This window comes from Acinetobacter sp. SFA (assembly GCF_001647535.1).
Taxonomy (GTDB): Bacteria; Pseudomonadota; Gammaproteobacteria; order Pseudomonadales; family Moraxellaceae; genus Acinetobacter; species Acinetobacter pecorum.
In genome coordinates, this window is record NZ_LSZI01000016.1 from 69,442 (window position 1) to 127,112 (window position 57,671).

Genomic DNA, 57,671 nt, shown 5'->3' on the forward strand with positions numbered 1-57,671 from the left:
GAGCTGTACAGCTCCTCTTTCAGCCAGCTATGGTTGAACTTGTCGGTATACGCGGTCAATTCTTTCACAAAGAAATCTTCGCCTTCTACAACACGTGCAACTGCCAGATCACCACCTTTTTCTACACCGGCAGCAATCGCTTCAAATACCGCTTCACCGCAGAGCATGCCGGATTTCATTGCCGTATGAGAGCCCTTGATCTTGGCGAAGTTCAGGAAGCCGGCATCATCCCCAATTAACGAGCCACCGGGGAAGGTGAATTTTGGCAGTGAGTTAAAACCACCTTTGGTCACGGCACGGGCACCATAAGAAATACGCTTGCCGCCTTCCAGATACTGCTTGATCAGTGGATGGGTTTTCCAGCGCTGCATTTCCATGAACGGATACATATGCGGGTTTTCATAAGAAAGATCCACGATCATGCCCAGGGTCACCTGGTTGTTTTCAGCATGGTACAACCACCAGCCCCCTGAAGAACCGGTTTCATTCAATGGCCAGCCAGCACCGTGCATCACCAGACCCGGTTTATGTTTGGCCGGATCAATTTCCCAAAGCTCTTTAATGCCAATGCCGTAATGCTGCGGATCGGCATCCTTGTCCAGGTTGAATTTCTGGATCAGGCGTTTACCCAAATGACCACGGCAACCTTCTGCAAATAACGTGTATTTGGCATGCAGTTCATAACCCGGGGTAAAGTTATGCGTCGGTTCGCCATCTTTACCAATACCCATGTCACCGGTCTGGATGCCTTTTACCGTGCCATCTTCATGGTACAGAATTTCTGAGGCGGCAAAGCCCGGGAAGATTGACACTTCCAGTTCTTCAGCTTTCTGGCCTAACCAGCGCACCACGTTGCCGAGCGAGATGACATAGTTGCCATCATTATGCATGGTTTTTGGCACCATCCAGTGCGGTGCTTCCTGTGATTTTTCATCTGACAGCAGGAAGAAGGTTTTATCTTCAGTCACCGGGACATTCAGCGGGGCACCCTGTTCTTTCCAGTCCGGGAACAATTCGTTCATGGCACGCGGTTCAAGCACAGCACCGGAAAGAATATGCGCACCGACTTCGGAGCCTTTTTCTACGACACAAACGGACAGATCGTTTAAGTTGTTTTCAATTGCAAGTTGACGGATTTTGATCGCAGCAGAAAGACCCGCAGGGCCTGCGCCTACGATGACGACGTCAAACTCCATCGATTCACGTTCGATGTGTTCCATGTAGGACTCCTCATATTACTATTCGGTGGCAACCATAATCATATGATTGGGTGCTGCCATAAGTGTTCTTGGTTCCTAGACACAAAAGTACTGGTGTCTTTGATAATCTGGGCTAGTATAGTTTTAAACCCAGTTTTAGCCAATTGGCTGAAACATATTATTTTTCCGTCATTAAGGTCTTCTTTTATGGATAAGCCAGTAGCCAGCACAAATCCGACGAAAAAAGTAACTTCTTCCGATGATAAAAATTTAATGGATATCGCACAATACTTAAAAGATGCACAGGGCAGTCACAAAAGGTCAATACCCCCTTTGGAGCAATGGCAGCCAAAGTATTGTGGCACAATGGATCTCAAGGTTTTAGCCAATGGAGAATGGTGGCACGAAGGTCAATTGATCAAGCGTCAGCCCATGATTGACCTATTTGCAACGGTGCTCTGGAAAGAAAACGATAAATTCTATCTAAAAACACCGGTAGAAATGATTGAAATTGAAGTTGAAGATGAACCTTTATTTGTCAATCAGGTCGATCGGGTTGAGATCAATGGAGTGAACTATCTGCAACTGGGCACGACTACCCAAGACCTGATTATTGTCGATGCCGAACATCCGATCTTTATGCGTGAATACAAAGGTGAGTTGCGGCCTTATGTGCATGTGCGTTTCGGGATTAATGCCCTGATTCAGCGTGCGGCATTTTTACATCTGGTCGAGATGGGAGAGCTTGGGGAAAATCCGGCAGGTGAAACCGTTTTAAGTTTGAAAAGTGGCGATTTAGACTTGCATTTGAGCACCTGAGGTTTAAGCTTGTTCGCTAGAATTTTAGCAACAAGCCCCCTGCAACGTTATGAGCGCTATTCAACCAATTTCCAAGCTATTGGACCCGATGCCTAATGCCACGGCAGATGCCCCGATTGGTATTTTTGACTCAGGCGTAGGCGGCTTGTCGGTCGCCCTAGAAATTGCCCGGTATTTACCCAATGAGCGCTTTGTCTATTATGCAGATACTGCCCATGTTCCTTATGGGCCGAGAGAGGATCAGGAGATCCGCACCCTGACGGCTCAGGCGATTGAATGGCTGTATCGTCAGGGTTGTAAAGTTGCAGTGGTGGCTTGCAATACCGCTTCCGCTTTTAGTCTGGATTATTTACGCGAGCATTATGGTGAAAACTTTCCGATTATCGGTTTGGTGCCCGCACTTAAGCCGGCCGTCCTGAATACCCAGTCAAAAACGGTTGCAGTACTGGCTACACCTGCAACCTTCCGCGGCCAGCTGATTAAAGATGTGATTACCCGTTTTGCCGAACCTGCTCAAGTCAAAGTCCTGCCGGTCACCAGTCTGGAGCTGGTGCCTTTTGTGGAGGCCGGAGAGCAGATGAGTGAAGCCTGCTTGCAGACATTAAAAGAGATTTTACAACCTGTTATAGATCAAGGCGCTGACTATTTAGTGCTTGGATGTACACATTACCCCTTCCTAAAATCGTCAATTCAGTATATTTTTGGTCAAAAGCTGACATTAATTGACTCAGGATTCGCAGTTGCAAGACAAACAGCCCGAATTTTAATTAAAAATGGGTTATTATTTGAGCATAAGTCTGGCAAAAGTGTAACGATTGAACTGGTGGTGAGTGGGCAGAATGCTGAACAGCTCCGACCGATTTTGCAGCACCTGATTCCAGCCGATATAAAATGGCAGGTCAGTAACATGAGTGCAGTCTAAAGCTCATTTTTATAATTTAAAAAGAACTATATTTTTTAATTGGGGTGGCCATATTGCGTAAGGAAACATGTACTTATGCATGTTTACGCAAATGTACAGGAGAAGAGGATAGCCCATGCTGGATAAACGATACCAAGTGTTCATCTCAACCTCTGGGGCAGAAATGCAACCGGAGCGTATCATTTTGTCTCAAACACTGGTGGGAATGGGATTTTTCTCGTGGGGGCTGGAACAGCGTACACCGCTGAATACTGCATTTGCACGCCGCCAGATTGATGACTGTGATTATGTCGTGATTTTACTGGGTAGCCAATACGGGGAGCAGTCAGTTTCGGGCGTCGGCTATATGCATCTCGAATATATTTATGCAGTGACCAAGCAAAAGCCGATTATTATATTCATGCATGATGATCCGGCTTCACGTGAAAGTGCATTGCATGATGCCAAACCGGAATTAAAAGAAAAATTCAGGGAATTCCGTCAACTGCTACAGCAGGAAGTGGATCAGGTTTTTACTTACCGTAGCCTGCGCGATCTGGAAATGGCAGTGCGTTTTAACATGCCACAGATGCTGGAGCGATATCCGGTAACCGGCTGGGTACGCCCGCAAAATACCCAAGCCCTGCATGACGAGATTGACCAGCTTAAAGCGAAAGTCGCGCAACTGGAACGTGATGGCGGAACAGCTCAGCTCGATCCATTCTTAAGCTTGCCCAAAGTGGCGATGCATGAAGTTTTTTCTTTTGAATACCGGATGCATGCCTATCAGGATGGTAACTTCAAGGAAATTAAAGTCCAGAAAAAACTCACCTGGGCACAATTATTGGCATTGCTGGGCTCAACCTTTGTCAATCCCACGCCTGAAGAGTTTTTCTCAAAGCGCATGAATGAATATCTGAATGAAACCGGCCTGCCGGATGCGCGGGTGCAGATGCCGCGAGCACATGCTGTCGCGCGTGCCCAGATGAATATCCGTGCCTTGCATAGCTTGAAAATTCAAATGCGCCAGAATGACTGGATTGTGCCATCCGGTCGTGATGACCGCCAGCGCATGCTGTGGCAGATCACGCCAAAAGCGCAAAAGTTGCTGGACAGCAGCTTGCTGGATTTAGATCGCACTTTTCAATATAAGTCAGCGTATTAATCCATATAAAGAATAAATAAAAAGCTGTTAAAGTACAGGGGTTGATATCCTGACGGACGAACTGAATGTATTCTACTGCTAAAGCGAAAGTGACGATTATATTGGCAAACTTGGGCACACCAGATGAGCCTACGATTCCTGCGGTACGCCGTTTTCTCAAGCAGTTTTTATCCGACCAGCGTGTGATTGAAATTCCCAAACCGATTTGGCAAATCATTCTGCGTTTATTCATTTTGCCCTTCCGTCCAAAGCGGGTTTCACAGGCCTATGCACAAGTATGGGGACAGGATTCACCGATGCGTGAAATTCTGTTTGAGCAGGTCAGCGCAGTCAAGACACATCTCACCCAGCTGTATCCACAGTTTGAACTGAATGTGGTACCCGCCATGACCTATGGCAATCCCAGCATTCAGGATGTCTTGGCACAAGTCTCCGCGCAGCCACAGGAACACGTGATTCTATTTCCCCTGTTTCCCCAATATTCAGCCACGTCGACTGCACCTTTATACGATGCAGTGGCGAAATGGGTGGTTCAACAGCGCAATTTACCCGGTTTGACAGTGATCCGGGATTATTATCAACATCCTTTATTTATCCAGTCGCTGGCTCAAAGTGTACGGGACTATCAGGCAATTCATGGTCAGCCAGAAAAATTGTTAATGTCTTTCCACGGCATTCCACAGCCCTATGCCGATAAAGGTGATCCTTATGCCGACCGTTGCCGCATCACGGGTAAATTGGTGGCGGAAGCACTGGGTTTAAATGAAGATCAATATGCGATCAGCTTCCAGTCGAGGTTTGGTAAACAGGAATGGATCAAGCCCTATACCGATGTTTTACTTGAAGATTGGGCCAAGCAGGGGGTGAAATCAATTCAAGTGATGAGTCCTGCATTTTCTGCGGACTGTCTGGAAACGCTTGAAGAGCTGGCAATAGAGAATGCCGAGACCTTTAAAGCAATGGGTGGCGAAAGCTATAGTTACATTCCGGCATTAAATAGCCGTGAAGATCATTTGCGATTGCTCAATAGCCTGCTTCAGGCTAATCTGGATGCATTGACACAGACACTTGCCCATTAACTTGCCCGAGGTTTTTCACCCCATGTTACAAGTCAAAATTGTTCCAGTTACTGCCTTTCAGCAAAACTGTTCGATCGTTTGGGATGCGGACACTAAAGAAGCCATTTTGATTGATGCAGGAGGGGAACCTGAAAAACTGAAAGCTGAAGTGGAAGCGCTGGGTTTAAAGGTTAAAGCCTTATGGCTCACTCATGGCCATCTGGATCATGCCGGGGCGGTGGGTGCATTAAAAAAGGCCTGGAATGTACCGGTAATCGGACCGCATAAGGAAGATGCATTCTGGCTTGACATGATTCAGGAAGTTTCGGCACGTTATGGTTTTCCGATTCCGGAAAAAGTCGAAGTGACTCAGTGGTTGGAAGGTGGTGAAGTTCTCACACTCGGCAATGAAGAATTTGAAGTGCGTTTTGCCCCCGGCCATACGCCGGGTCATGTTATGTTCTATAACAAAAATTATGCCTTGTTATGGACAGGTGATGTATTGTTCAAAGGCTCGATTGGCCGGACTGATTTCCCGCGTGGCAACCATCAGCAGCTATTAGATTCTATTCAGCGTGAATGTTTTAGCCTGCCGGATGAAACTCGATTTATTTCAGGACATGGGCCGATCAGTACCATTGGTTTTGAAAAGCAGCATAATCCTTTTGTTGCAGGTAAAGCGGGTTAAAACTTTGAGCCCGGGATTGATGAGCCAGCTTTATCAGTCCCGTTGAAAGGGCCCGCTATGTAACTGTCTTAATTCCAGCACAATCAGAATGGCTACCAGAATCAGTAAAAAACCAATTGTAATGATCAGAAGATCGAAAAGATAAATCCCAAAACTCAAACTGGCCAGACTGCAGCCGATAAATAGAAAAAATAGGATTTTTAAGCACCAAAGCCCTCTCGCTTTCTCCGTTACATAATTTTTTAATATTTATAGTTATTACCTCTGTTCGCCCAGATAGTTCATTATTTAAATAGCAGTTATTAAAAATTATCTAGGAGGTATTATTATCTTGAGAGTATAGCTTTAAAATATTAGTTATTGTTTTTTATTGATAAACAATTAAATTTTTTACTTGCGGTAAAATGGGTACACTTGTACTTTTATCGGGCAAGGTGAAAACTAGGAGACCTAGTCTATTAACAGGAAAGGATGAGATTTCTCCAAAAATGAATCTGATTGAAGGCTAGGGAACAGCATGCAGTATGATTTAAAAGGGCCAGAAACTACTCATATTCTATTTATTTAAGGTTAATCAATGGACTGATTAACCTTGGGATGAATGATTTAAATATAAAGAGCATCTAGCATTTTATTCTTCGCTATTATCGGCTTGTGGTGCATCCTGGGTAGGCAAACTATATTCTTCATTGGCCCAAGCACCCAGATCAATCATCTTGCAACGTTCTGAGCAAAAAGGACGGAATTCATTATCTTCCCATGTGGTCAGCTTGCCACAGCGCGGACAGTTTAAAGTGGTGGGCATGACAATAACTCCAAAGAAAAATAAAGGTTCGATTAGGCAAATATAGCCGCACTTGTTAGACTTATGCGGTTTTTATTAGTTTGATCTGATTATGCCGATTCGTCAATTTCAAGCACAGCGTATGCATGCGCCCCGTGAGTTTCAAAGCATCAGTCCTGAACCGGTCTGCGTTGAAGTGGGAGCGGGTAAAGGTAAACATGCCTTGTTATTCAGCAAGAACAATCCCGACACTCAACTGATTGCAATTGAACGTACCCGTGAAAAATTTCTGGCGATGCAAAAACAGCATGCTGTTGAGGGTCAAACTAATTTACAAACCGTTCATGCCGATGCTTTACCGTGGATCGTGCATGCACTGTATCCGCAGCAGGTAGAACAATTCTTTATTTTATATCCAAATCCTGAACCGCATAATCCGGCACAGCGCTGGGTCAATATGCCATTTTTTGAGTTTCTGCTTTCCCGCCTGAAAACCGGGGGAACGATTACTTTGGCCAGTAATATTCCTGCCTATATCGAAGAAGCAGAAATACAGGTGCGAGAGCTCTGGAAGCTGCCTTTTGTCAAAGAAGTGATTGCTGCAGATTCGGCGCGTACCCATTTTGAAATCAAATATCTGGAACGTGGCGAATTATGCCAGCAACTGATCATCAGCAAGCCGGAAAGCTATGTAACGCGCTTTGATGATTTCCAGCCTTTACAAGGGCAGAATGCCACCGTAGCGGAATAAGCAGATGAGCAAACGCATTGCTATTGTGGGCGCAGGCCCTGCGGGGTTAATGGCGGCAGAAGTGCTCAGTCAGTTTGGTTATGAGCTGCATGTCTATGAGCAAAAACCGTCTGCTGCACGAAAATTCCTGATGGCAGGCAAGACCGGCCTGAATATTTCCCATGCCGAGCCTGTGCCACAGTTTGTACAGCGTTATGATGAGGTGGAGTGGTTGTCTCCCTGGATCAAACGCTGGGATGCGTTCTGGATTCAAGACTGGATGAAACAGCTCGGTATAGAACCTTATATCGGTTCGTCTGGCCGGGTATTCCCGACTGAAATGAAAGCCGCACCCTTGCTGCGTGCCTGGCTCAAGCGTTTGGCCCGTGATGGCGTTCAGTTTCATTACCGGCATAAAGTCAGCCAGTTGCAGCAGCAACAGCTGGAGCTACATGATCTGAAAAATAATGAACGCCGCACTGAAGATTTTGATGCCATTATTCTGGCTTGTGGTGCAGTGTCCTGGTCAGCGTTGGGGAGTGATGGTGCATGGCAAGCTTGGTTAAAGCCGGATGAAATTGAACCTTTCCAGGCCAGTAATGCCGGAGTGGAATATCCTTGGTCTCGGTTTATGCAGCCAGTCTTTGGTCAACCGCTGAAACGTGTTGCAGCATGGGTCGGGCAAGGTGAAAAGGCCGTTGGTGATATCGTAATTAGCCATTACGGTCTGGAAAGTGGCCTGATTTATAAGCAGGGTCGGAGCTTACGTGAGCAGCTGAAACAGGGCCGAAACATGCAGCTTAGCCTGGATATTTTTCCTGACCAAAATGTTGAACAATTGACGAAAAAACTACAGCCAAGCAAGAAGCAGTCTTTAACTAATGTCTGGCGTAAAGCCGGATTGGATGGTGCCAAGGCGGCTTTAGTACGGGAATTGGTAGCCAAGGCATTATGGCAAGATGCTGCTGTATTAGCCAAGCAGATGAAGCATTTGACCATTCCACTCACCGGCTTTCGTCCGATTGAAGAGGCGATCAGCTGTGCCGGTGGCGTCAGGCGTGAAGTGTTGTCAGAACAGCTGCAACTTAAATCCAACCCGTATGTTTTTCTTTGCGGGGAAATGCTGGACTGGGATGCACCAACAGGCGGCTATCTGCTGACCGCCTGTTTTGCTACAGGTCGCGCGGCAGGTGAAGGTGTACATCAGTTTCTCACAGCACATTAACTTATTTTATGGTCAGGATGGACAGGCATTTATACTGCAATACAGCATCAATAGATCTGGCCTTGTTGATCCATGCTGTTTTAAAGCTGCGATTTCAGCTTAGATTATTTTTGTATTTTATCTAAGCTGTGTGCCATTCTCGCATCCTGGACTATTCCTTCACTTGCCGGGAAGCTGGTTCTTTCTTGGCAAGGTCGGGGTATTGCAAACGCCAGTGTTCCAGCTGCTCTTGGGCATGCAGGTATTTCCCCAGTCCTTTGACGTTCTCACTGGCTTCATTTACAGTCGCTGCCTGAGACGGCGGACTATTGAGCAACTGTTCCTGATGTTCCCAGTATTGGTACATCAGCCCTTGAATATAACGGCCCTGTTCGGTTTTCAGCTCTAAGGCTTTTAGCATGTTCAGGGCAGACTGGACATGATCCCGCTGACGTTGCTGGACAAATTCTGCTGTCATATTTTCATCGTCGCGCATGCTGTTTAACTCTTTTTCCAGATCACTGCTCATTTCCTGAAAACGCTGTTCATAATCCATCAATGCGGCAATATCGTGCGGATCATCGGCAGTTTTGGGAAATTCTTTGAGAGGTTCGGTTTTCAGTTCCTGCATGACCTGATCTGAAGCCATGTTATCTGTTGGAGTTTCAGCTGGAGTTTCGGTCGTTTTCTGGTCACATGCCATCAGAAGCACGGCTGCGGCGAACAGTAGCGTTCGTGTTATTCCTGGTATTTTTTGCATGATCGCCTCCTGTTTTTAAGTACTTTTCTTGAACACATAGATATGGGTGATATACGGAAAATCTATCATTTCTTCTGCGCGTTTGGCGGTATATTGCTGAATGATCTGTTCAAATTGTTGTTTTAACTGGGCCTGCTGCTGTACGGGCAGGGCTGCAATAAAGCTGGTCGAAAGCAACCGTTTGGATACTACCTGTTCCACACAGCCATGCTGTTGCTGAGCCATTGTGGTTTCTGCATAGGGCTGAAATAGTGTTTGCTGTGTAAAGACATGGCGCCAGGCGCCGCTATGATAGCGTGGCGTATCGCCTTCCAAGGGGGCTATACAATCGGCTAAGGCCTGAACCCAGTCGACCCGAGTATCGCGCTGATTCCAGATTAACACCAGATAACCCTGCGGTTTGAGTACCCGGGCGAGTTCTTGCAAGGTCGCAGCGTCGGCAAACCAGTGAAATGACTGTGCACAAAATATTGCATTCAGGCTATGATCGGGCAGGGGAAGCTGCTGGCTCGCTCCTTCAATCGCATGAATGTCCGGATGGGCCAGTTTTAATTGAGCCAGCATTTCCGGGACAGGATCAATCGCGTTAATATGGGTGCTCAGCGGGCGTAAATAGGGGATAAACTTGCCGGTGCCACAGCCTAAATCCAGAAGATGTGCATCTGCAGGCAAAGCCAGCGTTTCACTGAGCCACTGGCTGATTTCTGCCGGATAATCAGGACGCACTTGCTGATATAGCTCAGCCGACGCACTAAAACCCCGTTTTGCTGCCGGATGTAATGATTGTGTCATATTTTGCGCTTTTTAATCTTTTCGATCCCTATAAAATAGCATATTCACTTTTTTGACAGCGTTCATTGACTGAATTGTTGTGGAAGGGTTCGATTTACCAGTACGGGAAAGTTATGGACAAGCAGATTGTTTTTGAAGATGAACATATACGCGCGATTTTTATGCCGGGATCTTCTTCAGAACTGATTTTTTCATTTGGCGATTTGATTACCCGTGCCAAGGGCCTCAACATCAATGCAGAAAAGTCACTGTCAAAATTTGAATTTAATGTCATTGGCATTATGCCCAAGCATAAATCCTGGTTTCCACAAGGTTCCATGTGGAACATGCTACAGGCAATTGCTGAACTGATCGCGCCGTTTCAGCAGCGTATTGCATATGGCGGCTCTATGGGTGGCTATGCCGCGATCAAATATTCCCGTGCCTTGGGCGTGCAACGGGTGGTGGCGATGGTGCCACAATATTCGATTGATCCGGAAGATGTACACGATGCCCGCTACAACATGTTCTATCAGCCAGAGCTGAATGCCGGAATGCGGATTGATGCTGAAGACATTGATCCGGCCTGTGAATATATTATTGTCTATGATCCTTACTGTGCCGAAGATCGGGCGCATTATCTGAAATTAGCAGCGTTGATCCCGCATCATCATGTGTTGCATTTACCTTTTACCGGGCATGATGCCATCGCGGTTCTGGCCAGTTCCGAGTTGCTGTATGACTTTTTGCTACATGAATATGAGCCCACTTATTTCTACCAGAAAATGCGCCGGGTCAAGAAAAACAGCAAGTTCTACTACCGCAAGGTGATCGAAAATGTCTTGCCACGGCACCGCATGGCCTTGGGGCAGATCCTGAAAAATAACGATCTGCAACTGGATAACCAGTTTTTTGATGCCACACAGAAACAGGTGATTTTGCGGGAACTTTTGCGTAATAAACAGGTCGATCAGCATGACCTGCTCAAGCTCGGCATTCATGTGAATTTGCCGCAGGAAAATCGCCAGTTGCTGTTGGACCAGTATGGACATGGTCTGGTATTTAATGTCATCAGTCATAAAATTGAAAGTTATGCAGAAGGTGCAATTGCACTAAACCATAAATTTCTGATTCCGATTTATGCCAAAGGTAACGGTTTATTGAGTATTAACCTGAATGATGAACGTTATCTGGTGGTGATGAATGACCGGCATATCATGAAACTGATCAAGGAACAGGATGAACTCAGTGTGGGCATGCACCCGATTTTAATGAAGCGCTATAGCGATTTTTATATGTTTAGCTATAAGCAGCTGAATCTGAGTACCAATGAATATGGTGCTGCTGTTTTTATAGACGATAGTGACAAAAATACGCATTTTGTGACACACAGTGAGATAAATTAACTAAAAATTTATATAAAAAACAATTACTTGACATGTGGTGGGCTTGGCATAATATAGAGATAAGCGGTATAAATAATAAATCAATAATACCGTTCCCGATGGTTAAAACGAAGAAGGGGATCTCTATGATGCGAGCAACTTGGATGATGCAAGTATGTTTTATCTTCGGTTTGGTTCTGCCCAATCTGGCATATGCAGAAAGTGTGCATCCTGCGGTGATTATGGTCAGTGCATCCGTCATTTTTATGATTATTCTATCCGTGTATGTGGTGTATCGAATCCGCAAGTCATTACGCAACCATATGGATAAACCGCTGGATTAATTGTTCCAGGCTGGAAACAGGTTGAAAAGACTCAATGACTCGTTTTAAATCACCGGAATAGATTGTCAAACAGGATTGAGGGAACAGCCGTGAAAGCCGTTTATTTAGATTATGCTTCTTTAGACCAACAGGATTTGGACTTTCAGGAACTGCATGCAGCATTTGACCAACTTGTCTTGTATCCTGCCACCTCGGCCGAAGAGGTGCAGTTTCGTGTAGCCGATGTGGACGTCATCATAACCAATAAAGTCGTAATCGATGCAGCTACCATTCAACAATGCCCTGAGCTTAAACTCATTTTAATCTCTGCAACCGGTACCAATAATGTCGACCTTGCGGCGGCCAAAGCACGCGGGATCGTGGTGTGTAACTGTCAGGCCTATGGCACTTCGGCAGTCGCGCAGCATACCATCATGCTGATGCTGAATCTGGCAACTTCATTCCTGTCTTACCAACGTGCGTTACAACAAGGCGACTGGCAAAAAGCCAGCCAGTTCTGCTTGCTGGATGCGCCCATTGTCGAGCTGGCCGGAAAAACATTAGGTATCGTCGGTTATGGAGAACTGGGCCATGCAGTGGCAAAACTGGCCGAAGCTTTTGGTATGAAAGTTCTCATTGCCGCGCTGCCAAACCGTACCGCTGATGCCTCCCGTGTGCCATTTGCCGAACTGCTTGCTCAAGTTGATTTTCTCAGTCTGCATTGTCCACTTACCGACGATACCCGACATTTAATCAGTCATGCTGAACTGGAGGCGATGAAAAGCAGCGCATTTTTAATTAACTGTGCGCGTGGGGGTATTGTCGATGAAGCTGCTTTGGCTGAGGCATTGCGAGCAGGCAAGATTGCCGGTGCAGCGACGGATGTACTCACGGTAGAGCCACCGAAACAGGGCAATGTGTTACTTGATTCAACGATTCCCAACCTGATTGTGACGCCACATAATGCCTGGGGCAGTGTTGATGCACGACAAAGGATTGTGGATCAAATGGTCGAAAATGTAGCAGCATTTAAACAGGGTCAGCCGATTCGACAGGTCAATTGATAGATCGCGTCGATACAAGGTAATAGTTTTATTTTTAGAAAATAAAAAAGCCCGTGATGGGCTTTTTTTATAAATCGGTTACCGCATAACTGGTGGCTGAACCTGAACCAGATTGAGGCTGCATTTGTGGGGTGGTTGTTTGCTGTGGGGCAGCAGAGGACTCACTTAAAGGTTGCTGCACAATTGGTGCTGCTTGCTGTGAATTGCCACGCCAGACTTCTTTGGTCTGCTGGATTTTCTGACCAGTTTGCTGGGCTGCCTGAGTTGCGCCCTGATCTACTTTCTGAATCGTATCTGATGCAGTGGTCTTGGTATTGTTCCAGGCGCGATCTACACCCGGCTTGATTTTAGCAATGCCTTTTTCCGTTGCTTCACCGACTTTCTCGGCAGTATTCACTACGCCTTCCTGTGCTTTATAGGCAAATACATGCAGCAGGTTCGGATTTTCACCATAGGGTTTAACCGGTTTAGCAGGCTGAGTTGTGGTTTGTGCAAATGCCGGAGCTGAAAGCATTAAAGCAGTCGCTAAGATAATTGGGGTTTTGATATTCATTATGCATCGACCTCGTATTCGTCTGAGTGCGGTCTGAGTTTGTTTTTCAGTGTAACGGATAATGGGTCAAAAACAATGAATATCCTGTGAAGAGTGCAGGGCTTTCAGTTGGGGCTGTGCCAGAATATTGTAATTTTAAAGAAAATTCGGAAAGGATCTGGAGAAGGCTGGGGTCGTTTTTAACAGAATAAATCGCCCTATTTTTATATGAAAGTTATATTAAAAATAGGGCGGTCTTTTTAGTCACATTGTGTCAGGGCATCTTTGGCGAAATGTTCGCGTAAGCTGACAAAGTTCTTTTGTACGCCTGCATCGTGCAGGTCAAATTTTTGTGCAGTGCTAGTACCGTCGCGCTGGAAAGTGGCTGAGCCGGCATCCATCAGGGTCATACCTTTAAATGACCATTGTTCAATGACACGGTTATTGCCGATATCGCCGGTAAATTCAATCACGCATTTGTCCAGGAATTTGGTCAGTTTTGCCTTGTTATTGGTCGTGGCTGGAACAACTTCAAGGTTTTGGACTTCCTGTAAGACGCCAACCTGAAGCTGTGGGATTTTGGGTGCAGATGTACAAGCTGTAACTGCGATACTCGCAAGACCCGTCAAAATAAGAGCTTTAAATTTCATATGATTCTTTCTTGTTGAGTGTTGTTAGGTTGAGTATAGGAAATATAAAGTGAAATGCCTATAGCAACCTGTATAAGAATAGGATTCACTTGAAAGTAAAGAATTAATAAAAAGATTTGTAGGAAATTAAGTGGTAGATTAAGATAGAGATGCTCTTTAGCTTTAGGACTTAACAGTCTAGTCGGGTGTTTAGCCAGACTCTAATTTATTGACCACATTTGGAGAACAAAAGTTTAAATTGTTCGCTCATTTGCTATGCGCTCATTCGCAAACAATTGAAACTTTTGCTCTGAAGTAAAGAGTACTTAGCTCAGGGACTAATCTCCCTGAGCTTCTTAATTAGGGTAAGTTATGTCACGAATGGATATTGCGGGTCACTTAACCACACATTACTCAAAAACTCCTCAAGAGCTGTTTGTTTACCTGGTTGATGCTCCCAAAAAGTACAAGGTTTATGAAATACCAAAAAGAACTTCAGGTACAAGAACTATAGCCCAACCGACTCCAGAATTAAAAAAATATCAAAGTTTTGTGGTGTCTATTCTTAAAGAATATTTGCCAATTCATAACTGTTGTATGGCATACACTGATGGAAGAAATATAAAACAAAATGCGCAAATCCATTCCAGAAATTCTTTTTTCTTGAAAATGGATTTGATGGACTTTTTTAACTCAATTATACCTAAGTTACTTTGGGAGGCATTTGAGCGTGAAGGAGTTCAACTTGATTGGCTAGATAAAGAGTTTTTAGAAAAAATTTTGTTTTGGAAGAGGAGTAAATATTCAAAAAAACTTATTTTGAGTATTGGTGCTCCAAGTTCACCTTTCATATCGAATTTTTTAATGTATTCATTTGATAAGGTTTTAGATGAGTATTGTGAGAATAACGGAATTACTTATACACGTTATGCAGATGACCTGACTTTTTCTACGAAAGAAAAGGATGTTTTATTTCTCATACCAGATGTTGTTCGTGAGACATTAGTCAAATTTTATGGTCAAAAAATAAAAATTAATCATTTTAAAACAGCCTTTTCATCTAAAAAGTATAATCGTCATGTAACAGGAATTACTATTACGAACAGTGATGAGATTTCTATAGGGAGAGCTAAAAAGCGTTATATTAAGCATTTAGTTCACAAGTTTGTTGAAGAGAGAATATCTCTTGATGATTTAAACTACTTAAGAGGTTATCTTGGGTTTATAAAATATGTTGAACCTAAATTTTTAATATCCCTCGAGAAAAAATATACTCAGAACGTAATTGAAAAAATTCGAATTGGAAATTGATATGAGTACACGTCATTTATTAAGTAATGCACAGAATGGAAATTTGGAAGCTGCAGTTCAAGTTTTTTTAAATTATCGAGATGGTGCTCAAAACTTTGAAAAAAGTGAAGAGCAGGCACAGATAGCTTTTGAAAACGTTATTAAAATTCTTGAAAAGAACTTTTATATAAATGAAATACATATATCAAATTTTAAAAAAATACATGAGTTGAAGTTAGATTTACATAAAAATCTGACGGTTTTTATAGGTAAGAATGGTACGGGGAAAACAAGCTTATTAAGAGCAATACAGAAAAATTTATCATGGTTCTCTGCCTTTATCTTAAAAGAAAATACCAATGGTGAGCGAATTGTAGATTCAGAAATCAATAACTTAGCTAAGGATAAAGGTGATTCAGCTTGTTTAAAATGCAGTTTTAAGATTGGTGCAGAAAATAGGATTGATGGACAATTAATACGTGAACCTAAAGGAACTACGACTGATCTAAAAACGGAGGTAACAGAATATCGTAAATTTGGAAAAAATATTCGTGAACTACTAGCTTTTCAGAATATGAATTTACCATTGTTAGTGTTCTACGATATAGAGCGTTTTAAACGTAATGATTTTAAAAAATTGTCTAATCAAGAAAATTTATTTTTTCAGTTAGATGGTTATGAAAAATCATCTAACTCAAGAGTCAGTTTTGAAATTTTTATTGAATGGCTAATCAAAATATTAAAAATATCAAATAAAAACTTCGATTTAGTAGAGCGAGATAGGATTTCTTCGCAAATAGATATTCTATTGAACGCTGGTGCAAACAAGGAAGATAGTCCCTTAAATGGATTGTATAAAGATCTTTTATCTTCGTTGAATTCATTTCCTAATGATGCAGTTAAATCCAAATCAAAAAAAATCGTTGAGGATTTAGAAGATTTATTTAGAAGCATTTATCCAAAATTGTTAAACATCGAGCTTATTAATGATGATGATGGTGAAGACAAGATTGCTATCAATTTAGGTAATGAAATCATTTATTTTCATCAATTCTCTGATGGTCAAAGAGTATTATTTGGTTTAATTGGGGATATTGCGAGACGATTAATCTTACTTAATCCTAATATGGATTCACCTTTTGATGGTACAGGAATCATTTTAATTGATGAAATAGAGTTGCATTTGCATCCTAAATGGCAACAAAAGATTATTTTGCTTTTACAAAAAAAATTTAAGAACATTCAATTTGTCATTACAACACATAGCCCACATGTTTTATCAACAGTAGATAAGAGTTCTATTTATATTATTAGTACAAACCAAAAAATTGAACACCCAATTTTCCAAACTAAAGGTGTTACGAGCTCTGATATCCTTGAGCGTATTATGGGAACTTATTCTGAACCAGAAATTTATGAAACTAAAAAAATAAAAGAATATTTAAGTTTAATTAAAAATAATAGTTACAAAACTGAAAATGGTGAGGAAATTTATTCTGAGTTAATCAACCACTTTGGTGTGGATCATCCAATTATTGATGATATTAAAACTCAAATAAAAATTAGTGAGCTAAGAAGTAAGTTTAGAAAAGGTGATTAAGTTGAAAAAATTAGAAAGATCTCCTGAACCAAATTGCTTTAGACGCTTAAGAAAAAGTAGTCCAAATATTTGGTGTATTACTCCTGAAGATAAAGCTGATATTTGGAGTAAGTTAAATGTAATGCAGAATGATTTTTGCGCATATTGTGAAAGTAAATTTGTAGACTTGGCTTGTCATATTGAACATTTAATTCCACAGCATATTTTAAAGGATATCCGAAATAGAAGCATCTATGAATGGGATAATATTTACGGATCTTGTGATAACGTAGAACATTGTGGTAGATATAAAGATCATAAAATCACTGATTATGATTTCAATAATCTAATTAGAGCTGATACTGAAAATGCATCGGATTATCTTGATTTTTTACCAGATGGTCATGTCATTCCTAAAGATAATCTTGAAGATGCATCCTTGATTAAGGCTATTGAAACAATAAGAGTACTTAACCTAGATTGTCCTCGCTTAGTAAATTTACGTTACCAAAAAATCGGTGCATCTCAAATGCTATTTTTGAAATTAGAGGAATTGAGAGAGTGTATTGATTTTCAAAATCAGGATGAGATAGATTTATTTAATCAAGAATTTATTCAATTTGAGCAGAATATTACTGATAATGAATATTCTGTTTCTGTTAGGCAGAATACAATTGGATAAAACCCGCTCTAAAGCGGGTTTTTTTATTGGTCACAACTTAGTGCTGTAACACCGAAATATCAGCAACTTTCGTAAACAAGTCACGAAGCTGAGCAAGCATACGTAAACGGTTTGCTTTCAGGTCAGCATCATCAGCCATCACCATTACGCCGTCAAAGAATGCATCCACTGGCGCACGAAGAGCAGCAAGTGCAGACAACGCAGCAGTGTAGTCTTTAGCAGCAAATAACGGCTCAACCACAGGCGTGATTTTCGCAAGTTCAGCGAACAATGCTTTCTCAGCATCTTCAACCAGATTCGCTTCAACCACAGCACCTTCAGGTGTTGCTTCTTTTGCAAGAATATTCGCAACACGCTTGTTGGCAGCAGCAAGCGCAGCCGCTTCAGGCAAGGCACGGAAGTGGTTGACTGCATTTACACGCTTGTCAAAATCAAGCGGAGATTTTGGTGAAAGCGCTTGAACAGCTTGAATCACATCAACCGCAACGCCTTGGTCTTCGTATTTCGCACGGTAACGACCTTCAAGGAATGCAACCGCATCTGCCAAAGTCTTGTCGTGATCTTTCAATACATCGCCATAAGCAGCCAAAGCCAGCTTGATCAGATCTTCGATTGACACATCAAGTTCGTTTTCAGTCACAAGACGCAAAATACCAATCGCAGAACGACGTAGTGCAAACGGGTCTTTAGAACCTGTTGGCGCTTGACCAATACCGAAAATACCAGTCAATGTGTCTAAGCGGTCGGCAAGAGCAATAGTTGTACCTGTTTTGGTTTTCGGTAAAACGTCACCCGCGAATTTAGGCAGGTATTGCTCACCTAGAGATTCAGCCACTTCATCATTTTCACCTTCAAGACGCGCATAGTAAGTGCCCGCGATCCCTTGAAGTTCTGGGAATTCACCCACAAGCTCAGAAGTTAAATCGCATTTTGCAAGAAGGGCAGCTTTTTCAGCATCTTGAGGATTTGCACCTGTAATTGGCGCAAGTGCAACAGCCAATTTCGCAATACGTGTCGATTTGTCCCAAAGCGTACCGAGTTCTGCCTGGAATACCATGTTTGCCAGTTTCTCTTTACGCGATGCAAGCGGTTGCTTTTGATCTTGCAAGAAGAAGAATTCAGCATCAGACAAACGTGGACGAACCACTTTCTCATTACCTTCAATGATTTGTGTCGGGTCTTTCGACTCGATGTTCGATACAGTAATGAAGTACGGTTGCAGTTTGTTCTCAGTATTTACCAAACAGAAGTACTTCTGGTTGTCCTGCATGGTGGTAATCAAGGCTTCTTGAGGAACTGCAAGGAAGCGTTCTTCGAAGCTTGCACGAAGTGCAACAGGCCATTCAACCAGTGCCGTCACTTCGTCACGAAGATCAGCAGGCACAATCGCAATTGCATTCACTTCATCAGCAAGTGCTTTGACTTGCTGGTCAATGATCGCTTGACGTTCTTCAAAAGAAGCCACAACGTGCGCTGCTTTAAGCTTGCTTAAGTATTCATCAGCATGCGTTAAAGTGATCGCTTCAGGTGCATGGAAACGGTGACCATAAGTCACATTACCTGCTTTGTGATCCTGAATGGTTGCATCAATCACATCGTTATCTTTTAACAACACCACCCATTTCACAGGACGTACGAATTCGGTACGGCTTGCCGCAGAACGCATACGTTTTGCAATTGGCAGGTTGTCTAAAGCTGCTTGTAAAATTTGTGGCAGTAAAACGTCAAGGCTTTGACCTTTTACGTCTTTTAAGTAGCACACTTTTTCAACTTTACCGGCCTGGAAAGTAGAAACCTGATCTACAGTAATGCCTTGCCCACGCATAAAACCTTCCAAAGCTTTGGTTGGTTTGCCTTCAACATCAAACGCTGCCTGTTTGGCAGGGCCGTCAAAACGTTTTTGTGTGTCTGCCTGTGCGCCGTCCACATTGACGATTTTAAGTGCCAAACGACGTGGTGCTGCATAGGCTTCGATTGCATCAAAAGCCAGACCAGCATCTTTTAAGCCTTTTTCAGTTTCAGCTTTTAAAGCATCACGTAATTTTTTCAGGCTTTTTGGTGGAAGTTCTTCACAACCCAATTCGAACAAAACGGTATGTTTAGACATTATTTGCTCTCCTTAGATTCAACTTTTGCTTCCGCTTCAACTTGCGCTTTCAATTGTGCCAACACTTCATCACGTAATGCAGGTTCTGCCATCGGGAAACCGAGTTTCGCACGTGCAGCCACGTAGCTTTGTGCAATTGAACGGGCCAATGTACGTACACGTAAAATATAACGCTGACGTTCAGTCACAGAGATCGCGCCACGCGCATCCAGTAAGTTAAAGCAATGTGACGCTTTAATCACTTGCTCATAAGCTGGTAATGGCAGTTCCGCTTCGATTAAACGCGTTGCTTCAGCTTCGTAGAAATCGAACAATTCGAACATCTTGTCGACAGGCGCATATTCGAAGTTATAAGTCGATTGTTCTACTTCATTTTGATGGAACACATCACCGTAAGTTACAGTACCGAACTGGCCTTTGGTCCAAACCAGATCATAAACCGAGTCTACACCTTGCAGGTACATGGCAAGACGTTCAAGACCGTAGGTAATTTCGCCTGTAACCGGGTAGCACTCAACACCACCGACTTGCTGGAAATACGTGAACTGAGTCACTTCCATACCGTTCAGCCAAACTTCCCAGCCTAAGCCCCAGGCACCCAGTGTCGGAGATTCCCAGTTGTCTTCTACGAAACGGATATCATGTACCAGCGGGTCAATACCAATCGCTTTTAATGAATCAAGATAAAGCTGCTGGATGTTGTCCGGGTTTGGCTTAAGCACCACCTGGAACTGGTAGTAATGTTGTAGACGATTCGGGTTTTCACCATAACGACCGTCTTTTGGGCGACGTGACGGCTGAACATAAGCGGCATTCCAGGTTTCAGGACCTAAGGCACGTAAGAAAGTTGCGGTGTGGAATGTCCCTGCACCCATTTCCATGTCGTAAGGTTGTAAAACGACGCAGCCTTGCTCCGCCCAGTAGTTTTGTAAGGCAAGAATTAAGCCTTGGAAGGTATCAATATGCGATATGGCGCGACTCATGGTCATCCACTTAAAATTAGAGAAAAATTGTGCTCAATTATAAGGACTTTGCAGGGGAGTGGCAAAGGGTTAATGTGTCTATCCTTTTTTGAAAAAATAAAAGAGACGGGAATGATAGGACTTGCTGAAAGGCGTACTGCGATTTTAACTTTGCCAATAAATGCCGGCCGAACTGAAAACCAGGAATAAATCAGATGGATGACCTGCTGTAAACTCGAGAGTTATAAAGTTCAACGGAGCTTATACGATTGTTGTTCTAAAATTAGTTTAATATTCACGCAATATAATAATGTTTAAAAATAAGGGACTTCATGACCACTTACCAAATTCAATGCCATTTAAAATACAAGGTCGTACAACCGACAGAATTTATTTTTATGCTTCAGGCAGCACATCATCCTGATCAAAAGATTCTTGAAGAGCAACTGCACTTTAATCTGCCGGTGGTCTGGCATGAATTTCAGGATGCACAGCATCAAAACCGTCATATTCGTTTGCAGGTCGAACCCTGTGAGGTTTTTGAGGTGAATTATATTGCGAACGTGGCTCGTCAATCGGGCATTTCTTTTGAACGGCAGCAAGGTCTGAAAGAAGTGTCGATTCCTGATCTACCTGATGAAGTATTGCCTTATTTGCTGGCCAGCCGTTATTGCAATTCGGATTTATTGCTGGAAATGGCAAAACGTTCATTTGGCTGGATGACACCCGGCTATACGCGGGTCAAAGCGATTGAGCAGTGGATCTATAACAATATTTTTTATGCTTCTGGCAGTTCTGACCAGTTTACCACTGCTACAGATGTCCTGGTACATCGTGCAGGCGTATGCCGTGACTTCGCCCATTTAGGCATTGCGTTGTGCCGTGCCTTGGGAATTCCGGCACGTATGGTGGTTGGCTATGTAGAAATTGAAAAGTTTTTACCCGATTTTCATGCCATTTTTGAAGCGTATTTGGACGGAGGGTGGGTGCAGTTTGATCCGACCCGTCTGGCTCCGGTCGAAAATCTCATTCGGATTGGCACTGGCGTCGATGCCGGTGATGTCGCATTTTCAACCTATTATGGTCAGGTCGAGCTGCTAAAAATCCAGCCACTGATTCAACCTGAAATCAGCCATTAAGCTGCTTTAAAAAGATTTGAACAGCTATTTAAGCAGAAGGTTAGCAAGGATTTTTCCATGCAAATGACTACCGGTGATGAAGTGATCATTCTATAAAAAGCCGAATGAATGTTTTAACCTGAGTGAAATATTTTTTTAAAAAACATGTATTCGCGAATGGTGAAAAGATGTAAAACAGCGATGCCTTTCATCTGGCTTGGTTCTATAATGCGCAAAATCTGCAAACCATAAGATCAGGCGCACTGTGTTTCATTCCCATCTCGACTGGCTCAATACCCTAAAACCAAATTTCAAAGTCCTTCCGCTCAAAGACCGCCTGCTCTGCGGAATAGGGGCATTGCTAGGTCTGGTGGTTTCCTCCCTGCTGAGTTTATGGATTCTGGGGGATTTTGAAGCTTGGTACATTGCCCCGATGGGTGCCTCTTCGGTATTGCTGTTTGCGGTACCGGCCAGTCCTCTGGCACAGCCCTGGAACATTCTGGTCGGCAATACCATTGCTGCCGTCATTGGGGTGAGCTGTGCCTTGCTCATTGCCAATCCGACCGAAGCCTTTAGTCTGGCTGTCGCTGCCGCAATTGTCCTGATGATGACCACGGATTCCCTGCATCCACCGAGTGGCGCCGTGGCCATTACCGCAGTGCTGGGTGGTCATCCGGTGCATGAACTGGGTTATGCCTTTGTATTTTATCCGGTGCTACTTAATTCAATTTTGCTCATGGGGATTGCCATTGTCTTTAACCGGATGATTGGCAAGAACTATCCGCAGCAGGCCCAGTTAAATAGCCGTTCCAAGGACCCGACGCCGACCCAGAAAGTGACGATTCAACCGCAGGATATTCAGGAAGTGCTGGACCAGCATACCGAGCTGCTGGACATCAGTGAATATGACCTGCAAAAAATCATTCTGGAGGCACAAAACCGTGCCAATGCGCGTGCGGTGCATGAATTTAGCTGCCAGGATATTATGACGAAGGATGTGGCAACCCTGCATGAAAATGATGATATCCAGCATGCACTGGACAAGTTCAAGCAGATGAACCTGATGAGCCTGCCCGTCGTTAATGCAGATGAACAACTGGTCGGTACGCTGGCAATGTATCAGGTGGTGGAATGGTTCAAGCGTGCTGTCGATGTACGCAGTAGCTGGGAGCATCAGGTTAAACATATCATGACCCGCAAAGTGATCACGGTACAGCCCTTACAGCCCATTCAGGATCTAGTGCCATACTTTGTCGAGCGTTCCTTCAACTATATTCCGGTGGTAAGCAAGCAGCAATTGGTGGGAATTATCAGCCGGGCAGACATGATTGCTGCCCTCAACCAGGAGCTGAATCATTTTAAAATGAAAGCTTAAAACCAGATTGAAATGGAATATAAGCGACCATACCTGATCAGGTCTGGTCGACTTGCCAGCTGAGTAAACTGTAAAACAGTATCATTGGTAGAGAGAAATTCAGTAAAAACAAAAAATGGGTACTAAAAGCTTCGCTTGGAGGATGCGAGATGTAGGCCAGAATCAGGGTTTCCAATGCTGCTCATTAAAATCGTGAGGATATTAAACAGCTGATAACGGCGTAGCAGCAGGTGAGTCACTCATAGATAAAGACCATCGTCCAATATGTCAGGTAGATGAAAAAACTGAGGAAAAGTGCCGAAAATAGACTCTTGAAAATGGAGAAAACCCCCATAACTGACCTCATGAAATAGCGCATAAGAAAATAAAATGAGGCTCATGATCAAAGGTGCAAGCACGAGATTGGGTGTCATTTTCCAGAGAGAGTTTCGGATCGGTTGAGAGATTAAGTGAAATATCCTGTCCAATATCTGTTTGCCACTTTTTGATATTTCATCTAGGAGCTTTATCTTTAGCATTGTTAAAAGCATATTATTTTTGATGAGAGAAAGATTCAACATATAGGCGAATAATACGACAAAGCACACCGGAGTGTGCTTTGTAAAGGGTGTGATGCTTAAGAGCTGTAATGATTAAATAAAGAACCAGTAAATAAACAGTGAAATAATAAAGATACACATAATATTCAGCACAAAACCAACTTTCATCATTTCGCTTTGCTGGATATAACCGGTTCCAAAAACAATCGCATTTGGCGGGGTCGCTACCGGCAGCATAAAGGCACATGAGGCACCAATGCCAATGACAATCACCAGAATTTCTTTGGGCATTCCCATCTGATCCGCAATTGCGGCAAATACTGGTACCAGCAGGGCAGCTGAAGCGGTATTACTGGTAAATTCAGTCAGGAAGATAATAAATGTAGCAACTACAAAAATAATTATCAGCGGGGAGGCGTCACCAAAGGCATTGGCCAGAGTTTGACCCAGTACCAGCGAACTGCCTGAATCCTTCAGAATGGCACTCAAGGTCAGACCACCACCGAACAGGTACAAGACCCCCCAGTCGGTATTTTCTGCAATCTGTTTCCAGCTTGCGGTACCCAGAATCACCACCATACAGGCAGCCAAAATTGCTATCCAGGTATCCGGCTGGGAAATACCAAAAATTTCAGTGAATTTTTTACTGAAAATCCAGGCAATTGCAGTACAAAGAAAGAGGATCATGGTGGCTATACGGGTGCCGGTCCAGGGAATATCTTCGGTCACAAATTGTACTTTGTAATTCAGTTTTGGACGTAGTACCAGATATAAACTGACCAGCATGGCGGGAAGAATAATGAACATCATCGGCAAGCCGATTTTCATCCAGTCGGCAAAATCATAGCCAAGTGCCTTGGCGGCAATGGCATTCGGAGGTGAACCGACCATGGTGCCCAGTCCGCCAATACTGGCCGAATAGGCAATGCCGAGCAGGATAAAGACAAAAGTTTTACGATCCTTGCTGACATCCAGATGTGAAAGCAAGCCTAGGGCCAAAGGCAGCATCATGGCAGCAGTCGCCGTATTGGAAATCCACATGGACAGCAGCGCCGTCACCACAAAAATCGCCAGTACAGAAATGCCCAGATGCCCTCTGGACAGGGAGATGATCCACATGGCAATTTTCCGGTCCAGTTTCTGGATATGCAACGCTGTGGCCAAAGCAAAACCACCAAAAAACAGGAAAATGACAGGATCGGCAAAAGTAGCCAAAGCGGCTTGCGTGGTAATCGGAACCAGTTCTTCACCAGAGGCCATTGGCATGGCCAGCAATACTGCCATCACGGGGATGAGTAAAGCTGTAATCGTGATATGAATGGCTTCAGTCAACCATAAGATACCGATAAAGGCTAAAAGTGCCAGTCCTTTATTGGCATTCTGGTCATAGGGCAGGTAAAGATATAAGCCATAGGCCACAATGGCTGCGACAAGAATAAGAATCCAGCCTTTAAGCAGCCCTTTAGGCATGGCATTGGTCGGGGTAGCTAGGTTGGTCTGAGTCATATGCTCTCCTTGCAAGGTTTTTATTTACATCATTTTTTATATTAACTTTGAATTTGTAATTTTGTTTTGCTTAAAAAGCATCCTATTTAAAGATACTATAACCAGATTGTTGCAATAATCCAGTACTTTGCCATAGGGCATACAGGCCCAAGCCAAAAAGTAAAGCCAGGACAATCCATTTGAAGTGCTGCTGAGACAAACGATGGCGTATTTTGCCTCCGATCCAGACACCAGCAAGGGCGAATAGGCTGATCCCGATCAGAATATGCTGTTGATGGGTTTCCAGTGTGATCAGAATTGGAAACAGTAAAACCAGCTGGATCAGTTTACCGGCAATGAAATTGAGATTGCTGATAATGACAATATCTGTTTTAGACAGCTGGCAACTCATCAGATACATCATCAGAAAAGGTGCCATGGCATTGGTCGCACCTCCAATGATGCCGGCCAGAAAACCAAAACAGAGCATGCTGGAAATATGTGGGCTGACTTGCAATGGCCGTGCCCGTAACTGGTCCAAAACATAAAATACAATCACCAGACCCAATAACAGTTTTAAATAAGCCTCATTTAGCCAAAGTAACAGCTTGACCCCGAGTACACTGCCGATCAGGCTACTGAGTATCAGTGGCCAATAGCGTTTTATATAATAGCCAATGCTATTCAACATGCTATGCGCAGGATCGGCATTCAGCATGATCAGGTTCAGTAGCAGACAGGGCAGAATGACAAGAGTAACCGCGATACTAAGCGGATATGCACTGGACAGAACAGCCGTACTCATCATGGGAAAGCCAAAGCCGCTTAAACCGTGCAGCAGGGCTGCTACAGCACAGAGCCAGAGCATCATCCATTCTGCCTGAGTCATGTGACATCCATTTCAAAAATTAGAATATTGAACTTATCGTGAATTCAACTGAGAAAGAAAGTGAAAAGCTGTAATACAGCAGAGAAATAACAAAAATATAGGCAAAAAAAAGCCACGATAACTTGGGGAAATTACCGTGGCATCAAAATTTCATCCCATTTAACCGGGGTGAAAGGAGGAAGCTCTTCGATGAAACCTGTCAGGAACGCTAGTTAACCCTTCCTATACACCTTAATAATCGCGCTTATCCTGATTAACGGTACGTACAGGATTTTTATAGCCCTGGGATTGATAAGCGCTATCATGTGCAATACTGTACGGTTGTTTTGGCATGATTAACCAAAGTACCAGATAAACCAGAATACCCGGAAAAGCGGCACTCATCACTGAAACCAGCACAAAGATAAGACGTAATAAATTTGCGTTCCAACCAAAACGTTCAGCAATACCGCCCATCACACCTGCAATCATGTTTGAGCGGTTAGAGCGATATAAACCAACATTGGCCATTAAAATCTCCTGATAAAATACGTTTGAATCCACAAAATAGATCCATATTATTAAAAGAAATGGCGTTAGATCGAACTTTTTAAAGTGCTGATTACAAATAAAATCGTTAAGTAATGTTAAGAAAGATTAAAACCCGGTCTAAGAGTCACTAACATATAGAAAATTCTATTGAACTCTTATGTAAAGTTCATCAGCTTTGCTGTGTGTTTTTTACTCGCCATGTTTTAGGTCTGGGTCGGTTAAAAAAATGAAAGTAGATATATCACGTTTTACATCAAGCAATTTTCTTAAATGTAGCCTGATACTGGGGAGCGTGGTGATTTTGCAGGCCTGTGACCAGCATCAAGTCAAGCCTGAACAGGAAGATCAGCAAGAGGCTGTAGAAGAAGAAGGGGTCAAGGTTTCTGCTGCCAATACGACCGCAGGTGTAGTCGCAGTCAGTGCCAAATCCTTAACTCAGGCTGTAGGGCTGGCTGCTGTTCCAGTTGAGGCGGATCTAAATCCGACCACTGTTCCCGATTATGCCAAAACATTTATTGGTCGCTATCATACCGAAATTGACTGTGATGGGCGTTTCGCACCTTGTACAGAAGGTAAGGCAGAATATATTTTGGCTTTACTGCCGGATGGTACGGTACACCGTAGTATTTTTCAGTATGGTAAAGTTTTTATTGATAATACGAGAAGCAGCACAGCTCATAATACCACCTATCGTAAGGATCGCTGGTCGATCAACCCGGAACGTACTGAATTGGTCATAAACCGTAAAGAAGGGGCGAGTTTTTATTATACGATTAAGGATTCGAACCATCTGGTTATGAATCTGGAAAAAATTTACAGTGAGAAGGAAAAAACCAACCGCGAATTATTTGAGCGAGGTTATCCGGCACCTTCGAAAGCCTATGAACTGGTCAAAGATACTTCCTTTCATGTCGAACCATAATGTCAGATAAAGTTGGTCGATCCAGTCTAAGACGTTGTTCAAAGAAGATTTAAATTAATACAATAAATATGAGCTGTTGGACACGTGAGTTTAAAATCTGGATGCAGAAATACACGAGCAGAAATACACGAGCAGAAATCGTATTTAATAATTGAAATATAAAGAAGTAAATCTGAGAGGGCATTCTTGGAAAAGAATGGTGGGCCGTCCGCGACTCGAACGCGGGACCAATGGATTAAAAGTCCACTGCTCTACCAACTGAGCTAACGGCCCATTCTGGGTAATCAAAATGAATTTGATTATTGAGGTTTCTAAAACTTGATGTTTTAGAATGATGGTGGGCCGTCCGCGACTCGAACGCGGGACCAATGGATTAAAAGTCCACTGCTCTACCAACTGAGCTAACGGCCCATCAAGGGATATCAAAGAAATGGTGGGCCGTCCGCGACTCGAACGCGGGACCAATGGATTAAAAGTCCACTGCTCTACCAACTGAGCTAACGGCCCTGAACCAGTATTCAAACTAGGTTTGAATATGCAGTGCAAGTCAAGCTAAATAGCTCAAAGCACCACTTTGTTTGATGGAGCGTATTGTAGCAAGATCTCATTGCAGCGCAAGTAAAAAATAACAAAGTTGCCCATGTTTGATTATAAATACAACAATTATGCTTTATCTAAACAAAAAACAGGCAACTTCAGTACTTAGAAGCGATATTGATAGGCCTGGATATTGGAAAAAACCTCTGCTGTAAGCTCCGAATATGCAGTTGCACCTGGCAATAAAACCAGCAGGCGTTCATCGGTTTTACTTGGATCAAATGCTTGCTCTTTCAATTTATTTTTCTGGTATTTGAAGGTGCCTGTAGTTTCAACCTGCTGTTGTATACGCAGAAATACAGGTACTGCATAAGCCGGTAAGCATTTTTTAAAACAAGCAGCCATGGCGGCTAAATCTGCATCATTTAATTCTACATCGGGCTTCAGGGTAATCGCGGCCATGCCGGCACGACCATTGGTATTGGGGATTTCTACACCATAAACTACGGCTTCAACGATTTTGTCATACTCAGTCAGCATGTTTTCCACTTCAGTTGTAGAAACATTTTCACCTTTCCAGCGGAAAGTATCGCCTAAACGATCGACAAACTGGGCATGACGGAAGCCGATATTGCGTACCAGATCTCCGGTATTGAAATAAGCATCACCTTTAGTAAATACATCCTGCATGATGACTGACTTGTTTTTTTCAGGGTCGGTATAACCATCAAAAGGTGAACGACGGGTAATTTTACCAATCAGTAAACCAGTTTCGCCTTTTTTCACCCGCTTGCAGCGTCCTTTGGCATCCCGTACCGGCTCATGTTTATCTTTATCAAAAGCAATAATGGCATAAGGTGTCGGAGAGAAACCGACGGTATTGTCAAAATTGAAAATATTGCTAAAACCGACATTGCCTTCACTGGACGCATACAGTTCCAGTACTTCCTGAATGCCAAAACGGGATTTAAATTTGTCCCAGATATTCGGGCGCATCCCGTTACCAATCATCTTGGTCACGCGGTGGCCTTTCTCCAGTTCAGATGGGGGAGCGTCCATCAGATAGCGGCATAGCTCACCGACATAGCCAATCGCAGAGGCATCAAATTTTTTCACATCCTTCCAGAAAGAGGAGGTTGAAAATTTACGCCGAATGGCCAGGGTGCTGCTCCCTGCAATGACACCACACCAGCACACGACCATCCCTGTGGCGTGATAAAGTGGCAGAGTACAGTACATGACATCATCTTTATGGAGATTCAGCACATGCCCATAGGTGCCATAAGCGAGGGTCCAGCGACCATTGGTAAAAATGACCGCTTTGGGCAGGCCGGTAGTGCCTGAGGTATAAATATAGAACAGCCCGTCTTTGCCTTGTACTGAATGGGTAGTCGGCGGATTGAATTTTGGAGCAAGATCAATTTTTTCAGCCAGGTTAACGAAGCCTTCCGGTGCCTGACCCGGATCGGTTTGAGTATTCTGATCTGCAAACCAGTGCAGGCGTTCACCACTAATATTCAGGTCATTACGAATTTCATTCACAGCCTCACCGCACTCTTCACCGACGATCAGGGCAATTGGTTTGACCAGATTAATACTATGTGCCAATACCTTGCCTACTTGTGAGGTATTGACCAAAGCGCTCGTCACACCCAGTTTAGCCAGACCAATCACACTGGCAATCAGTTCAGGTCGGTTCTCGATCATTACAGCTACGACATCACCTTTCTTGGCACCCAAAGACAGATAGAAATGTGCAATCTGGTTGGCCCAGGCATTGAGAGTGGCATAGCTGTAGCTTTGGTCTTCAAAACGCAAGGCGATGCCGTCCGGGTTGCGCTTGGTTGCTTTTTCAAAAGCCAGACCCAGCCCGGCCGGTGTATTCGGAGTACGTAAATACGCCTGTCTTAGACCGGTAAGTAAATGGGGTACTTTGGTCAAGAAAGTCGGGAGCTTGGCAGCAACATCTGCAATACCAATAAGATCATGTGGTTTCATTTGGGTCATGAGAATCCTATTTATTTTTCATATCCGATACGTTCGATTTATATACAGTAGGCGAGCTATCCATCTTTTAGCGTTAAAAAGCTAGTGCAATCAACCTATTCTGACTAAATCTAGCAAAAAAAACCTAGTCACCGAAATGACTAGGTTTTTTTATATGACTGCAATTGAGCAAATTATGATTCAGTTGCAGTATTTGCTTTTTTCGGTGGACGACCACGTGGACGACGTGGGCGAGCGGCCTGCTTCTCCACTTTTTCAGCTTCGCTGGTTTCAGTTTTCTCTGCCTCTACTTCGGCCTGGCCTTGGGTCTCTACCACAAGTGCTTCTGATTCAGATACTTCTGACTCAGTATTTGCTTCAACTGGGGTAGTATCTTCAGCCTGAGTTTCGGTAACTACCACTTCAGTTTCAGGAGCAGCCTCCACTTGTGCCGTGGTTTCAGTCGCCTGTTCAGCTGGCTGAGTATTTACGGTTTCTTCAGCAGTTACTTCCTGTACTGCAGCTTCAGTTACCACAGGTTGGGCAGGCTCTGCTTGCGCTTCAGTTGCTACAGGCGCAGTTTCAACCACCGGAGCTGTTTCTGTTTTAGCCTGTTTGGCTTGTTGTAAGGCTTGTTCAGCAGCCAGTTTAGCCAGACGGCGGCGCTCACGTGGATCATTTGCGACACGTTTGTCCGACACCGGTTTTGGTGGTGTCAGATCCAGAACTGGAGCTGGTTCTACTTCCACCTTGGCTACTGTCACCTGAACATCACGAGTGACTGGCTTTTTCTCTGCGGCAGGCGTTGCTGCACGCACCAGACTCGCGTTGTACTCTTTTGTGAACTTATCTAAAGCGCGGTTGAACGTTGGCAACAAACCAAACTGCTCAATCAGCACCGAGCAGTCTTCACCATAGACATGGCGAATCAGGCTGCCAATGGTGAACTGGCCCAGAGTTGGCACTTGTGACGGGGTCAACTGCTGAACTGCCGGCTGTTGAGAGTGTCGTTCACGTTGCTGGCGACGACGCTGACGCGGATCGTTGCTGGCACGTGGTTTTTCAGCACTGATTTCAGCTGGCACAGCTTTCTCGTCGACTGCTGTTAGTGTAGCTTCCACCACATTTTCAGCAGCGGCTTCTTCAACTGGCGCATCTGCTGGAGCAGTAACTTCAACCGCTGGCGTTACAACTGCAGCATTGTCATTCAATGCCACGATTTCGCTTTTCGCCTGGTCAATATTCACCACCATAGCTGTTGGCATCACGTCTTGACGTGGCGCATCGACCAATTCAACACGAAGCTGTTTGTCATCGACTGCTGGAGCCTCAACAACAGCAGGTACAGTTTGTGATGCCTGCTCATTCAGCACGCTTGGATCGCGGTGGCGATTTGGACGTTCCTGACGTGGCTGGTTACGGCGGTCGCGACGTGGTACAGCCTGTTGTGACTGTTCATTGTTTTGAACATCATTTTGCTGAGTTGGCTCGTTGTGATGCTGACGGCGAGAATTACGCTTGTTTTCACGTGCTTCATGACGTTGCTCTTGACGAGATACCTGAACGACTTCTTCATGCACCTGGTGTTGCTGAGGGGCAGAGGCTTCAGACTGAACCTGCTCACGCGGTTCTCTGTGCTTCGGGTTGCGCGGCTTTTTATTATTGTGACGAGGTGTTCTTTCCTCACGCTCTGCCGGTTTTTCTGTAGCATCACGTTCCTGCTTGTGGGCCACTGTTGATGGTACCAAATAAGCATTGTTCGCAGGTGCTACAACTTGTTGTTGTACAGGTGGCTGTACATGGTTTTGTACCTGTTGTGCAGCGGGCTGTGCCACAGGTGCTGCGACGTGACCGAACTGACCACGACTTACTGCACCGCCATTGATCATCTGTTCAATCGCTGCTGCTGCATTGTTGGCGGTACGCGATTGATCAACAGTCGTAGCTTGCTTTTGTACAAACAGGTTTTCTAACCATGCACATGGGCTGGTTGCAGGTGCAGCAACTTGCGCTTGGACAGGAGCCGGTTGAACAACAGGTGCTTGCTGTACATTTGGATTTTGCTGATTATTACGGCGTTTATTGTTTCTGCCGTTATTTTGCTGTGGGGCAGGCGCTGGCGCAGCAGCATGCGTATGTTGTTCTTCTTCTAAATGCCATTCAGACGACTCATAACCCAGCTCTTTTTCACTTGAACGAGTTGCTTCAGTACGTTCATAGCTGGTTGGTGCAAAGCCTTCGGCATTATAGGTAATTTCATAATGCGGTGTTTCCAGATGCGGATGCGGCAACACAGTAACACGCACATTTGACGTCTGTTCCAAATATACCAGGGTATGACGCTTTTCATTCAATAAGAAAGCTGCGATTTCGACTGGAACTTCGACTTGAACTTCACCATGACGTTCACGCAGGGCAATCTCTTCCACTTTACGCATAATCGAAAGGGATAAAGAACGAAGATCACGTACCATACCGGTACCATGGCAGCGTGGGCAAACGTAGCCAGTCGCTTCTTCCAGAGAAGGACGCAGACGTTGACGGCTCATTTCCATTAAACCAAAACGTGATAATTGACCGAATTGGATACGGGCACGGTCACTTTGAGTGGCTTCACGAAGTTTCGCTTCAACCATGCGCTGGTTACGATCTTTGGTCATGTCGATAAAGTCGATCACCACCAGACCGCCGATATCGCGTAAACGCAGTTGACGCGCGATTTCTTCTGCTGCTTCAATATTAGTGTTCAACGCAGTGTCTTCAACGTCGCTACCGCGGGTTGATTTTGCTGAGTTAATGTCGATGGACACCAAAGCTTCAGTCTGGTCAATCACGATCGAACCACCAGAAGGAAGTTTCACCTCACGTTCATAAGCCGTTTGGATCTGGCTTTCGATACCGAAGTGAGCGAATAGAGGCTCATTTAAGGTATAAGTTTTTAATTTGTCTAATTGAAGTGGCATCACCGCTTTTACGAAGTTATAGGCTTCGTTATAAGCTTGCTCAGAGTCAATCAGGATTTCTGCAACGTCATCACGTAAGTAATCACGAATGGCACGTGTTACCACGCCCGCTTCCTGATGCACCAACATTGGAGAAGGGCCAGAACTTGCTGTTTTCTGGATTTGTGCCCAAAGGTCGAGCAAGTGTTGCAAGTCGAGTTGCAGTTCTTCCTGTGAACGACCGATCCCGGCTGTACGCACGATGACGCTCATGCCGCGTGGCACGTTTAAAGAGGCCAGCATTTCTTTCAGTTCTTCACGCACTGAACCTGAGATCTGACGGCTGATACCACCACCTTTCGGATTGTTTGGCATCAAGACCAGATAACGGCCGGCAAGAGAGATAAAGGTAGACAGGGCAGCGCCTTTGTTGCCACGTTCTTCTTTTTCCACCTGAACCAGAAGCTCGGTGCCTTCAGTGATCAGTTCACGGATATTTGAAGTCTGGCGAGGGTCGGCTTTGTAATAAGAATTTGCGATTTCACGCATTGACAGGAAGCCTTGACGACCTGCACCGTATTCAACGAATACAGCTTCTAAAGACGGTTCAACGCGAGTCACGTGACCTTTGTAAATATTGGATTTTTTTTGTTCACGGGTACGATTTTCTAAATCAAAATCGTAAAGACGCTGACCAGTGACAAGTGCAACGCGAATTTCTTCGGCATGTGTTGCATTAATCAACATACGTTTCATGGGTGTAACACCTTATAGTGATACACAGCAAAAAATCGCTATACACGTAGCAAACATCACACATCACGGATCAATGGCTCAAATCTGCAATGAATTTCATTGTGGTTTGAGTCTTTTATGACCGAGCTCTATTTAATATAGATGGGCTTCGGTTTTGATTCACGTATTGATGATGGCAATACGGCTTCAATCTTTAAACGGATTAAAGTCACCTGAACGCTTCACTGGCGGACGAGCGGTACATTGGATGTGTGTAACTTTCACTGTCACATTGCTCGAAGATCATCCCTTCTTTATAGAAAGTGTCTTGATACGGAATTGTCGTCGTATCTTTACAAACTGTGCAGATCCAATGCATCAACGCTGTAGCCTGAAGTCGTCTTCAGGTTGCGACTAATCTGATGTGTATCAGTTTACGTTTAAAAACCAACTAGGTTGGCGACATATTTTTTAAGACAAACTGATTTATGTACCTGAGGTACAATTAAACGCAACAGTTTGCTTTGTTTGCCGATATAATAAGCCTTCGGCGTGGCATAATTCTTTGGGGACCTTCTCGTATCATGTGAGTCTTTAATTGAACAATCAAGTTCAGAAAAATCTGAAATGATTTAATTTTTACTCACAAACGATGGTTTCCGTGCGCTGACTATATCAAACCTTGCATCATCTGCCTATGGGCTAAGCTTATGTTTCTTGTGTAAAGCATAACCTAAATGATCAGTTTTTAATCAATTTTAGTATTTTTTAGGTCATAGTAACTGTATGAATTCTACGCAACAATGGCAAAACGTCACTTGGTTTGAAGTGGATGAACATCAAGATGGACAACGTATCGATAATTTTCTGTTTAGTCGTCTGAAAGGTGTGCCAAAAAGTCGTATCTATCGTCTGATTCGTGAAGGCCAGGTTCGCGTCAATAAAAAACGCATTAAAGCAGAAACCAAACTCGCAATCGGCGATCAGATTCGCGTTGCACCGATCCGCTATGAGCAGAAAGACGAAACCGCGGCCCCTGTTTCGGACAAGGTCGCACAAGGCCTGCTTGCTCGCGTGATTTATGAAGATGAGGGCCTGATGGTCGTCAACAAACCATCAGGAATTGCCGTGCATGGCGGTAGCGGTGTAGCCTATGGCCTGATTGAAGGCTTGCGTGCCGCAACCGGTAAAAAATATCTGGAACTGATTCATCGGATTGACCGTGATACTTCCGGTCTGGTGATGATTTCCAAAAAGCGCAGTGTGCTTAAAACTCTGCAAGACATGCTGCGTGAACATAAGATCAAAAAAACCTATGCAGCGGTGGTAAAAGGGCAGGTCACTTTAGACAAGCAGCTGATTGATGCGCCTTTACATCGTTATGAGCTGGCCAACGGCGAGCGCCGGGTCTGCGTGTCACCGAAAGAAGGCAAGGAGTCTAAAACCCAGTGGAACGTGCAAGAACGTTTTATGCATGCCACATTGGTTTATGCATCTCCACTTTCTGGTCGTACCCATCAGATTCGTGTACACGGTTTGAGTATTGGTCATCCGTTGGTCGGTGATGAAAAGTATGGACATGAAACCGAATATCGTGGCCCAAAACCACGCCGTCTGTGTCTGCATGCCATGCGTTTAGAGATTCCGGGTTATCCGACCATTGAAGCGCCATTGCCAGAAGATATGCAAAGTCTGGTGGCGCAGTTAAGAGCGCAGAAGGCAGATAAGGTTGTCATTGCTACGGAAGATGATGAGTAATTTTTTAGCTTTTTAATGAATCCTCTTTGATGCCCTACTTTTTCAAGAGGAGTGAGGGGGATTTGAAAAGTTATCGCAATGTGAAATTAAGGTAATGCTGCAATAGGTATTTGTTTTATTCGAAGCATTGTGTGGGCGTTGGCTTACTTTTCAGAGATGAAAAGTAACAAAAATCTTTTGTAGATATGATGGCGCGTCCTTGCGCCACAGATCTACAGCGACATCCATGTCGCAATCGAGTAGCGAATACCTGTATGCCGTTCTCCCTCCTTTTTTAAAGGAGGATCGGGGTGGATTTAGACTGAATCAAATATTAGGAACCTTAGATGAACTCACCTGTAAAACTGGTCATTTTTGATTGGGATGGCACTTTATTTGATTCTGTCGGTCAGATTGTGGCAAGCCTGCAATTTGCCGCACAGCAATTTCAGCAACCTTTAACCGCTGCAGATGCGAAGAGTATTATTGGGCTGGGTTTACCTGAAGTTGCACAGCGACTTTTTCCAGGTGTGCCAGAACTACATAGCGATATTTTACAGGCCTATTCAGAACACTATGTCGCGAACTCGGTTGAGGATGCTTGGTTTGAGGGCGTATCTGAAATGTTATATGCATTAAAAGATCAAGGTATCAAGCTGGCAGTGGCCACAGGAAAAAGCCGTAAAGGTCTGGATCGTGTATTAAGACAGACCAACAGTGAGGCCCTGTTTATCAGCACGCGTGCTGCGAGTGAGACCCGTTCCAAACCTCATCCACTTATGCTGCAGGAAATTCTGGCTGAAACCGGTGTAGAGACACATGAAGCGATCATGGTTGGCGATACTTCCTATGATCTGGAAATGGCCATGAATATCGCCATGCCAAGTATCGGCGTAAGTTATGGCGTGCATCAGCCTGAACTTCTGGCGCAATTTAATCCGGCCAGTATCGTGGACGATGTGGCTGATTTACATAAAGAACTATTGGCTAAAGTCCAATGGAAACAGGCCGTTTAATTTATTATCTTAGTTACAGCAAAAAGGACTGATTTCCCGGGTTTAAATTGGCTGGGGGAACGCTGCAGATTTAAGCATTTATTCTTATCTTTTAGTCTAAGACCATAATTATACTGATTTTGTGGAATCAGGTTATGGTCACTATTCTGCTAAATAATGATTTAATCTAAGATTTAAGATTTTGTTTTATATTGATTTTTATAATTGGTCCTTATAGATAATAGCTATAGCAAAAAATAAAATAACTATTGGCACAAATGCCGGATTTTTCCCATCCTAAAACCGTTTACTCCTATGCTCACTCTGATAAAGGTAGGTCATGCACGTGATCGGCCTGATTATGTGCATATTTTCTGTCCTGTCAGATTCCAGCATAAGCCTAATTTTTGCAGTTTAAGGAAACATTGATGTCGAATTCTGCTGTCGTTGAATCAGTTGCACAAGCACTGCGTAGCGCTGAATTATCACAAACCGCGATCACACCAATTCGCCCGGAACTTGGCGGTGAAAGTGCTGACGTAGATATCGCCTATGCCGTTCAGGAAGTGAATACCGAACGTGCTTTGTCTGAAGGTCGCCGTCTGGTCGGTCGTAAAATTGGTTTGACTTCTAAAGTCGTTCAAGCACAACTGGGTGTAGATCAGCCTGATTTTGGTATGTTGTTCGCGGATATGGCATACGGTGACGGTGAAGCGATTCCGGCCGGCCTTCTGATTCAGCCGAAAGTTGAAGCAGAAATTGCATTGGTGATCAAAGCAGATCTAACCAAAGAAAAACACACTTATGCAGACATTATCAGTGCAACCGACTATGCACTTCCTGCAGTAGAAGTCGTGGATAGCCGTATTGAAAACTGGAAAATCAGTCTAATCGATACGGTTGCTGATAACGCATCTTCAGCGGCTTTCGTATTGGGTTCACGTCCTGTGAAACTTGACAATCTTGACCTTGTAAATTGCAAAATGACCATGACTCGCGGTGAAGAAGTCGTGTCTCAAGGTATAGGTAAAGCTTGTCTTGCAAACCCATTAAATGCCGCAGTTTGGTTGGCTGACGAAATGGTACGCCGTGGTCGTCCATTACTTGCAGGTGACATCATTTTGACTGGTGCGCTTGGTCCAATGGTTGTAGCCCACGCAGGCGACGAATTCGTTGTTGAGATTGAAGGCTTTGGTTCAGTAACAGCTGCATTTGCTGCTGAATAAGAAAATATTGAGAGTACATTCATGAAAAAGATTAAATGTGCAATGATCGGTCCAGGTAATATTGGTACGGATCTGCTTTACAAATTACAACGCAGCGAATGGTTAGAACCAGTATGGATGGTGGGGATTGACCCAACTTCTGAAGGTCTTGCGCGTGCAGCGAAAATGGGTTTAAAAACGACTGCTGAAGGTGTAGATGGTCTTCTTCCTCACGTTCTTGAAGATGACATTAAAATTGCATTTGATGCAACTTCTGCATACGTACATGCTGAAAACAGCCGCAAGTTAAATGAACTTGGCGTGTTAATGATTGACTTAACACCTGCTGCAATCGGTCCATTCTGCGTACCACCTGTAAACCTTGAAGCATTGCTTGAACAAGGTGAAGTGCCAAACGTAAACATGGTGACATGTGGTGGTCAGGCAACAATTCCGATGGTTGCTGCAATTTCACGTGTTCAACCTGTTGAATATGGTGAAATCATTGCAACTGTATCTACAAAATCTGTAGGTCCAGGTACACGTAAAAACATCGACGAATTCACACGTACAACTGCTGACGCAATTGAACAAGTGGGTGGCGCGAAACAAGGTAAAGCGATCATCATTATTAACCCGGCTGAGCCACCGTTAATGATGCGTGACACTGTTCACTGTCTCGTTGAAGGCGAGCCGGATCAAGCAGCGATTACTGAATCTGTTCACTCGATGATCCTCGAGGTTCAAAAATATGTACCAGGTTACAAACTTGTGAATGGTCCAGTATTTGATGGTAACCGTGTTTCTATCTTCCTAGAAGTAGAAGGTTTAGGTGACTTCTTACCTAAATATGCAGGTAACCTTGACATTATGACTGCAGCAGCTGCACGTACAGCAGAAATGTTTGCAGAACGTGTTTTAAACGCAGCTGAAGCTTAAGGAGTTACCACATGTCTAAAATTATTATTAATGATATGACTTTACGTGATGGTATGCATCCAATGCGCCATCAAACTACACCTGAGCAAATGGTTGCGATTGCAACTGCACTTGATGACGCGGGTGTACCGTTAATCGAAGTGACACATGGTGATGGTCTTGGCGGTAACTCTGTAAACTACGGTTTTGCAGCAGCAACTGACGAAGAATACCTGAAAGCGGTGATTCCAAACCTTAAACAAGCGAAAGTATCTGCACTTTTACTTCCTGGTATTGGTACAGTTGATCATTTGAAAATGGCACATGACGTTGGTGTAGCAACGATTCGTGTTGCAACACATTCAACTGAAGCAGATGTATCTGAACAGCATATTACTGCTGCACGTAAATTGGGTATGGACACTGTGGGCTTCTTGATGATGGCGCACATGGCTTCTCCAGAAAAATTGCTTGAAGAAGCACAAAAAATGGTGTCATACGGTGCAAACTGTGTGTATGTAACTGACTCTGCAGGTTACATGTTGCCACAAGACGTGACTGATCGCGTTGGTATTCTACGTGAAAACCTTGGTTCTGATATCGAAATCGGTTTCCACGGTCACCATAACCTAGGTATGGGTGTTGCGAACTCTGTTTCAGCAGTACAAGCAGGTGCAACTCGTGTTGACTTGGCCTCAGCAGGTCTTGGCGCAGGTGCGGGTAACACGCCACTTGAATTGTTTGTTGCGGTAGCGAACCGTATGCAACTTGAAACAGGTGTTGACTTGTTTAAGGTGCAGGACGTTGCAGAAGACCTCATCATTCCAATGATGACGCATCAAATTCGTGCGGACCGTGATGCGGCGACTTTAGGTTATGCGGGTGTTTATTCTTCATTCCTATTGTTTGCTAAACGTGCTGAAGCGAAATATGGCGTATCTGCGCGTGAAATCCTGATGGAACTTGGTCGCCGTGGTACGGTTGGCGGTCAGGAAGACATGATTGAAGATTTAGCTTTGACGATGTCTAAAGCACGTGAATTACAAGCTTAATGGCTTGAAGTTGATGTGAAAAAAAGCGTCCGAAAGGGCGCTTTTTTATTGCTTTCAGCATTGCCATCCTTAAGAGTTGGATGATTATTTGAGAACTTTTTCTTCAATGAGCGATGATGCCCATGCCGCGGTCAAATAAGATGGCCGGCCGAAGTGTAAGTAAATCCGTACTGGTTCAGCAAGGCTCAATACTGCCATCAGTAAAGAATAGCCAGCCTTGAACTCAAAAGTAGGAATGCTATAGCCAGGACCACAACAGCTAAATGTCGTTTGAGATGCAATAAGGTAAGTCCTCATTCATGTTTTTATTATAAATTTTGAGCTGTATTGATATCTTTGTTGAACTTGGCATGAAGAAGAAACATTCGTAGATAAAATATTTATTTTTGGATATTTAAATCAAAATGTTGAGGAGTTGAAAGAGATCTAGCGAGTTATATTTGGATATTAGTAATATATTAAAACGATAGCATGAGATATTATTTTTATTAAACTTTATTTATTAAAGATAATTCTGATAATTTCCTTAAACATAAAAACGATAAATAAAAACTGGTATTTTAAAGTTTTTTAAAAATTTGCTCTTATTAATAGAAGAAACAAAAAATTGAATTAAATGTCTGGTCAACTTTTTATTTTTATTAATCGCTTTAAAATCTAAGAGATTTATCGCTTAAATAGGACTCGGTAATATGAAGAGTCAAAGGGGGAAAACTTTAATACTGTAGTCGGATTTTTTATTGAAATTGACTTACGCATGATGGCGGCATGGATTTTATCTGCTGAATGGGGAACTCATCATGCATCGTCACAATTTATGGATAGCAATACTTGCTGCGACAGCAACTTTAGGGACAACTGCAACGAATGCAGATTTTATTGACGACAGCAATGTTCAACTGAAGTTTAAAAATTTCTATTTAGACCGCCAATATCAGGATAATTATTCGGCACGTAACTGGGGTTCATGGTCGCAAGGTATAACGCTGGATGCCAAGTCTGGCTATCATGATATCGGTGCCGGGGTGCAGGTCGGGGCTGATGTTCTGGTTCAGCATGCAGTCAAACTCAAAGCTCGTGATCGCAATCCAGACTGGGTTTTACCGCATGATGGCAAGGAGTCAAAAGACCATTTCGGTAAAATTGGTGCAACGTTGAAAGCCAGAATTTCACAGACTGAATTAAAAGTAGGGGAGTTACTTCCGGTATCTCCTGTTCTGGTATTCGATCCATCGCGTCAGTTATTGACGACTTATAGCGGTGCCTGGTTAGAATCCAAAGAGATTAAAGATACTAAACTGACTTTGGCGTATGTGGATAAAATCAATAACCGTTACGACAATCAGTTCCGTGATTTAACCTTGTTTGCGCCTGCTAGAGGCAAAGACTATTACGATAATGGTGAAGTTTCTGACGGTATGTGGATTGCAGGTGTAGACTATCAGCTCAGCAAAGAAGTGGGCGCAAGTTACTGGTATGCCGATGTTCAGGACATTTACCAGCAGCATTATCTGGGCCTGAGTTATAAAACCCAGTGGGGTGAAAAAACCAGATTAGACAGCAATGTCCGTTATTTCAATAACTCCGAATCTGGCGATAAGCTATATGGTGAGATCGACAATCAGGCCTTATCTGTAGCTGCAAAAGTGAATCATGGAGCACATACCGTCGGTGTGGGTTACCAGCAAATGTTTGGCGATAGTGCATTCCCGACGTTAGGTGGCTGGGTGCCACAGCCTTATCTGGCGAACTGGGGAGTAGCAACCTTTACTGCACCAGAAGAAAAATCATGGAACGTTTCTTATGGCTATGACTTCTCTGAAGTCGGTTTGAAGGGCCTGAATGCTACAGCGATTTATTTTAAAGGATACGATCAGAAAGGTACTGGGGCTTATCAAGGTCAGAACTTCAATACCGATGAGGTGAATGCGATCATCAACTACACTGTGCCAGAAGGTAAATTAAAAGGTTTAGGCGTACAGGGGATGTATATTGATGTGAATTTTGCCAATCCGGCAAAACCAGATCTGCAGGAATACCGTGTAGCCACTACTTATACCTATAAATTCTAATATCAGCATATTTTCAAGGCAGTCAGTTTTCTGGCTGCCTTTCAGGTTTAAGAATCCAATTAAAGCCTTAAATTTAGTAAGGTTTATTTTAAATTAACAATGAAAACAATGACTTAAATTATATCTATTTTATAGGGTGCAATCGAAATTTTGTATCAGTTGATTGCAGTTGAGCGGTTAATATAAGGGTGTACACAAGTCATTTTAATGAGTCAACTTGACGTGGCGTTCTTGAAAATAGAGGGACACGCAAGCTAAAGACTGTAAGAGGAAGCAATATGAGCACTGTTCAAATCCCTGACTATCAAACAGATCCATTCTTTGGCTTAGAAGACAAATGGATTGAAACCGCTGAAGGTGAGTTGACCCATTACCACGAAATTGGTGAAGGTACACCAATTCTGTTTTTGCACGGTTCAGGTACAGGTGTATCGGCTGCAGCGAACTGGTGGTTGAACCTGCCTTCAATTGGTGAACAAGCACGTTGTATCGCAATTGACACGATTGGCTATGGTCAGACAGTGGTTGCTCCAGGTACACAATATGGTATCCGCGCATGGGTAGACCATGCGATCCGGACTTTAGATGCGTTAGGTATCGAAAAAACCTGGCTGGTGGGTAACTCTTTAGGTGGCTGGTTGGCATTCCAGTTGGCACTGGATTATCCAGAGCGTGTACTCGGTATCGTATCTATGGGTACGGGCGGCGCAAAACAGACTGCTGCATTGAAAGCACATGCAAACCCAGTTCTTACAGAAGAAGGGATCAAGAAAACCCTGTCTATGTTCGTAGTGAACAAAGACCTGATTACAGATGAACTGGTAAAAGTACGTTTTGCTTCAGCAGCAAATGACTATGCTTCAAACCGTTTGATGGATGTGGTAGGCGCACGTGACCGTGACCGTTTTGAATTCCCGCTCGACTTTGAGAAAATGAAAGACATCACTGTGCCAGTACTATTGATTCACGGTACGCAAGACGTAGTAATTCCAGTATCCCGTACATGGGATATCTTGAATGTGGTACCAAATGCTGATGCGCACATCTTCAGCCAATGTGGTCACTGGTCTCAAGTTGAAAAATCAGATGAATTCAACACTGTAATCAAAAACTACCTGGCTGTTCACGGCGTAAAATAAGTTTGATACAGTTTTAAAAAAAGGATGGCTCGGCCATCCTTTTTTATACGTTATATATTCAACGCACCGTATATAAATGAATATGATTCTCATTCACCAAAGTGGGTTCGAAAAAATGATGATTTTTAGATACTTGTTGAATTTAAACCGAGAAAAACCTGAATTAAGTTTTATTAGACTTAAGTTGTAAACGGAGCACATTTAGAGTGAAAAAGATGCATGATTGGACGGGGCTAAACTATAAACTTAAGTACTCGCCAAGCAGTCCTTATCAAAAAATAGAATTAAAAATAAATCTTTAAGCAAAAAATAATAAAACGAAAAAAGCATATGTCTACCAAAATTCGAATGACATATGCTTAACCAAGAAGGAGTTTAATTCTGTTCGTTGCGGTTAATATCGAGATAGAACACCCGGGTCAGAAGCTCAAGAAATTTGCTGACTGCATAGGATTTATTGTTTTTGTGGTAACTGACATACAGGTCCAAATATGGCAGCTCTACGTCCAGAGGGCGAATCACAGTATTTTCCATAGTCAGCGGTGCGATATAACCAGGTAAAATCGTGCACCCCAATCCGATACCGATCGAGTTGATATTAAACAGGATATTGTCAGCTTTTTGGACAATATTAAGTTCAATGCCGTTAGCCTTGGCAAAATCCAAAATTGTATGGTGCAAGGTAAAAGACTGCTCTGCTGATGGAATGATAAAATCAATACCATTCAATGCCTTAACTGGAATACGGTCATATTTTGCCAGCGGATGGTCTTTGGGTAGCAGGAAAATCAGCGGTTCACGAATCACGAACTGACTTTCAATTTCATCGCTATTGAAATTATGACGGGTAAAGGTCAGATCCAGATCACCTTTTTTTAACAGGCGCATTTGCTCATTGTTGTTCAGACTGAGCAGTTCAATTTTTAAATCCGGATTCTGCACCCGCAGATTAGGCAAGATATACGGGAAAATTTTCATTTCGGCTACTGGAACAAAGCCAATCCGGAGCATTTGCTGCTTGGCCTGTGACACCTGACGCGCCATGGCAACGGCCTTGTCTGCTTGTGCCAGGGTCAGGCGAGCCTGTTCCAGGAATACGGCACCTTCTTCGGTCAGCTCCACTTTACGTTTGGTTCGGTTCAACAGCTTTACGCCGACGTCTTCTTCCAGGTCCTTGATTTGCTGGCTAAGAGAGGGTTGAGCCGTATAAAGTTTAAGTGCGGCCTTGCTAAAGTTCAGTTCTTCAGCAACGGTAATAAAGTAGCGGAGGTGTCGTAATTCCATGTCATCAACCCAAAGAGTAATCCAAAAAATGTCTTACTATAATTTCATCAAAGTATAATCTATAAATAACTATGTCGTGAAGATTATTTTGCCATTCATAAACTAAATGCTCTGAAAGGATTAATGGATGTTTTAATATAAAAATCCACGTCCTTAATAATTGCTTTAAGCTATTAATTGAAACAAAAAAAATATTTCCCCAAATCCCGCCTAAAATCCATTATCCATTCGAATTGAGTCTATTTACTTTGTGCCTTGATGGGTCACAGGAGATTTTCATGAGTGGAAAAATTGATGTGCGTGAAATCGACGCTTTAGTCGATGCACAAAATGGACGTATCACTCCATCTATTTATACAGATCCAGATATTTACGAATTAGAACTTGAACGCGTTTTCGGCCGTACCTGGTTGTTCCTTTGTCATGAGAGCCAGATTCCTAAGGCTGGTGACTTTTTCAACACCTACATGGGTGAAGATCCGATCATCGTGGCACGTCAAAAAGATGGCTCAATCAAAGCATTCTTAAACCAGTGCCGTCACCGCTCAATGCGTGTGAGCTTCGCAGACTGTGGGAATACACGTGCATTCACATGCCCGTACCACGGCTGGTCTTACGGTATTGACGGTTCTTTAAAAGACATCCCGCTTGAAGAGCGTGCTTACCCACAAGGCGCATGTAAAGAGCAATGGGGTCTGGTGGAAGTTAACCGTGTTAAATCATACAAAGGCCTGATATTCGGATGCTGGGATGAAACAACTCCAGATCTAGAAGAATACATGGGCGATATCGCCTGGTACCTAGATGGCGTTGTTGACCGTCGTCCAGGTGGTACAGAAATCATCGGTGGTGTCCACAAGTGGGAAATCGAGTGTAACTGGAAATTTGCAGCTGAACAGTTCGCATCTGACCAATACCACGCATTGTTCTCTCACGCATCTGCAATTCAAGTGCTTGGTGCGAAACCAGACGACGAATCATCTAAGAAATTAGGTGCTGCGCAAACTGCTCGTCCTGTTTGGGAAACTGCCAAAGATGCAATCCAGTACGGTTCACGTGGCCATGGTTCAGGCTTCTTCTTCACAGAGAAACCAGACGCAAACGTTTGGGTTGACGGTGAAGTGGCCAACTACTTCCGTGAAACTTACGAAGAAGTAAAAGAGCGCCTAGGCGAGACTCGTGCACTGCGTCTTGCAGGTCACAACACCATGTTCCCAACATTGTCTTGGTTGAACGGTACTGCAACACTTCGCGTATGGCACCCACGTGGTCCAAACAAAACTGAAGTTTGGGCATTCTGTATTGCGGACGCTGAAGCATCTCAAGAAGTGAAGGAAGCATTTGAACGTTCTGCAACACGTGCTTTTGGTCCTGCTGGTTTCCTAGAGCAAGATGACTCTGAGAACTGGATCGAGATTCAAAAAGTTTTACGTGGTTACAAAGCGCGTCAAAACAAACTCATTATGGAAATGGGTAAAGGTAACGAGAAAGTACGTGAAGATGGTATCCCAGGTATCACCAACTACATTTTCTCTGAAACTGCAGCACGTGGTATGTACCGCCGCTGGGCAGATTTATTGATCCATGAAAAATGGGAAGACGTGGAAAAAGCGGCTGACGAATATGAGAAGGAGCTTATGAAATGAGTCAAATCAGCTTAGAACTTCATCATCAAATTAGCCAGTTCCTTTACCGTGAAGCAAAGCTGCTTGACGACTGGAAATTCCGCGAATGGTTGGACACGTTAGCTGAAGACATTTCTTACACGCTACGTACCACACCAAACGCACAAACCCGTGACCGTCGTCGTTCAGTTGAACCACCTACCACTTGGGTGTTCAATGATACGAAAGATCTTTTAGAGCGTCGTGTGGCTCGTCTTGAGACCGGTATGGCTTGGGCTGAAGAGCCTCCGTCACGTACAACTCATATGGTTTCTAACGTGATTGTTGAAGCCACTGAAGTTGAAGGCGAATATGACGTGTACGTAACGTACCTGTTGTACCGCACGCAAAAAGAGAAAGACGTCGTGATTTACTGTGGTAAACGTCATGACAAGATCCGTAAAGTTGAGGGTGGCCTAGGCTTCCAGATTTTCAACCGTAAGATCATGCTTGACCAAGTTACTTACAGTTCACATAACCTGAGTGTGTTCTTCTAATGAATAAGATTTTTGTATGCCAAGTTGACGAATTAGACGAAGGCGAAGCATTGAAAGTAGATTGTGGCGTAAACGGTATCGATGCGCTGGCAGTATTCAACAACGGTGGTGAGTTCTTTGCAATGAACGACCGTTGCTCACACGGTAACGCTTCAATGTCTGAAGGTTATCTGGAAGATGACGGTACTGTTGAATGTCCACTTCATGCAGCACGTTTCTGTTTAAAAACAGGTCAAGCACTTTGCTTACCAGCGACTGATCCAATCCAGACTTTCCCAGTGATTGTTGAAGATGGTCAATTGTTTGTAGAGATGGCAGGAGAGTAATCATGGGTTGGCTACAAGGCGAAGTTGCACTTATTACCGGTGGTGGTTCAGGCTTAGGCTGGGCATTGGTTGAACGTTTCCTGGAAGAGGGCGCACAAGTTGCCGTTCTTCAGCGTTCACAATCAAAAGTTGATGCACTGAAAGAACATTTTGGTGACCGCGTGCTTGCGATCGCAGGTGATGTGGCCAGCTATGAAGATAACGTTCGTGCAGTTCAGGCAACTGTGGAACGTTATGGCAAACTCGATTGCTTCGTAGGCAATGCCGGTATCTGGGATCATTATGCAGATATCGTCAATACCTCAGGCGAGCAGCTAGAGAAAGCCTTTGACGAGATTATGGGGATTAATACCAAATCTCTGATCCTCGGTGCGAAGGCTGCACTGGATGCATTGATCGCTTCTGAAGGTTCTATCATATTTACTTTGTCTAATTCAGCACTGTACTCCGCTGGCGGAGGCCCTGTATATACTGCATCTAAGCATGCCGGTGTCGGAATTATGAAAGAACTGGCCTACGAGCTTGCGCCTAAAGTACGAGTGAACGCTGTTGCACCATCAGGTATGAATGTGAATATCAAGGGTGCTGCATCTTTAGGCCAGGAAAATCTTGGTCTGCTGGATGCACGCGATCCTGAGAAAATCGCACGTGGCATGCCACTGAACTTCTTGCCTGAACCGGAAGATATGACAGGTTCATACGTGCTGTTGGCATCTCGTCAAAATAACCGTCCTCTGACCGGTGTTCTGATCAATGCAGAATGTGGTCTGGGTATCCGGGGCTTGCGTCAGCCACGTGCCGGTTTCTTTGACGAATAAAATCTAGTCTGAATCAAATGGACTTATCGGCAGCCTGTTCTAAGGCTGCTTTCCTTTTCAGGAGTCTCTCATGGCCGTTAAACTCATTTGTGCATCGCACAGCCCCTTAATGGAATTTGCTTCCCCACAAGAAAAACGTCAGGAAGTCGCAGTACGCGAAGCTTTTGACCAACTTGCAGCTGAAGTGAAAGCTTACGACCCAACCTTAATCATTACCTTCGGTCCTGACCATTTCAATGGTTTCTTCTATGACCTGATGCCAAGTTTCTGTGTGGGTATCCGTGCCAAAGCGGCAGGTGACTGGGATTATGGTAAAGACAATGACCATATCGATGTACCAGAAGACAAAGCCTTGGCGATGGTGCGTCGTGTACTGGACGAGGGTGTGGACGTGGCATACTCCTACCGTATGCAGGCCGACCATGGTGTGACTCAGCCACTGCATTTCTTGTGCGAAGGTCAGTTGGACCGTTATCCAACCATTCCTGTGTTTATTAATGGTGCTGCAGCTCCAATGCCAACCACCAAACGTACCATCGCTTTGGGTCGTGCAGTCGGTCAATACATCAAGTCTTTAAACCTTGAAAATGAGCGGGTACTGGTTTTAGGTACAGGTGGTCTGTCACATGATCCACCTACACCGCAAATGGGTTCAGTACCACCAGAAGTGGAAGAGTTTCTGATTGCCGGTCGTCATCCGACTCCGGAAGCACGTTCAGCGCGTCAAGCGAAAATCATTGCTGTGGGCCAGAAACTGGCAGCAGGGGATATCTCTGTTGCAGTTCCTCTCAATGCAGAATGGGATATTGCACTGCTGGAAAAATTCAAGAATGCCGATTTTGCTGCACTCGAAGCGATGACTGAAGCTGAAATCCGCCGTGATGGTGGTCGTGGTGGCCAGGAAGTCCGTTCGTGGATGGCTGCTTTTGCTGCTTTAAGCGAGATGGGCGAATACGACATGACAACACATTGCTATGAAGAAATCAGTGAATGGATCGCGGGCTTTGGCATCGTATCTGCAGAGTTAAAAGGTTAATGACATGAGCAACATCGAAACTATCGTAATTGTAGGTGCTGGCCAGGCAGGTGCAAGTGCGATTTTAGAACTTCGTGGCAACAAGTACGAAGGCAAAATCATTCTGATCGGTGATGAAACGCATCTGCCTTATGAGCGTCCACCACTGTCTAAAGACGTGATTCTAAAACCTGAAGAAACCAAGATTGAAATTCTGTCAGAAGAAAAACTGGCTGAACTTGGCGTAACAACTATCCGTGGTAATGGCGTTGCAAAAATCAATGCTGAAGCCCACACGGTTGAACTTCAACATGGTGACGTTGTTGCTTATGACAAACTGTTACTTGCCACTGGTGGTGCAGCACGCCGTTTGCCAAACTTCGATGCACTAGGTAAGCATGTTTATACCCTGCGTAACCTGGAAGATTCACAGGCACTGGTTCCTGTACTTCAAGCAGGCCGTCGTATTGTCCTGATCGGTGGTGGTGTGATCGGTCTGGAACTGGCTTCTTCTGCACGTTTCAAGGACTGTCAGGTAACTGTAATTGAAATGGGTCCTATGGTCATGGGTCGCTGCTCGCCGCGTATCCTGAGCGAGTTCCTGTTAGAGCAACAGCGTCTGGCCGGAATTGACGTTCGTCTGGAAACCAAGATTGCAGACTGCAAGCTGGATGGTGAAGAAGTTGTGATTACCCTTGAAGGTGGTGAAGAACTTCGGGCTGATGCTGTAGTGTACGGTATCGGTATTGTGCCAAATGCACAGCTGGCTGTAGAGGCCGGTCTGGATGTTGATTTTGCAATTAAAGTGAATGAAAACTGCCAGACTTCAAATGCAGACATTTACGCTGCGGGTGACGTAGCAACTCAGTTACGTGACTGTGGTAACCACCGTCGTGTAGAAACCTGGGAAAATGCCAACCTGCAAGCAGGCATCTTTGCACGTCATGTGATGGGTGTCGAGCATCCAGTGGCCAATCCAGCATGGTTCTGGACAGACCAACTGGATATCAACTACCAGTTTGTTGGCGATATGGCTGCAGCTGAATGGCAGGTTCGTGGTGAAATCAATCCAGAACTTCGCGCTGAATCCTCATTCGTGATGTTTGGTGTGACTGACGGTGTGATCGTTGGTGGTATCACGGTGAATGCTGCTAAAGAAATGCGTCATCTGAAAAAGCTGATCAGCAAGCAGGCTGCATTTGAAGCAGACAAATATCTGGATCTTAGCCAGGATCTTCGTAAGCTTGTGAAGTAATCTCGGTTTACAAAGGAGCAGACCTCGGGCAACCTGGGTCTGCTTTTTTATGGCTACTTTATTTATTGTTTTGGCATGATCACTATTTATATTGCGACGTTTAATTACTTTGTGCAGGTGTGTCTTACTTTTCAAAGATGAAAAGTAACAAAAATCTTTTGAGCGTTTGAGGATACTTCCTTGTATCCCAAACGCTCGAGCGGCATCCATGCCGCTTGTAATATTGCTAATCGTGGATTTGAACAGAACTTTTGGTTTAATTCTTTTTATTATATTTAATTGAGTTGTATATGAATTCAAACTCATCTCCCATGATTTTAACAGCCAGCATTTATGCCTTGTTGGTGCTCATTTGGGCCGCCACACCATTGGCCATTGTTTGGAGTGTGGCTGAAGTGCATCCGATGTGGGTGCTGGTGATTCGTTATTTTGGTGCCTGTGTCATTGCTTTGGTTTTATTGGCAATTATGCGTAACCCATTGCCATTTGATCAAACGTCATTAAAAAGTTATGTGGCAGGTAGTCTTAATTTAATTGGGGCACAATTGTTTATTTATCTGGCTGCCAACTATTTAACGTCAGGTCTGATGGCGCTGATTTTTGGATTCTCGCCATTGATTGCCGGTTTAATCGGTCATGTGATTTTAAAAACTCATAAACTGATCTGGGTACAGTGGCTTGGTATGGCAATTGCAGTAGGTGGCCTGTGTTTTGTTTTCGCTGACTCGGCAGACAGCAAGATTAACCCATGGGGTGTGGTACTGATGCTGATCAGTATGGTGTCCTATATCAGTTCGATCTTCTGGGTTAAACAGATCAATGCACCATTAAAGCCAATGTCGCAAGCCACGGGTTCGCTGCTGGTTTCTGCGCTGGGTTCTTTATTACTGATTCCATTTATCTGGCAGCATTTTCCAACCCAGATGCCAAGCAGCCATGCCATCATCGGATTTATATTTACCATGATTCTGTCTTCGATTGTGGCGATGCTGTGCTATTTCTGGCTGATTCGTCGTCTGGCCGCTTCAACAGTCTCTCTCAGTAATGTCATGACGCCAGTGATTGCCTTGGTACTGGGGGCTACATTGAATAATGAAATCATCAGCAGCCATGCTTTTGCGGGTGTTGCTGTGGTGATGTTCGGGATTATCCTGTATTTCTCTAAAGAATGGCGTGAGCAATATTTTTCCAGACACTAACCCTTCCATGAAGGGAAAGGGAAAATTTTTTTATTAGGTCTAGATATTTTCCAAAAGCAGACTGGAAATGCTAGACCATCACGACGAAACAACAATTTGTAAAACAACTCGGTAGTCAAAACACTTTAAGATGCAAGACATAAGATCAATAAAGCTTGATCAAGATTATTTGGGACAGTGTCAAGATGTCTGAATCCAATAAAATTGTCGTTTATGCAGCCATGTTCGGCAATTTGGCGATTGCCCTCGTTAAATTTGTCGCAGCCTATATTACTAACAGTTCTGCAATGCTGAGTGAGGCTGTTCATTCGGTAGTCGATACCTTGAATGAAATTCTGCTGTTATATGGAATGAAAAAAGCCAAAAAACCTGGAGACGTTAAACATCCGTTTGGTTATGGGCGTGAACTATATTTCTGGGCTTTTATTGTGGCATTGCTGGTATTTGCACTGGGTGCCATTGTCTCTATTTTTCAGGGTATTTATCACATTATCCAGCCTGAAGAAATGCAGAATCCTATGATCAACTATATCGTGCTTGGCATAGCCATTTTATGTGAAGGGTTTTCATGGTCAGTGGCACTAAAAACATTTCGTAAACAAAAAGGAAATATGGGATATTTTGAAGCCTTTCGACGGAGTAAGGACCCAACTACCTTTACCGTTTTATTTGAAGATACTGCTGCACTGATCGGCTTGGTGATTGCCTTGGTCGGTATCTTTCTTGCTCATCAGCTAAATATTCCCGAACTGGATGGGGTGGCCTCAATCTTAATTGGGGTGGTGCTTGCGGTGTCGGCCTGGTTTTTGGCACGTGAAACCAAGGGCCTGTTGCTCGGTGAGACTGCGGATCCTAAACTGCGGGAAAATGTATTAAATATTGCGCAACAGGATGCTGCAGTTTTTAGTGCCAACGGGGTATTAACGGAACAGATGGGCGCGCATCAAGTCATTGCATCCTTAAGTCTGGAATTTAAAGATGATTTAACATCCGATCAAATTGAAGCCTGTGTAAACAGGATCGAGACCCAGATTAAACAATTGCACCCGGAAATTATTGCCCTGTTTGTAAAGCCACAAACCAAGGCCGTATGGTTGGAGCGAACCTTAGGCCGTGTATAACTCATATAAAAAAATCGCTTGAGCCCATTTTTTCTGATTTCAGCATGTCTCTCGGGTATGCTTAAGCTGATGAAACTGATCCTCGTCTGGGGAGCAGATGCACTCTGTCAGAAAGTTACCCATAGGAGTCATGACTTTGTCAAAATGAGCCTAAAGGGGTTTGGCATCATTTTGTATGTTTAGGCAGAAGGTTGCGAGCAGTATTTTTCTTATAATCTGTTACTTTTATAAGCTGAAAGGTTTTTACATGGTGTTTTTATTAAAAATAACAAAAACATACATGATTAACGATATTGGATTTCATACTATATTGCTACGCGCCTGTTTTAAGTTTGTATGCTCATTTAAACGCTGCTGCACTTGACGATTTCAAGCGGTAGCTAACTTGCATATAACGAATAATAAATAGTGGATATTTATGCAAGATTTTTTTAAAACTAAAAAATTTCAGTTACCCACACAGTCCAGCTGGAAACATGTCTGGTCTAAGCCGGTATTTGAGTATCTGCATTCCGATCATTTTGATGGTCAACGCTTTCATAATCTGGAATATTCCCCATTATCGCGCAGTCGTTTTGATTTATATAAATGGCTGGTTACCCGAAAATCCAGTACCTGGCAAGTCAACCTTGATGAGGAGCGTGCCGAGTTTTTTGCACGTCCACGTGCTTTGCCGCAGCATCGTCCTGATGCTCCCCTAGATGACTGGCAAATCTGGTTTATTGGTCATGCCACCGTACTCATTCAGATTGGACCTTATAATTTCCTGACCGATCCGGTCTGGGGCGAATATGCTGGTCCTTCTGCATCTACCGGGCCACAGCGCGTCATTCCGGCAGGTATTGCCCTGGATGAACTACCCCATATTGATGCTGTGTTGCTGAGCCATAACCACTATGACCATATGGATCTGGCCAGTCTGGAATGGCTGCATACGACTTTTCAGATGCCGATTTATACAGGACTGGGCAATGCTTGGTATTTGCCAGAACATTATACCGTGCATGAAATGGACTGGTGGGAAAACGCCTTTTTTGAAGAGATCAGGATTGTCTATACACCGGCGCAACATGCTTCTGGGCGCGGCATACGCGATCAGAACTGTGCCCTCTGGGGAGGTTTTTCTTTATTGCATGGCAAGGAGCATTGTTTCTTTGCCGGAGATAGTGGCTATGCCTCACATTTTAAAGAAATCCGCAAACGTTTAGGTGCGCCGCGGATCGCCTTGCTGCCAATTGGTGCGTATGAGCCACGTGAACTGATGCGCGCGATTCACATGAATCCGGAAGATGCTTATCATGCCCATCACGATTTGCAGGCCAAATGCTCACTGGCCATTCATTACCGCACTTTTCAGCTGACTGATGAAGACCGTGATGCACCAGAGCATGACTTGCATGAGATTATCAAGCATTCCTCCAAGTTAATTAATCCGTTTTACTGCATACGTGAAGGCAAACGGATTATTGTCTAAACGCTATGCTTGTTCTTGCCAAATGAGTTGAATAGCCACTACAGAAAGCATGAGCATGGCGATATTCATCACCACGGGATTGAATGCCGCAGTGAGTTGTAAAGGTGCGGTAAGTACAATCAGCAGCAGTAATCCTGCAAGTCCCATTATATTTAATCCATGCAATAGAATTGATCTGTTCCATTTCAGAAAGCATACACCCCACAGCATTTCACATCCCCCAGAAAAGCCCACCAAGGTCTTGGCAAATGCCAGCTCAAAACCCATATTTTGCCAGATTGTGATTTCAGCAGGGGACTGGAACAGAATTTTTGGAATCAGTCCTTGATAGAACCAGAGCATTGCCAAACTTAGCCCAATGCTACACAGTACCTGATTGAAAACGGGCTTAGGATTCACGAAGCGCATTTTCCAGAAAATGGCGTTTATTTTCGCCGGAGGGGATCAGGCAATATTCAGTTTTGCCGAATAGCGTGTAGCGATTTAAAGCGATCACACGATACAGAAAATCCCGGATAAAACGCGGAACCAAATAACCTGCGCTCATTAAATTAAATGGAAAACCGAGATGCTGCAGCGCCTTCAGTAATGCAGTCGATTCGGTATACAGTGTGCCATCTCGGATGACAAGCATGGTGGTGCAATGTTCAGTGGACATCTGATAGTGCTCAAGCAGGGCAATACCTAAAGGAGATTGGGCAGAGACCAGTTTAAACTGTATTTTTTTATCGTATTGAATTAAAAATCGTGCCCAGCCATTACAGATCACGCAAACGGCATCAAACACAATGATGTCGTGCTGTTGAATGATGTCTTCAATATTTGGATGCATTCTGGTATTTCTTTTTGTATGAGCTTGCTTCTATAGTGCTGGATACCGCAATAAAAAACCACCCGAAGGTAGTTTTTCTATACATATCTAAAGTGGCTTAGATGAAACTAGGTAGCCCTTTGGCTGGGTCGCTTTCACGAGCCGCTTGAGCATCTGCTACAGTCATCCCCAGTGCTTGTGCTACGCCTTCACCGTAAGCGGGATCACAATGATAACAGTTGCGGATGTGACGGTATTTGATGAAATCCAGGGCATCGCCCATTGCTCTAGCCGTATTATTGAACAGCGCCTGTTTCTGCTGGTCATTCATTAGATTGAACAGGGCACGAGGTTGGCTGAAGTAATCACTGTCATCTTCACGAAAATCCCAGAAATCGGCATCTCCGGTAATTTTTAGTGGCGGTTCCCTGAATTCCGGCTGCTCCTGCCACTGGCTAAAACTGTTTGGCTCGTAATGCGGCAATGAACCATAGTTGCCATCCATGCGGCCTTGACCATCACGGCGGTTCGAATGTACAGGACAACGTGCCGCATTGACTGGAACCTGTGAATGATTTACTCCTACACGGTAGCGCGCTGCATCGGCATAGTTCACTAAACGTGCCTGTAACATACGGTCTGGTGAATAGCTGATACCTGGTACCAGATTGCTTGGTGCAAAGGTGGCCTGTTCCACATCCTGGAAATAGTTCTCCGGATTGCGGTTCAGCTCGAATTCACCGACTTCAATCAGTGGATAATCGCCTTTCGGCCAGACTTTGGTCAGGTCAAATGGATGATAAGGCACTGTTTCAGCTTCCAGTTCCGGCATGATCTGAACGTACATTTTCCATTTTGGATAGTCACCACGTTCGATGGCATCAAACAGGTCGGTCTGGCTGCTTTCACGATCTTTAGCGATTAAGGCTTCAGCTTCAGCATCGGTCAGGTTCTGGATACCTTGCTGGGTACGCATATGGAATTTCACCCAGAAACGTTCATTATTGGCATTGATAAAACTGAAGGTATGACTGCCAAAACCATGCATATGACGGTAGCCGGCCGGAATCCCACGGTCTGACATGACAATAGTCACTTGATGAAAGGCTTCAGGCAGTAATGTCCAGAAATCCCAATTATTGGTGGCACTGCGCTTGTTGGTTTTCGGGTCACGTTTGACTGCTTTATTCAGGTCCGGGAACTTGCGGGCATCACGCAGGAAAAATACTGGAGTATTGTTGCCGACCAGATCCCAATTACCTTCTTCAGTATAGAATTTCAGGGCAAAACCACGAATATCGCGTTCTGCATCGGCGGCGCCACGTTCACCTGCCACTGTTGAGAAACGTGCAAACATTTCGGTTTTTTTGCCGACTTCCGAGAAAATTTTAGCGCGGGTATATTGGGTAATATCGTTGGTCACAGTAAAGATCCCAAAAGCACCGGAACCTTTGGCATGCATACGACGTTCTGGAATCACTTCGCGGACAAAGTTGGCCAGTTTTTCATTCAGCCATAAATCCTGGGCAAGTAAAGGTCCACGCGCACCTGCCGTCATACTGTTCTGGTTGTCGACTACAGGTGCCCCAGCCTCAGTAGTCAGGTGGGTAACAGGACATTTTTTAAAATCTTGGCTCATCTTTCTCTCCAAGTTTTGAATATTTTGTAGTCTCTATTCAGTATTCACAAAATATTGAGTAATTTGCCAAGGGCATGAGGTGTTACTCTATTTTCAATATTTTTATATAAATACTGTTAAGGCCCAAAATGGGATTCACAGGATATGATTGAGTAAAGTTACTCAAATAGGATTTTAAAGGTCAATGAAGACTAATATATTGAAAATTAAAAGTTTACTTTTTGAAAAGTAACGACTTTTCTGCACTCTGACAATATCAAATTCTACTTATTTTGCATAATTCGAATAATGAATGGGATTAAACGAAAATAACAATATCTAAGTCCATAATATATTTTTAACCAAAGATTAAGATAATAACTGTAGAGCATTGTTTAAAATAAATTTTATAACTATTTTATTTTAAATGGTTTTTGACTGGGTCTTGCTCGGCTGAAAGAAAGCATAAAAATGATGAATAAAATAATAAGGTGTTCTGGTTATAGCCCTCATTTTTGCCTCATGTAAAATTCTGTCTAAATGAACTTTTTTTTAAAAAAAGCATTGGCAAATATGCTTGAAAATTAATCAGTCAGCCTTATAATTATCTCACTCCTTCCTCCAAATGATATAGAGAGCAAGATGGCCAAGAAGAAAACAGCCGAGCAGGTGGTGATCCATAATTTTGTGGCAAAACACATGCATGAAGTCAACAAAAGCCAGGTCTTTGTAGATCGAAAGAAAAATGCAAAACGAGGCTACAACAAGCACAGACAAGGGCGATATTCCATGGAAGATCGCCCTTTTTTAATGGCAGCTTAAGGTTTATAAGGTGGTTGGGGGCGATGTGGTGGCTGTTTGGGGTTGGATTTGAGTGGAGAAAGCGGGGCGACTGGCCGGGTACGACGGGTTTGTGAATATTGATTTGGACGACGGGACTGGGTTGAAGATTCATCCGTGATTAAATCACTGAAAAGTTTATGTAGTCTGGTGTGAACAGGCGCTTCAGGGTGAGGGGAATGAGGCTGCGGCCTGGCCTGTTGAAAACTGGCAAATTGATGTTTTTGTTGCTGATAAAGTTTGGCGGCCATCACGGACGGGTCATGTCGGCCTAAACGCCGTCGTTGCGATGCCGAAATTTCAATGCCCAGTAGTGGCGACATTTTAGGCCGTTCGGTAGAGTTGCTGGTCCGATTGCTGGCAGGGCGGGAGCGAGATGAATACGAATCATCAGTATTTTTTCGGGCTTTTAAGGCAGGTGCAATAATAACAATATAGAACACTACACCTACCATGAACAGAATGACCAGAAATTCCATAACCACCTCCACCAATGTCGAGAGTGAGGGGGCTGGAAAAGCCCCGTATTAAGCACCTACCATACGCGTGGCTGATTTCACTATATCTCCCAGACCATGAGTTCTGAAATAATATTCTAACCAGCTTTTTACCATGAGTGGATTGTCCATTTTTAACACATGTTGTAGCAATTCCTGTGCATCACTCATCGGAACATGACAAATGGTTTTACGAACCCGCAGAATATTACTTGAACTCATCGACAGGGTATTAAAGCCCATGGCCATGAGTAAAACGGCAGACAGCGGATCACCCGCCATTTCCCCGCAGATACTGACCGGTTTTTCATTGCGATGACAGTCCTGCACCAGACGGGTCAGGGCACGCATTACTGCAGGGTGCAGGTGTGAATAGACATTGGCCACCCGTGGATTATTACGGTCGACGGCCAACAGATATTGGGTCAGATCGTTGGAGCCGA

51 protein-coding genes, 3 tRNA genes and 1 pseudogene (1 of these 55 running past the window's edge) are annotated in these 57,671 nt (G+C 43.9%); 33 read left to right on the plus strand and 22 right to left on the minus strand.

All coding sequences use genetic code 11. The annotated features are described in order from the left end of the window. Positions 1 to 1,220 (minus strand): annotated as a pseudogene (locus AY607_RS07115) (FAD-binding protein); the annotation flags it as partial. 186 nt (positions 1,221 to 1,406) lie between these two features. Here AY607_RS07115 and AY607_RS07120 point away from each other — a divergent pair. The 5 genes from AY607_RS07120 (at position 1,407) to AY607_RS07140 (ending at position 5,830) form a co-directional block, all read left to right on the plus strand. After that, positions 1,407 to 2,018 (plus strand): DUF1285 domain-containing protein, encoded by a 612-nt coding sequence (locus AY607_RS07120; RefSeq protein WP_064102196.1) that lies wholly within the window; start codon positions 1,407 to 1,409, stop codon positions 2,016 to 2,018. Positions 2,019 to 2,067: 49 nt separating this feature from the next. Next, positions 2,068 to 2,940 (plus strand): glutamate racemase, encoded by an 873-nt coding sequence (gene murI / locus AY607_RS07125; protein ID WP_064094926.1) that lies wholly within the window; start codon positions 2,068 to 2,070, stop codon positions 2,938 to 2,940. 115 nt (positions 2,941 to 3,055) lie between these two features. Further along, positions 3,056 to 4,084 carry a DUF4062 domain-containing protein gene (locus AY607_RS07130; RefSeq protein WP_064102197.1) on the plus strand — a complete coding sequence of 343 codons (1,029 nt, stop codon included), beginning with the start codon at positions 3,056 to 3,058 and terminating at the stop codon, positions 4,082 to 4,084. A gap of 65 nt (positions 4,085 to 4,149) precedes the next feature. Then, a complete protein-coding gene (gene hemH, locus AY607_RS07135; RefSeq protein ID WP_064094924.1) occupies positions 4,150 to 5,163 on the plus strand; it encodes a ferrochelatase in 1,014 nt (337 codons plus the stop codon). 22 nt (positions 5,164 to 5,185) lie between these two features. After that, positions 5,186 to 5,830 carry an MBL fold metallo-hydrolase gene (locus tag AY607_RS07140; protein ID WP_064102198.1) on the plus strand — a complete coding sequence of 215 codons (645 nt, stop codon included), beginning with the start codon at positions 5,186 to 5,188 and terminating at the stop codon, positions 5,828 to 5,830. Between the two features lie 631 nt (positions 5,831 to 6,461). Here the strand turns inward: AY607_RS07140 and AY607_RS07145 are convergent. Then, positions 6,462 to 6,635 (minus strand): DNA gyrase inhibitor YacG, encoded by a 174-nt coding sequence (locus AY607_RS07145; RefSeq protein WP_004278554.1) that lies wholly within the window; start codon positions 6,633 to 6,635, stop codon positions 6,462 to 6,464. An 85-nt stretch (positions 6,636 to 6,720) separates the two neighbouring features. Between AY607_RS07145 and AY607_RS07150 the strand changes: the two genes are divergently transcribed. Both AY607_RS07150 and AY607_RS07155 read left to right on the plus strand, forming a co-directional pair. After that, a complete protein-coding gene (locus AY607_RS07150; RefSeq protein ID WP_171254905.1) occupies positions 6,721 to 7,365 on the plus strand; it encodes an SAM-dependent methyltransferase in 645 nt (214 codons plus the stop codon). Positions 7,366 to 7,369: 4 nt separating this feature from the next. Then, positions 7,370 to 8,569: a TIGR03862 family flavoprotein gene (locus AY607_RS07155; RefSeq protein WP_064102199.1), complete on the plus strand. Its 1,200-nt coding sequence runs from the start codon at positions 7,370 to 7,372 to the stop codon at positions 8,567 to 8,569. A 151-nt stretch (positions 8,570 to 8,720) separates the two neighbouring features. On the opposite strand, the gene AY607_RS07160 is transcribed toward AY607_RS07155, so the two are convergent. Together AY607_RS07160 and AY607_RS07165 are read right to left on the minus strand one after the other, a co-directional pair. Further along, positions 8,721 to 9,308: a hypothetical protein gene (locus AY607_RS07160; protein WP_064094920.1), complete on the minus strand. Its 588-nt coding sequence runs from the start codon at positions 9,306 to 9,308 to the stop codon at positions 8,721 to 8,723. Positions 9,309 to 9,323: 15 nt separating this feature from the next. Continuing rightward, on the minus strand, positions 9,324 to 10,100 hold the full coding sequence (locus AY607_RS07165; RefSeq protein ID WP_064094919.1) for a class I SAM-dependent methyltransferase: 777 nt from the start codon (positions 10,098 to 10,100) through the stop codon (positions 9,324 to 9,326). A gap of 113 nt (positions 10,101 to 10,213) precedes the next feature. On the opposite strand from AY607_RS07165, the gene AY607_RS07170 reads away from it, so the two are divergent. The 3 genes from AY607_RS07170 (at position 10,214) to AY607_RS07180 (ending at position 12,851) form a co-directional block, all read left to right on the plus strand. Continuing rightward, a complete protein-coding gene (locus tag AY607_RS07170; protein WP_064102200.1) occupies positions 10,214 to 11,485 on the plus strand; it encodes a hypothetical protein in 1,272 nt (423 codons plus the stop codon). Between the two features lie 125 nt (positions 11,486 to 11,610). After that, on the plus strand, positions 11,611 to 11,808 hold the full coding sequence (locus AY607_RS07175; protein WP_081406315.1) for a hypothetical protein: 198 nt from the start codon (positions 11,611 to 11,613) through the stop codon (positions 11,806 to 11,808). Positions 11,809 to 11,897: 89 nt separating this feature from the next. Further along, entirely contained in the window at positions 11,898 to 12,851 is a 954-nt protein-coding gene (locus AY607_RS07180; protein WP_064102201.1) for a 2-hydroxyacid dehydrogenase, read from the plus strand. Between the two features lie 67 nt (positions 12,852 to 12,918). On the opposite strand, the gene AY607_RS07185 is transcribed toward AY607_RS07180, so the two are convergent. Next, complete coding sequence (locus AY607_RS07185) at positions 12,919 to 13,404, minus strand: hypothetical protein (RefSeq protein ID WP_064102202.1); 486 nt, start codon at positions 13,402 to 13,404, stop codon at positions 12,919 to 12,921. A gap of 239 nt (positions 13,405 to 13,643) precedes the next feature. After that, positions 13,644 to 14,033 (minus strand): hypothetical protein, encoded by a 390-nt coding sequence (locus AY607_RS07190; RefSeq protein WP_064102203.1) that lies wholly within the window; start codon positions 14,031 to 14,033, stop codon positions 13,644 to 13,646. 351 nt (positions 14,034 to 14,384) lie between these two features. On the opposite strand from AY607_RS07190, the gene AY607_RS07195 reads away from it, so the two are divergent. The 3 genes from AY607_RS07195 to AY607_RS07205 are packed head-to-tail and all read left to right on the plus strand — an operon-like array spanning position 14,385 to position 17,563. After that, a complete protein-coding gene (locus AY607_RS07195) occupies positions 14,385 to 15,323 on the plus strand; it encodes a retron St85 family RNA-directed DNA polymerase (RefSeq protein WP_064102204.1) in 939 nt (312 codons plus the stop codon). Position 15,324: 1 nt separating this feature from the next. After that, a complete protein-coding gene (locus AY607_RS07200; protein WP_064102205.1) occupies positions 15,325 to 16,902 on the plus strand; it encodes an AAA family ATPase in 1,578 nt (525 codons plus the stop codon). 1 nt (position 16,903) lies between these two features. Further along, positions 16,904 to 17,563, plus strand: coding sequence for a retron system putative HNH endonuclease (locus AY607_RS07205; protein ID WP_064102206.1), 660 nt, complete (start codon positions 16,904 to 16,906; stop codon positions 17,561 to 17,563). A 37-nt stretch (positions 17,564 to 17,600) separates the two neighbouring features. Here the strand turns inward: AY607_RS07205 and glyS are convergent, their stop codons facing one another. Together glyS and glyQ are read right to left on the minus strand one after the other, a co-directional pair. Further along, a complete protein-coding gene (gene glyS, locus AY607_RS07210; RefSeq protein ID WP_064102207.1) occupies positions 17,601 to 19,670 on the minus strand; it encodes a glycine--tRNA ligase subunit beta in 2,070 nt (689 codons plus the stop codon). After that, complete coding sequence (glyQ, locus tag AY607_RS07215) at positions 19,670 to 20,653, minus strand: glycine--tRNA ligase subunit alpha (RefSeq protein WP_064102208.1); 984 nt, start codon at positions 20,651 to 20,653, stop codon at positions 19,670 to 19,672. The genes glyS and glyQ overlap by 1 nt, the downstream gene beginning before the upstream one ends. Before the next feature lie 311 nt (positions 20,654 to 20,964). On the opposite strand from glyQ, the gene AY607_RS07220 reads away from it, so the two are divergent. Both AY607_RS07220 and AY607_RS07225 read left to right on the plus strand, forming a co-directional pair. Next, the gene (locus AY607_RS07220) at positions 20,965 to 21,771 is read left to right on the plus strand and encodes a transglutaminase-like domain-containing protein (protein ID WP_064102209.1); all 807 of its coding nucleotides are present in this window, start codon (positions 20,965 to 20,967) and stop codon (positions 21,769 to 21,771) included. Between the two features lie 244 nt (positions 21,772 to 22,015). Further along, positions 22,016 to 23,125 (plus strand): HPP family protein, encoded by a 1,110-nt coding sequence (locus AY607_RS07225; protein ID WP_064094908.1) that lies wholly within the window; start codon positions 22,016 to 22,018, stop codon positions 23,123 to 23,125. Between the two features lie 632 nt (positions 23,126 to 23,757). On the opposite strand, the gene AY607_RS07235 is transcribed toward AY607_RS07225, so the two are convergent. The 3 genes from AY607_RS07235 to AY607_RS07245 form a co-directional block, all read right to left on the minus strand. Continuing rightward, positions 23,758 to 25,170: an SLC13 family permease gene (locus AY607_RS07235; protein ID WP_064102210.1), complete on the minus strand. Its 1,413-nt coding sequence runs from the start codon at positions 25,168 to 25,170 to the stop codon at positions 23,758 to 23,760. An 82-nt stretch (positions 25,171 to 25,252) separates the two neighbouring features. Beyond that, a complete protein-coding gene (locus AY607_RS07240; protein WP_064102211.1) occupies positions 25,253 to 26,038 on the minus strand; it encodes a sulfite exporter TauE/SafE family protein in 786 nt (261 codons plus the stop codon). Between the two features lie 231 nt (positions 26,039 to 26,269). Beyond that, positions 26,270 to 26,548: a PspC domain-containing protein gene (locus AY607_RS07245; RefSeq protein ID WP_064094905.1), complete on the minus strand. Its 279-nt coding sequence runs from the start codon at positions 26,546 to 26,548 to the stop codon at positions 26,270 to 26,272. Between the two features lie 247 nt (positions 26,549 to 26,795). On the opposite strand from AY607_RS07245, the gene AY607_RS07250 reads away from it, so the two are divergent. Next, entirely contained in the window at positions 26,796 to 27,491 is a 696-nt protein-coding gene (locus AY607_RS07250) for a hypothetical protein (RefSeq protein WP_064102212.1), read from the plus strand. A 197-nt stretch (positions 27,492 to 27,688) separates the two neighbouring features. On the opposite strand, the gene AY607_RS07255 is transcribed toward AY607_RS07250, so the two are convergent. The 5 genes from AY607_RS07255 to AY607_RS07275 form a co-directional block, all read right to left on the minus strand. Then, positions 27,689 to 27,764: transfer RNA gene (locus AY607_RS07255), tRNA-Lys, on the minus strand. 62 nt (positions 27,765 to 27,826) lie between these two features. Continuing rightward, positions 27,827 to 27,902, minus strand: a tRNA-Lys gene (locus tag AY607_RS07260). 20 nt (positions 27,903 to 27,922) lie between these two features. After that, positions 27,923 to 27,998 (minus strand) — tRNA-Lys (locus AY607_RS07265). Positions 27,999 to 28,193: 195 nt separating this feature from the next. Beyond that, positions 28,194 to 30,035: a long-chain-acyl-CoA synthetase gene (locus AY607_RS07270; RefSeq protein ID WP_064102213.1), complete on the minus strand. Its 1,842-nt coding sequence runs from the start codon at positions 30,033 to 30,035 to the stop codon at positions 28,194 to 28,196. 173 nt (positions 30,036 to 30,208) lie between these two features. Further along, positions 30,209 to 33,712: an Rne/Rng family ribonuclease gene (locus AY607_RS07275; protein ID WP_064102214.1), complete on the minus strand. Its 3,504-nt coding sequence runs from the start codon at positions 33,710 to 33,712 to the stop codon at positions 30,209 to 30,211. Between the two features lie 765 nt (positions 33,713 to 34,477). Between AY607_RS07275 and AY607_RS07280 the strand changes: the two genes are divergently transcribed. The 7 genes from AY607_RS07280 to AY607_RS07310 all read left to right on the plus strand — a co-directional run bounded on the left by AY607_RS07280 (position 34,478) and on the right by AY607_RS07310 (position 42,809). Next, positions 34,478 to 35,449: an RluA family pseudouridine synthase gene (locus AY607_RS07280; RefSeq protein ID WP_064102215.1), complete on the plus strand. Its 972-nt coding sequence runs from the start codon at positions 34,478 to 34,480 to the stop codon at positions 35,447 to 35,449. Positions 35,450 to 35,775: 326 nt separating this feature from the next. Further along, the gene (locus tag AY607_RS07285) at positions 35,776 to 36,444 is read left to right on the plus strand and encodes an HAD-IA family hydrolase (protein WP_064102216.1); all 669 of its coding nucleotides are present in this window, start codon (positions 35,776 to 35,778) and stop codon (positions 36,442 to 36,444) included. Between the two features lie 407 nt (positions 36,445 to 36,851). Further along, a complete protein-coding gene (locus tag AY607_RS07290; RefSeq protein ID WP_064102217.1) occupies positions 36,852 to 37,649 on the plus strand; it encodes a 2-keto-4-pentenoate hydratase in 798 nt (265 codons plus the stop codon). A 21-nt stretch (positions 37,650 to 37,670) separates the two neighbouring features. After that, entirely contained in the window at positions 37,671 to 38,567 is an 897-nt protein-coding gene (locus tag AY607_RS07295) for an acetaldehyde dehydrogenase (acetylating) (RefSeq protein WP_064102218.1), read from the plus strand. 11 nt (positions 38,568 to 38,578) lie between these two features. Continuing rightward, the gene (dmpG, locus tag AY607_RS07300; RefSeq protein WP_064102219.1) at positions 38,579 to 39,598 is read left to right on the plus strand and encodes a 4-hydroxy-2-oxovalerate aldolase; all 1,020 of its coding nucleotides are present in this window, start codon (positions 38,579 to 38,581) and stop codon (positions 39,596 to 39,598) included. Positions 39,599 to 40,398: 800 nt separating this feature from the next. Then, on the plus strand, positions 40,399 to 41,670 hold the full coding sequence (locus tag AY607_RS07305; RefSeq protein WP_064102220.1) for an OprD family outer membrane porin: 1,272 nt from the start codon (positions 40,399 to 40,401) through the stop codon (positions 41,668 to 41,670). 278 nt (positions 41,671 to 41,948) lie between these two features. Beyond that, positions 41,949 to 42,809: an alpha/beta fold hydrolase gene (locus tag AY607_RS07310; protein ID WP_064094895.1), complete on the plus strand. Its 861-nt coding sequence runs from the start codon at positions 41,949 to 41,951 to the stop codon at positions 42,807 to 42,809. Between the two features lie 375 nt (positions 42,810 to 43,184). Here the strand turns inward: AY607_RS07310 and hcaR are convergent, their stop codons facing one another. Next, positions 43,185 to 44,093 (minus strand): DNA-binding transcriptional regulator HcaR, encoded by a 909-nt coding sequence (hcaR, locus tag AY607_RS07315; RefSeq protein WP_064094894.1) that lies wholly within the window; start codon positions 44,091 to 44,093, stop codon positions 43,185 to 43,187. A gap of 278 nt (positions 44,094 to 44,371) precedes the next feature. Here hcaR and hcaE point away from each other — a divergent pair, with 278 nt between their 5' ends. From hcaE to AY607_RS07360, 9 genes are all read left to right on the plus strand, one after another. Next, the gene (hcaE, locus tag AY607_RS07320) at positions 44,372 to 45,739 is read left to right on the plus strand and encodes a 3-phenylpropionate/cinnamic acid dioxygenase subunit alpha (protein WP_064094893.1); all 1,368 of its coding nucleotides are present in this window, start codon (positions 44,372 to 44,374) and stop codon (positions 45,737 to 45,739) included. Then, entirely contained in the window at positions 45,736 to 46,254 is a 519-nt protein-coding gene (hcaF, locus tag AY607_RS07325) for a 3-phenylpropionate/cinnamic acid dioxygenase subunit beta (RefSeq protein ID WP_064094892.1), read from the plus strand. The genes hcaE and hcaF overlap by 4 nt, the downstream gene beginning before the upstream one ends. Continuing rightward, positions 46,254 to 46,580, plus strand: a complete 327-nt coding sequence (gene hcaC, locus AY607_RS07330; RefSeq protein WP_064094891.1) for a 3-phenylpropionate/cinnamic acid dioxygenase ferredoxin subunit — start codon at positions 46,254 to 46,256, stop codon at positions 46,578 to 46,580. Before hcaF ends, hcaC begins: the two co-directional genes overlap by 1 nt. A gap of 2 nt (positions 46,581 to 46,582) precedes the next feature. After that, positions 46,583 to 47,398, plus strand: a complete 816-nt coding sequence (hcaB, locus tag AY607_RS07335) for a 3-phenylpropionate-dihydrodiol/cinnamic acid-dihydrodiol dehydrogenase (RefSeq protein WP_064094890.1) — start codon at positions 46,583 to 46,585, stop codon at positions 47,396 to 47,398. Between the two features lie 70 nt (positions 47,399 to 47,468). Next, on the plus strand, positions 47,469 to 48,434 hold the full coding sequence (locus AY607_RS07340) for a 3-carboxyethylcatechol 2,3-dioxygenase (protein WP_064102221.1): 966 nt from the start codon (positions 47,469 to 47,471) through the stop codon (positions 48,432 to 48,434). Positions 48,435 to 48,438: 4 nt separating this feature from the next. Then, entirely contained in the window at positions 48,439 to 49,668 is a 1,230-nt protein-coding gene (gene hcaD, locus AY607_RS07345; RefSeq protein ID WP_064094888.1) for a 3-phenylpropionate/cinnamic acid dioxygenase ferredoxin--NAD(+) reductase subunit, read from the plus strand. 290 nt (positions 49,669 to 49,958) lie between these two features. Beyond that, positions 49,959 to 50,867: a DMT family transporter gene (locus AY607_RS07350; RefSeq protein ID WP_064094887.1), complete on the plus strand. Its 909-nt coding sequence runs from the start codon at positions 49,959 to 49,961 to the stop codon at positions 50,865 to 50,867. Between the two features lie 185 nt (positions 50,868 to 51,052). Next, the gene (locus AY607_RS07355; RefSeq protein WP_064094886.1) at positions 51,053 to 51,988 is read left to right on the plus strand and encodes a cation diffusion facilitator family transporter; all 936 of its coding nucleotides are present in this window, start codon (positions 51,053 to 51,055) and stop codon (positions 51,986 to 51,988) included. 418 nt (positions 51,989 to 52,406) lie between these two features. Then, positions 52,407 to 53,462: an MBL fold metallo-hydrolase gene (locus AY607_RS07360; protein WP_064094885.1), complete on the plus strand. Its 1,056-nt coding sequence runs from the start codon at positions 52,407 to 52,409 to the stop codon at positions 53,460 to 53,462. A gap of 3 nt (positions 53,463 to 53,465) precedes the next feature. On the opposite strand, the gene AY607_RS07365 is transcribed toward AY607_RS07360, so the two are convergent. The 3 genes from AY607_RS07365 to AY607_RS07375 all read right to left on the minus strand — a co-directional run bounded on the left by AY607_RS07365 (position 53,466) and on the right by AY607_RS07375 (position 55,912). Further along, on the minus strand, positions 53,466 to 53,870 hold the full coding sequence (locus AY607_RS07365) for a DoxX-like family protein (protein ID WP_064094884.1): 405 nt from the start codon (positions 53,868 to 53,870) through the stop codon (positions 53,466 to 53,468). Continuing rightward, complete coding sequence (locus AY607_RS07370) at positions 53,851 to 54,294, minus strand: thiol-disulfide oxidoreductase DCC family protein (RefSeq protein WP_064094883.1); 444 nt, start codon at positions 54,292 to 54,294, stop codon at positions 53,851 to 53,853. Before AY607_RS07370 ends, AY607_RS07365 begins: the two co-directional genes overlap by 20 nt. 97 nt (positions 54,295 to 54,391) lie before the next feature. After that, the gene (locus AY607_RS07375) at positions 54,392 to 55,912 is read right to left on the minus strand and encodes a catalase (protein WP_064094882.1); all 1,521 of its coding nucleotides are present in this window, start codon (positions 55,910 to 55,912) and stop codon (positions 54,392 to 54,394) included. A gap of 621 nt (positions 55,913 to 56,533) precedes the next feature. On the opposite strand from AY607_RS07375, the gene AY607_RS07380 reads away from it, so the two are divergent. Continuing rightward, positions 56,534 to 56,713, plus strand: coding sequence for a hypothetical protein (locus tag AY607_RS07380; RefSeq protein WP_004729442.1), 180 nt, complete (start codon positions 56,534 to 56,536; stop codon positions 56,711 to 56,713). On the opposite strand, the gene AY607_RS07385 is transcribed toward AY607_RS07380, so the two are convergent. After that, positions 56,710 to 57,210, minus strand: coding sequence for a hypothetical protein (locus AY607_RS07385; RefSeq protein WP_064094881.1), 501 nt, complete (start codon positions 57,208 to 57,210; stop codon positions 56,710 to 56,712). The two genes, AY607_RS07380 and AY607_RS07385, sit on opposite strands and share 4 nt — an antisense overlap. A 48-nt stretch (positions 57,211 to 57,258) precedes the next feature. Beyond that, positions 57,259 to 57,671: the 3' portion of a phosphoenolpyruvate--protein phosphotransferase gene (gene ptsP, locus AY607_RS07390; protein ID WP_064094880.1), read on the minus strand. The gene runs 1,885 nt beyond the window's last position; only the last 413 of its 2,298 coding nucleotides appear in the window; its start codon lies off the right edge, out of view — the gene reads right to left on this strand; it ends in the stop codon at positions 57,259 to 57,261.

Excerpts from the sequence above, each read along its gene's own strand:
- AY607_RS07175 (WP_081406315.1), top strand. The coding sequence starts at position 11,611 with ATGATGCGAGCAACTTGGATGATGCAAGTATGTTTTATCTTCGGTTTG.
- hcaF (WP_064094892.1), top strand. The coding sequence starts at position 45,736 with ATGAGTCAAATCAGCTTAGAACTTCATCATCAAATTAGCCAGTTCCTT.
- glyS (WP_064102207.1), bottom strand. The coding sequence starts at position 19,670 with ATGTCTAAACATACCGTTTTGTTCGAATTGGGTTGTGAAGAACTTCCA.
- hemH (WP_064094924.1), top strand. The coding sequence starts at position 4,150 with ATGTATTCTACTGCTAAAGCGAAAGTGACGATTATATTGGCAAACTTG.
- AY607_RS07240 (WP_064102211.1), bottom strand. The coding sequence starts at position 26,038 with ATGACTCAGGCAGAATGGATGATGCTCTGGCTCTGTGCTGTAGCAGCC.
- AY607_RS07360 (WP_064094885.1), top strand. The coding sequence starts at position 52,407 with ATGCAAGATTTTTTTAAAACTAAAAAATTTCAGTTACCCACACAGTCC.
- AY607_RS07375 (WP_064094882.1), bottom strand. The coding sequence starts at position 55,912 with ATGAGCCAAGATTTTAAAAAATGTCCTGTTACCCACCTGACTACTGAG.
- AY607_RS07190 (WP_064102203.1), bottom strand. The coding sequence starts at position 14,033 with ATGAAATTTAAAGCTCTTATTTTGACGGGTCTTGCGAGTATCGCAGTT.
- hcaE (WP_064094893.1), top strand. The coding sequence starts at position 44,372 with ATGAGTGGAAAAATTGATGTGCGTGAAATCGACGCTTTAGTCGATGCA.
- AY607_RS07140 (WP_064102198.1), top strand. The coding sequence starts at position 5,186 with ATGTTACAAGTCAAAATTGTTCCAGTTACTGCCTTTCAGCAAAACTGT.
- hcaC (WP_064094891.1), top strand. The coding sequence starts at position 46,254 with ATGAATAAGATTTTTGTATGCCAAGTTGACGAATTAGACGAAGGCGAA.
- AY607_RS07355 (WP_064094886.1), top strand. The coding sequence starts at position 51,053 with ATGTCTGAATCCAATAAAATTGTCGTTTATGCAGCCATGTTCGGCAAT.
- dmpG (WP_064102219.1), top strand. The coding sequence starts at position 38,579 with ATGTCTAAAATTATTATTAATGATATGACTTTACGTGATGGTATGCAT.
- AY607_RS07380 (WP_004729442.1), top strand. The coding sequence starts at position 56,534 with ATGGCCAAGAAGAAAACAGCCGAGCAGGTGGTGATCCATAATTTTGTG.
- AY607_RS07155 (WP_064102199.1), top strand. The coding sequence starts at position 7,370 with ATGAGCAAACGCATTGCTATTGTGGGCGCAGGCCCTGCGGGGTTAATG.
- AY607_RS07350 (WP_064094887.1), top strand. The coding sequence starts at position 49,959 with ATGAATTCAAACTCATCTCCCATGATTTTAACAGCCAGCATTTATGCC.
- AY607_RS07195 (WP_064102204.1), top strand. The coding sequence starts at position 14,385 with ATGTCACGAATGGATATTGCGGGTCACTTAACCACACATTACTCAAAA.
- AY607_RS07295 (WP_064102218.1), top strand. The coding sequence starts at position 37,671 with ATGAAAAAGATTAAATGTGCAATGATCGGTCCAGGTAATATTGGTACG.
- AY607_RS07185 (WP_064102202.1), bottom strand. The coding sequence starts at position 13,404 with ATGAATATCAAAACCCCAATTATCTTAGCGACTGCTTTAATGCTTTCA.
- AY607_RS07170 (WP_064102200.1), top strand. The coding sequence starts at position 10,214 with ATGGACAAGCAGATTGTTTTTGAAGATGAACATATACGCGCGATTTTT.
- AY607_RS07365 (WP_064094884.1), bottom strand. The coding sequence starts at position 53,870 with ATGCGCTTCGTGAATCCTAAGCCCGTTTTCAATCAGGTACTGTGTAGC.
- AY607_RS07250 (WP_064102212.1), top strand. The coding sequence starts at position 26,796 with ATGAAAGTAGATATATCACGTTTTACATCAAGCAATTTTCTTAAATGT.
- AY607_RS07270 (WP_064102213.1), bottom strand. The coding sequence starts at position 30,035 with ATGACCCAAATGAAACCACATGATCTTATTGGTATTGCAGATGTTGCT.
- AY607_RS07310 (WP_064094895.1), top strand. The coding sequence starts at position 41,949 with ATGAGCACTGTTCAAATCCCTGACTATCAAACAGATCCATTCTTTGGC.
- AY607_RS07200 (WP_064102205.1), top strand. The coding sequence starts at position 15,325 with ATGAGTACACGTCATTTATTAAGTAATGCACAGAATGGAAATTTGGAA.
- AY607_RS07340 (WP_064102221.1), top strand. The coding sequence starts at position 47,469 with ATGGCCGTTAAACTCATTTGTGCATCGCACAGCCCCTTAATGGAATTT.
- AY607_RS07280 (WP_064102215.1), top strand. The coding sequence starts at position 34,478 with ATGAATTCTACGCAACAATGGCAAAACGTCACTTGGTTTGAAGTGGAT.
- AY607_RS07275 (WP_064102214.1), bottom strand. The coding sequence starts at position 33,712 with ATGAAACGTATGTTGATTAATGCAACACATGCCGAAGAAATTCGCGTT.
- glyQ (WP_064102208.1), bottom strand. The coding sequence starts at position 20,653 with ATGAGTCGCGCCATATCGCATATTGATACCTTCCAAGGCTTAATTCTT.
- AY607_RS07145 (WP_004278554.1), bottom strand. The coding sequence starts at position 6,635 with ATGCCCACCACTTTAAACTGTCCGCGCTGTGGCAAGCTGACCACATGG.
- AY607_RS07165 (WP_064094919.1), bottom strand. The coding sequence starts at position 10,100 with ATGACACAATCATTACATCCGGCAGCAAAACGGGGTTTTAGTGCGTCG.
- AY607_RS07370 (WP_064094883.1), bottom strand. The coding sequence starts at position 54,294 with ATGCATCCAAATATTGAAGACATCATTCAACAGCACGACATCATTGTG.
- AY607_RS07285 (WP_064102216.1), top strand. The coding sequence starts at position 35,776 with ATGAACTCACCTGTAAAACTGGTCATTTTTGATTGGGATGGCACTTTA.
- hcaR (WP_064094894.1), bottom strand. The coding sequence starts at position 44,093 with ATGGAATTACGACACCTCCGCTACTTTATTACCGTTGCTGAAGAACTG.
- AY607_RS07245 (WP_064094905.1), bottom strand. The coding sequence starts at position 26,548 with ATGGCCAATGTTGGTTTATATCGCTCTAACCGCTCAAACATGATTGCA.
- AY607_RS07130 (WP_064102197.1), top strand. The coding sequence starts at position 3,056 with ATGCTGGATAAACGATACCAAGTGTTCATCTCAACCTCTGGGGCAGAA.
- AY607_RS07235 (WP_064102210.1), bottom strand. The coding sequence starts at position 25,170 with ATGACTCAGACCAACCTAGCTACCCCGACCAATGCCATGCCTAAAGGG.
- AY607_RS07160 (WP_064094920.1), bottom strand. The coding sequence starts at position 9,308 with ATGCAAAAAATACCAGGAATAACACGAACGCTACTGTTCGCCGCAGCC.
- AY607_RS07305 (WP_064102220.1), top strand. The coding sequence starts at position 40,399 with ATGCATCGTCACAATTTATGGATAGCAATACTTGCTGCGACAGCAACT.
- AY607_RS07290 (WP_064102217.1), top strand. The coding sequence starts at position 36,852 with ATGTCGAATTCTGCTGTCGTTGAATCAGTTGCACAAGCACTGCGTAGC.
- murI (WP_064094926.1), top strand. The coding sequence starts at position 2,068 with ATGAGCGCTATTCAACCAATTTCCAAGCTATTGGACCCGATGCCTAAT.
- AY607_RS07220 (WP_064102209.1), top strand. The coding sequence starts at position 20,965 with ATGACCACTTACCAAATTCAATGCCATTTAAAATACAAGGTCGTACAA.
- AY607_RS07120 (WP_064102196.1), top strand. The coding sequence starts at position 1,407 with ATGGATAAGCCAGTAGCCAGCACAAATCCGACGAAAAAAGTAACTTCT.
- AY607_RS07385 (WP_064094881.1), bottom strand. The coding sequence starts at position 57,210 with ATGGAATTTCTGGTCATTCTGTTCATGGTAGGTGTAGTGTTCTATATT.
- hcaD (WP_064094888.1), top strand. The coding sequence starts at position 48,439 with ATGAGCAACATCGAAACTATCGTAATTGTAGGTGCTGGCCAGGCAGGT.
- hcaB (WP_064094890.1), top strand. The coding sequence starts at position 46,583 with ATGGGTTGGCTACAAGGCGAAGTTGCACTTATTACCGGTGGTGGTTCA.